Here is a 57671-nt window from a genome sequence, read left to right as displayed (position 1 = left end):
GCGACTCCACCCATCGGTGCCCAATCGCCGGGGAGCCCTAAAGTTGATCTGTATAAAGCCGCCGAACGCTACCGGGCTATTCTCGAAATAGGCGACAAAACAGGTGTTGTTCCCCAACTGGAACTGTGGGGGTTTTCGCCCAACCTGAGCCGGTTAAGTGAAGTGATGTTTGTGGCTATCGAAAGCGGCCATCCATCGGCACGCGTGCTGTTAGACATTTATCACCTCTACAAAGGTGGGTCAGGAAATACGATGCTCCCACTGGTGGGAAAATCGGTCATTGAGGTATTCCACGTGAACGACTACACTGCCAATTTCACCCGCGAGAAGATCGTTGACGCCGATCGGGTGTTTCCGGGCGATGGCGTGGCGCCGATTCGCGAGACGCTGAAGCTCATCAAGCGAACCGACCAGCCTATCGTTCTCTCCCTGGAGGTTTTCAATAAAGAGTACTACGCGCAGGACGCCCTGACGGTAACCAAAACGGCCATGACGAAAATGAAAGCTATGGTAGCGGGAGTTTAATACGCCCAGGCCATCAGGCCACCGTCGGCGGAGATGGTCTGCCCCGTTACATAGCTTGACGCGGGCATACAGAGGAACGAAACTACTGAGGCTACTTCCTGCGGTTCGCCAACCCGGTTCATGGGCGTTCGTTTCAGAATACCCGCTAATTTCTCGGGATTGGTCAGTACGGGCGTTGCCAAAGGGGTATTGATGTACCAAGGGGCAACCGAGTTCACCCGAATGCCGTCTGCTGCCCATTCAACTGCCAGGTTTCGGGTAAGCTGGATCATGGCCGCTTTGGTCATGCCGTATAAAGAACCACTGCTGGTATGCGCCAGACCTGATACCGAAGAAATCATAACGACCTTGCCGCCCGCCGAGGATTCTTTCAAAAGGGGATAAGCGGCCTGAGTCAGTTCGTAAGCTGAGCGTAGGTTTGTGTTCAGCACATGGTCATATTCCGCCGGGCTATACTCTGCGGTGGCTTTGCGTATGTTGGTGCCCGCGTTGTTGACCAGAATATCCAGACTTCCCCAGCTTGTTGTTACAGCTTCTATTACCTGAGTCGCGGTGCCAGGCTGGCTCATATCGACGGCCAGTCCGTCCACCTTGTGGCCCTTTTGCCGATAGGCTGTTAGTTGTTGCTGAAGCAGTGCATTGTCCCGCGCAACGATGAATACAGCAGCGCCGAGGTCCAGGAATTGCCGCACAATGGCTTCGCCAATTCCTTTAGTTCCGCCCGTTACGAGGGCGCGTTGGCCGTTAAGCGACCAGAGTGATTGGTTCATGAGCTAAAGGTCATTAATTTTAGCTTTTCACCAAACTAAAACTGCTCACATGGACAAACGCATGCGGCTTCTGGTCGTACTAACGCTCGTTACAGGCGTTGTGCTGGCACAGAATAAGCCTAAGCCCGAGGACGTACAAACATTCACGCTGAAGAACGGCATGAAGTTCATGGTCCTCGAAGACCACTCCATTCCCAACGCTAACTTCTATACTTTCTGGAAAGTTGGCTCCCGTAACGAAGTACACGGCATAACGGGCCTTTCCCACTTTTTTGAACACATGATGTTCAACGGGGCCAAAAAATACGGCCCTAAACAGTTCGACCGCGTGATGGAAGCCAACGGCGGATCAAACAACGCCTATACAACACAAAATACGACGGTATATACCGACTGGTTCCAAAGTGGGGCGCTTGAAACAATCTTCGATCTTGAAGCCGATCGAATTCGTGATCTGGCGATCGACCCAAAAATGGTTGAGAGTGAGCGGGGCGTTGTGCTATCGGAGCGGAGTACGGGCCTGGAAAACAGCAATTACCGGGTCATCAGCGAACTGGTTCAGGCTACCGCCTTCGTTGAACATCCCTATATGTTCCCGGTAATTGGGTTCGAGTCGGATATCAAAAAATGGACACAGGCCGATCTGGAAAAGTACTTCAAAACGTATTATTCGCCCAATAATGCGGTGGCCGTGGTAGTAGGCGATGTAACAGCCGCGCAGGTCAAGAAGCTGGCGGAGCAGTATATCGAGCCCATTCCGGCGCAGAAACTTCCCGATAGTCTGCGAACTGTTGAGCCACCGCAGAATGGCGAACGGCGTGTAACGACGTACAAAGATGTGGCGACTCCCAATATTTTGATGGCTTATCACACGCCTGCAACAAACCATCCCGATTACTATGCGCTCGATTTGCTGAGTGGTGTGCTCAGTTCGGGCAACTCGTCGCGGCTGGTGAAATCGCTGGTGCTCGACTCAACCATTGCTTCACGGGCCTTTACCAATTTTGGCGAATCGTTCGATCCAAGCCTCTTCTCGATCTACGCCATTGCGGCCAGTGGGATTTCTGCTGAACAGCTGGAGCGTTCGGTACTGAATCAGATCGACAAAGTGATTACCGAGGGCATTACCGATGTAGAACTGCAAAAGCTGAAGAATCAGAAACTGATGGAGTTTTACCGGACGATGGAGTCGATCAACGGAAAGGCGAACTCGCTGGGCACGTACGAACTGTTTTTCGGAGATTACAAAAAGCTCTACGAGGCCCCGGCTCTTTACGAAAAGGTGACCAAAGAAGATGTTCAGCGGGTGGCTAAAACGTATTTGACAAACCGTAACCGAACCGTTGGGTATCTCTTGCCAGAACCCAAAGCCAACCCGGTCAAGAACAATTAATCATGAACTTTTTAACTCAAATCTGTAAGCCGGGCGCGCAATGGCGGACTGTGCCGTTGCGGTTTCAAAAGCTTTATGGGTTTCGTACTATGAAATACATACTTACCTTATTTCTTACCCTTGCGGGAATGACGTCGTCTTGGGCGCAGACGTTTAAAGTACCGCCCTATCAAAAAGTCAAGTTAAAGAACGGGCTGACGGTCTATTTGATGGAACAGCACGAGGTGCCGCTCATCAATGTATCGGCCGTGTTCGATGCGGGGGCGGTGCAGGATGGAAGCCGGTATGGGTTGGCCAGCATGACGGCCGATGCGCTGCTGTTTGGCAGTTCAAAATATACCAAGGCACAATTGGAAGAGAAAACCGAATACGTAGGAGCCAGCGTGGATACTTATGCCGGGAAAGAAGTGGCCAAACTAAGTGCCTCGTTTGCGGTGAAAGATCAGGATTTACTCTTCGATATTATCGAGGATGTGCTCACAAAGCCAACATTCGATCAGGGTGAATTCGATAGGTACAAGCAGCGACAACTGCTCCAGTTGACTCAGCAGAAAGAAAGTCCCCGGGGTGTTGTGGGGTCATACTTCAATAAATTCGTGTTTGAAGGGCACCCGTATGCTAACCCATTGACCGGGACGCCTAACTCGGTGTCGGCAATTTCGGCGAATGATGTTCGGCAGTTTTACCAGAAAAACTTTACCACCGACCGGGCGGCTATTGCCATCGTGGGTGATTTCAACACAGCGGCTATGAAAAAACGCATCACCGACCTGTTTGGCAACTGGAAAACGGCGCCCGTCACATCACCCGCACTGACAGACCCGGTCGTTTCGTTCGACAAAAGCCGGGTATTGCTCGTCAATAAAGACGACGCCCGCGAAACAACGTTCTTGATTGGCGGTAAAGGCATCACCCAGAATAACCCTGATTTCATACCGGTTACTGTTGTTAACACCATTCTGGGCGGCCGGTTTACGTCCTGGCTGAATGATGCCCTGCGCGTAAATTCCGGCTTGACGTACGGGGCCAGCAGCCGTTTCGGGACATTCCGCAAGAGCGGCACCTTCGCCATATCAACATTTACGAAAGTCAGCACCACCACGCAGGCGATCGACATGGCGATACAGGTACTCGATAGTTTGCACCGGACGGGTATTGACGAGAAAACGCTTTCGTCGGCCAAAAACTACGTTAAAGCCGACTTCCCGCCGAGGTACGAGTCGGCCGCTGAGCTGGCTAACCTGCTGACAGATATGTTCAGCCTGGGCTTCGATGAATCGTTTATCAATAATTTTCAGAAGAACGTCGACGGACTCACGGTGGCCAAAACCCGCCAGATCATCGATCAGTATTTTCCCAAAGACAAGCTTCAGTTCGTGCTGATCGGTAAAGCGGAAACCATTCGGGACAAAGTGAAGAAATACGGAACCATCACCGAAAAAGAAATTAAAGCCGAGGGATTTTAACAGGAGCGCTCCTAACACAAAGCGGCACGGGGAACACAATGAAGAGATTTCTTTGTGTTCCCCGTGCCGCTTTGTGTAAATAACCCTACCTTTGCTGTCGAGTTTTCGGTGCCTGATGCTGTTTCAAAACAGCTTTCAAGGCTTAAAAGGGAAGTTGGTGCAACACCAGCGCTGTCCCCGCAACTGTAAGTCTTACCTAAAATCGATTCAATCTACATGGCCACTGCGCTGATTGTCAGTGTGGGAAGGTCCGAACCGATAAGACGAGCCAGGAGACCTGCCGAAGACCATCCGTTGTTCTGGCGTTCGGAGGAAACACCCCAACCGCGTGCTGTCAGTCACTTTGGTGCGCTGGCGTCTGGATGCACATTTTGTTCAGGAAGATAGTGGGAAAGAAAGCCCTTTATTGGTGGCTGCTGATGCCGTTTGTCGGTCTGTTTACGGCGTATAATGGATATGGGCAAACGGATTCGTCGGTCGTGTCTTTATCGGCGGTGACCATCCGTGCCATCGCGCCCGAACGGTTTCTGGCCGGGCAGAAACTCCAGCGGATCGACTCGGCCACGTTGCTTCAGTTCCGGTTCGGGTCACTAACCGATCTGCTGGCGTTGAACACGCCGATGGCCTTTAAAAATTACGGGCCGGGTCAGTTGGCTACGGTGGCCTTTCGGGGTACATCGGCCAGTCATACGGCGGTACTCTGGAACGGTATCAACATCAATCAGCCGAATTTGGGTCTGACAGATTTTTCGACCTTACCAATAGCGGGTTTCGACCGGCTGGCGGTGCAATACGGCTCGTCGGCGAGTGTGGTTGGCTCCGATGCCGTGGGTGGAAGCATTCTGCTGGGCAGTAGTCCCGTTTGGCAACCCGGCATCCAGGTAACGATCGGGCAACAACTGGCCAGCTTCCGGAATAACAACACCCAGGTTGGGGTTCGCTACAGCACCGGACTGGGGCAATCCTGGAAGCTATCGGGCAAGACCTTCGCGTACCGAAATCAGTTCAACAACGCCTATCCGTATACCGAGCGCCGAAACTACTTCATGGAACGTTCCACAACGGCGCAGCGGGGTCTAGTTCAGGATTTGTACTTCATACACAAGAGTGGTCGGCAATTGTCCGTCAATGCCTGGCTTACGGACAACGATCTGGTGCTGGCCCCACAGGACCCCATTGCCCGGGAACGCACCCGGACGCAGTCGGCACGATTCCTGACCACCTACGAAACCAATCACCTTACCCTGCGTCTGGGCTGGATTCACGATATACTGGACTATGGAAAGGGCGACTTCTCGTCCCCCGACCATACGGAAACAGATCGGTTCATCAGCCGGGCCGAGCGGGAATTCTCTTTAATTCCTCAAAAAGCGAATGTGTCGTTGAACCTGCGCGTTGGGGGTGAGTGGTCGCATTACCAAACCCGGACAGACGGCTACGGCGATCAGCTTATTCAGGAAGATCGGGGTGATTTGTACGCTTTACTCCGCTTGCAAACCAGCCGCTGGCTGGTATCGGCCAACATACGGCAGGCATTTGTTACGCGCTTCAATCCACCCATTACGCCGTCGCTGGGAGCTGAATACCGTCTGGTGCAACATACGAAGTTCGCGCTAACGGCTAAAGGAGCAATCAGCCGGAGTTACCGCGTTCCAACCCTGAACGAACGGTACTGGATCGAGCTGGGTGACCCAAATTTATTACCCGAAGACGGATTCAACCTCGAAGCCGGACTGGCCTCGACCGTTGTCTTAAACGAACATTTCACGCTAACATCGGACCTGACAGCCTACCGTAACCGGGTGGATAACTGGACGTACTGGAATCCAACGACCAACTACCACGTCGAGAATCTGCAACTAGTCGTGGCACGGGGGGGCGAGTTGACGATGAATCTCACGTATGCACGTAGCAGCTGGCGGGCAGGGGTTCGGGCGGGATATGCCCTGACTCGGTCGTCGCAGGAGCGGGCGTATGATACCTACTCGCAGGATGTGATCGGCAAGCAGCTGGTTTATGTACCGCTTCATACCGAAACGTTCAATGCCTATGTGCAGCGGGGGCAAACACGACTAACGGTGCAAACACAGGCCAACTCCCGGCGGTATATTACCTTCGACAATAGCCAGTTTTTCAAGGGGTCGACGCTAACCAATGTGTTGCTGGAAACGACCACCAAAATCGGTCCGGTGCCGGTTCGGCTTCAGGGACAGGTTAATAATGTATTCGATGCACTGACGTTCAGTGTAAAACGGAACGCCTTGCCGGGGCGCAACTGGGCACTCAATCTGCTTATCAATTTACCAAATAATACCCAATGAACTACCAACCAACAAAAGGAATCCTGCTTGGCTTGCTGGCTTTAACCCTCTGGAACTGTAAAACCTCCGACCCAGAGCCAACGCCCTATGAGTCAGGTGTACTTATACTGAATCAGGGCAATTTTTCGCAGAATAACGGGACGATTTCGTTTCTCCCGCGCACCGGCACTGCCGTAGCCACCAGTATCTTTCAAACCGCAAACCCGTCGATGTCGATCAGCGGTAGTTTGCAGGGATATACCGATGTAAACGGCAAAGGCCTGATTCTAGTCGATAACAGTACCGCCGGTCAGGATAAGGTTGAGATTGTGGAGTCTGCAACCTTCAAATCGCGGGCTACGCTGAAAACACCGGATATTGAAAACCCGCGTCAGGTTATTTCGGCGGGTCCGAACAAGGCATATATCAGTTGCTGGGACGTATCGGGCGATTTCAATGCAGGTACGTTTTACAAAGATCCTGGCTACATCGCCGTCGTTGATTTAAACACCAACGCGGTTGTTAAGAAAATACCAGCCGTAAAAGGTGTTGAAAAAATGGTCGTTGCCGGAACCGAAGTGTTTGTAGGCAGTGGCACCTACACCGGCAGCAAGACGTTGCTCATTATCGACCTCAATACCGATACTGAGAAACAGCGTATCGACTTCGGGTCTACGCCAGAGCCCATTGCGGTCGATGCAACCGGTAAATTGTGGATTCAGGCAGGTAACGACCTGGTACAGATTGACCCGGCAAGCCGGATTGTTGCCAAGCGAATAACGTTTGCAGCCGCGCCGGGTTCGGTTGTGATCAGTACCGACAAACGGGCATTTTATTACACATTGAGTGGTAAAACCTACCGTCTGCCCATTGAGGCCACTGCGGCTCCGGGTAGCCAGATTCTAGCGCGCTCGTTCAGTGCGTTAGGAATCGACCCGCAAACCAAACGAATTTATGGCAGTGTCATTCCGTCCTACGCACAGGCGGGCTATGTACTTCGCTATGAAGAAACCGGCGCTTTGGTCGACTCGGTTAGAGCTGAAATTGCCCCGTTTGGGTTTTATTTCCGATGAGTCGCCAGCGAGCCATCATGAACTGGAGCGGGGGCAAAGATTCGGCCCTCGCTCTGTTTCACAGCTTACGTTCCGAACGGTGGGAGATTCAAACGTTGCTAACCAGCGTCAACGAACAGTTTGGCCGGGTGAGTATGCACGGCGTCCGCAAGGAGTTGCTGGTTGCGCAGGCCGAGAAGCTGGGTATTCCATTGACGCTGTTGAGCCTTCCTGGCGATGTATCGATGGAAGAATACGACGCCCGAATGCAGACGACGCTTCAGGCGTTAGCCCAGCAGGGCAGCACCCACTCTATTTTTGGTGATATTTTTCTGGAAGACCTGAGGCAGTATCGGGAAGGTCAGTTGAAGCAGGTAAACCTTACAGGCGCGTTTCCACTCTGGCAGCGTAACACCACCGAACTGGTCCATGAGTTCGTGGATTTGGGCTTTCGGGCAGTACTCGTCTGCGTCAATGACAAGCAACTCGGTGCGGAGTTCGTCGGGCGTGAGCTGGATCTGGATTTACTGAAAGACCTTCCCAAAAACGTCGACCCTTGTGGCGAAAATGGCGAGTATCATTCATTTGTGTACGACGGCCCCATCTTCGCCAGTCCTATTGCCTTCGAAAAAGGCGACGTAATCCGCCGGACGTATGCTCCCTCGGGCGGCACCGACTGCCATTCCGATCAGACCGATAGCCGCTGGGACACGGGCTTCTGGTATCAGGATTTGGTGGTTCCGGGCGTGTAATGCCAACGCTTCGACGGTCGGCATTACACGCCCGGAACCACTACTTCCGAGTCGTGTTCTCCAGCACGACCAGCGGCAGGTAACTATTCCAGGTGGGGGTGAATTTTACTTCGTTCAGGAAGCCCATTGAGAAATTACCCAGTACAATATCAGTATCGCCGTCGTGATCCCAATCGTTGGCGTCTATGCAAATCCAGCGACCGTATGAGCTGATCGGGACGGCGTGGGGAGTAAAGACAAGGGGTTTGTTCTGTTCGAAGTAAATAAAGGTTTCGGCGGGGTTGTTCTTCAGATCGCCGAAGAAGGCGATGCTGGCAATATCGAGGTCGCCGTCTAGGTCAAAGTCTTTCGCGATGGCTTTGGTGCAGCCGTTGACAGGGTAGAACCAGGTTTGTTTGTAGCGGAAGTTACCCTGATTGGTGAAGATGTAAACGCCGTGAAAACGCTTCAGAATACGGGAGTAATCGCTGTTATCGCCACAAGTGTACAAAATATCCAGTTTGCCGTCTTTATTGAAATCAACCAGTTGGAAGCTTGTTGAGCCGTAAACGGGTGGAAAGCGCAGTACATTCTGCTCCGTAAAGCTGCCCTTCTGATCGTTCGTAAAAAGCCATATGCCTTCATCGGCATGGGCAAATAGGGCCATGAAATCGAGCCAGCCGTCGTTGTTAAAATCGCCGGGTATGACCTGCGTAGCACCCGCAACTTCTTTAATCGCTATTTTGTCGAACTGGTGATCGGGTCGTTGCTTTAGCCAGTACAAAGCACCTGCTTCGTGCCCAAAGCCACAAACGATATAATCGGTCAACCCATCTTTATTAAAATCGCCCGGTGTTGTGTCAATCGGGCGGGGGAGTTGGCTGGCCAGTACGACCGGCGTGGTCTCTTGTGTTTTATTTAGTGTCAGATCTAATATCTCGCCTTTAGGTTGGTCAACGGCCAGCATTGTGCCGATACAGGTGAGTAATGCCCGCTGCGTCCCATTCGCATCCGGCAGAAACCGGGCCTGAACAGCGGGCGATGGCAACGTCCGAACCAGCGTTGGTTTTAAGTTGACATTCCATCGATACAGTCCTGCACTGGCTTCATTACTTGTATAAATCTGATGGCTGGCCGAATCGAACGTAACCATCGTTGTGGTCGTAATCTCGCTCTTGATTTCTGCCGGTTTATGGAGCCTGAAAATGGACCAGTCGCTGACAAGCGGAATAGGGGGCGATGCCTTGATTGGTTTCTCGGGAGCGAGCGATTCGTAGTAATTCTGTAGCTTGATCCAGTCGGTCTGCTTGATCGAAGCCGATGGTGGAAAATAATAGTTGGTTTTCTGCCAAACCTCCAGCCCCAGTTTGAGCGCCATTGCCGGTAACACCCTTTTGTGCCAGGTTTCTTTATCCAGCGCATTGGGTGAAACAGGCAGGTGACAGTTGCCGCAGTATTGCTGTGCCAATCGTTCGCCTTCTGCCCTAACCGGGTCTTTGACAGTCGACGTGTCGTTCCCGGATTGACAGCCGAGACCAATCAGGATAAGTAAGCAACTGGAAAAGAGGAGTAATGAGAACGTTCGCATTTGATTAGGGAAACTTGAGCCAGCTCAACAAAAAGAGGCAGCACACAATGGACTGCCTCTTTTGATGATTAAACGCTATTTTATTAATTATACCCCGGATTTTGCGTCAGGGTTGACTTACCGCTGGATGTGCTTAAGTCAATTTGCCGCTGTGGAATGGGGAAATAGTCATTCTTCCCGGCAACGAAGCGGCCACCCCGAATATCTGTCGTGATCGTGCTTTCGTAGCTGAAATACTTGTTCAGTTCGGACTCCGCCACACCCCAGCGAACCAGGTCAAAGAAACGGTGACCTTCAGTAGCCAGTTCCAGCTTACGCTCGAAGTAGATGGCGTTCAGAGCCCCCGTCTTTCCTAAACCGGCAAAGGCACCCGCCGGGTAAACTGCAATTTTATAGTTAGCTGCCGGGGTGGTCGAGTAGCCCGCAAGCGGTGCTGCATCATTCGCATAGCGGTATACGTAGTTGACCGGATTGGCCGCCCGCGCTCGAACCTGGTTCACATATGTTTGTGCCTGTTCCAGATTACCCAGTTGGGCTTCCACTTCAGCCGCCATTAGCAACACATCGGCGTAGCGAATAATATTCCAGTTGATGGCTGTACCGGGTGCCCAGGAATGGTTATCAGCGTATTGATCCTGCGTGGCCTGCATGTAGATGTTCTTCTTCGGTGAGTACGGACCAGCATAGGTTTGGCCCGGGCTCCGAATCCAGTCGGCACCGGGGTGGTTACCCCAATCCAGATACGGAATTCCTCGCCGACCGATAGTCCAGTCGATGCGTGGGTCCAGCGGACCGGCATCCGGTGTAAACGGCTGAGTCGAGGCAATGCCCTGGTCGTTCTTAACTGGCGAACTGTTATAAGCGGTTATTAAAGGTAAACCGGTAGCATCAGTCCGGTACGAGTTGGCCAGCTCCTGCGAAGGCTGGAAGAAACCGCAGCAGCGGAAGGGGCTGTTACCGTACGGGAAGTTCAGCATGTCGCCCTGATTGGCGTTGGCAATGGTACCCGTACCATCGTTAGCTACCATCTGAATCTGGAATACAGATTCCGAGTTGTTCTCTGTAGCCGCATCGAAGTTATCATGGTATTTGGTCGTCAGCGCGTATTTCAGACCATTGCTCGTAACGCCCTGCGCAATCACCTGATCGAAAAGGGGTTTGGCCTGAGTGTACTTATGCTCGTACAGGTAAGTCTTGGCCAGATAGGTCATGGCGGCCCATTTGTTTACCCGGCCTACATCCGACTGGGTATTCGGCAGGTTTTCCATGGCATACTGGAAGTCAGCTTCGATTTTCGGCCAGATATCCACATTGTTGGGTTGCGAACTGGCGGCCGTTGTTTCAACGGTTTCGTCAATCCAGGGTACATTGTTGAACATCCGCTTCAACTCGAAGTAATAATGCCCCCGCAGAAAACGGGCCTGAGCGGCCAGCAGCGTCTTATCAGCATCGGCAATGGTGGTGGCCTGTGCCAGCAGGCGCAGGGTGGAGTTCGTCCGGTTTACCCCTTCGTAGACTGTCCGCCACTTGCTGTTGAAATAGCCGTTGCTGGGGTCGGCCGTGAACTTGGCAATAGCATCGACGGCGGGCTGGTCGCTGCCATCGCTGCCTTTGTGGGCTTCGCCACCCGCAATACTACCGTACACCCAGTTGCTGGGCGATGCTTCCCAGGCGTTGCCACCCGCGAGGTTCAGGGCTGATCCGTTGTTGTATTGTCCATCCAGCGCGGCATAGGCACCCGTCAGGAGAGCATCTACGCCCGCCCGCGTCGCTAATACCTCGTCACTCAGGGCACCCTGAGCCGGTATCTCCAAACTTTTCTGACAGGCATCGAAGAGCAACCCGGCTGCTACAAGCCCCCCGATTGCCATATATCTTGTTACTTTCATTGGTTGTCGAGTTAAATAAGAATTAGAACGTCACATTCAGACCGAAGAGGAACTGGCGCTGGTTCGGATAAACGCCTTCGTCGATACCAAACGAGGTACTGTTCGAGAACGATTGGTTCAGGCTGCCACCCGAGCTGTTGTTCGTATTGGCCGTAGTGCCAATTTCAGGATCAAGGCCCGAGTACTTGGTGATCGTAAACAGGTTGGCCGACTGAACATAGACCCGTAGCCGCTCAATGCCTAGTTTTTTCAGGGTATTGGCAGGTAAGGTATAGCCAAGCTGTGCGTTTTTGGCGCGCAGGTACGAGCCATTCTCCACGAAGTACGAGTTGGGCACGTTGGCCGAACTGAACGAACCCACCGTTTCCTGAATCGGTGCTTTGGCGTCGTGATTCTCGGGTGTCCAGGAGTCGTACAAGGCCGTTTGACTTTTGGCCCCCTGGAAGTTGGCGTTGAAGTCGGTCCACCAGCGTACGTTGTTCCAGATGTCGTTGCCCTGCGTGCCGTAGAAGAAAATGCTGAAGTCGAACTTTTTGTACGTAGCACCCAGGTTCAGTCCGTAGCTGAACTTCGGGTTTGGGTTGCCCAAATACGTCCGGTCGGCATCGGTAATCTGCCCATCTCCATTCACGTCGGCATAGCGGAAACGACCCACCGCCACATCGCTCTGGTAAACGGCCGCAGAGTTACCGGTTGCCTGTTGGGCCTGCGCGTTGGCCTGGTTGATCTCTTCCTGCGAATTCCAGAAGCCAGCCGTTTTGTAGCCGAAGAACTGACCGATGGAATGACCAACGGAGTTGCGAACGATGTAACTACCGTTGAACCGGCGACCTTCCTGATCGAAGTAGTCGACACCCTCAGCCAGCGACACAATCTTGTTATTATAAGTCGTAAACGTCAGCGTACCGGTCAGTTTCAGATCATTCGTCACGTTGATCGCGCTGGACGCAGCAATGTCGAGACCGTGGTTGCGCATTTTGGCGACGTTAACCGCCGGAGCCGTTCCCAGACCCGCCGTTCCGGCCAGTTCGAGGGTGTACAGCAGATCACGAACTTCTTTGTTGTAATAGTCGACCGTCAGGTCCAGTTTGCCTTTCCACAGGCTGGCATCGAAACCAATGTTGGCGTTGATGTTTTTCTCCCAGCGTGCGTCAGGGTTGCCGATGCGTGTCCGCTGGAAGCCTAGTGAGTTGGCCGAGTTGGAGCCGCTAATAGCGTAATACGACGAGGTACGATCACCACCATAGGTCGTGTAGGCATTGGCCGGATCAACGTTCAACTGGTTGCCCATGATCCCGTAACCCCCGCGAATTTTCAGGTCATTCAGCCAGGTAAGTCCGCTCATGAAGCTCTCCTGCGAAACGCGCCAGCCTGCACTCACCGCCGGGAACCAGCCATACTGGTAGTTGAGGAAGCGGGACGATCCATCACGACGAATGGTAGCCCCAAACAGGTACTTATCTTTCAACGAGTAATCGACCCGGCCAATCAGGGAGAACAGCGCGTCGGCGTAGCGATTGCTGTAGTTGGTTGGTGTTCCCGAACCGGTCGAGAGGTTCGTGAAGTTGGGATCGAACGAGAAATATCCCTGCGTTGTCCCGCCTACGTTACGCCCCTGGTTCTGATACGCTTCTGTACCCACCAGTACTTTCAGATCGTGTGTGTTGTTGAAGTTGTGCTGATACTGTACCGTGTTGGTCCAGGTCCAGTTCGATCCGTTGAAGGTGTTCTCCGTATAGGAGTTGGTCGTCGTGTTCTCCTGGTTTTCGTAGGTTGGATACGTAAAGGAATGGAAGTTACCCATGTAAATCTCACCCCCGAAACTGGTGCGGGCCGTAAAGTCTTTCAGGAAGTCGATCTCTGCGTACATATTACCGAACAACCGGTTGTTCTGTCCCCGGTTATTGGCCGTCCGTTTCTGAATGGCAACCGGGTTGTTGGCGTTACCCAATCCCTGGCCGTAGCCCCCGGCATAGTTCCCGGCAATGTCGTAGACCGGAATAATGGGCTGCTCGCGGAACGCCATACCGATGGCGCTGCCTTCCTGAAGGGCGTTTATCCGTGGGTTGTCCGACACCGAAAATGCGATGTTTTCGCCTACCCGGATGTTCTCCCGAATGTTATACTGGCTGTTCGAACGAATCGTGTACCGCTTCAGGTACGTATTGATGAGTGTACCCTGTTGATTGAAGTAGTTGAACGAGAACAGGTAGTTGCCTTGTGGGCCACCACCACTCACCGCCAGGTTATGGCTTGTGATGGGCGCTGGTTTGAAAATCTCGTGAAACCAGTCCGTTCCTGTCTTGTTGGCCCGTGTAATCCGGTAGAAGGCATTATACTGCGAGGCATCGTTGTAGGTTGGGTTAACATTATACCGCGATGGATCTACCGATGGGTCGCCTTCTTTGGCACCCTGTGGCGCAATGTAATCCGGCAAAACCGGGGTTGTGCCGCTGCCGTACAGCGGATCGTTGATGGCCACATTGGGGTTGGCGTTGCGAAGGGCGTTGAACTTTAATTGAGCTGTTTCCTGTGGATTCAGCAAATCCCACACATTGCCGCCTTTAGGAATCTGCGTTCCGTAATAGGCATCGTACTGCACTTTTACCTTTCCCGAACCCCGGCGGGTCGTAATAATAATTACCCCGTTGGCCGCCCGTGAGCCGTAGATCGATGCCGAACCGGCATCTTTCAGAACTTGCATGGAGGCCACGTCGTTCGGGTTGATGTCGTTGATGTTCTGCGTCGGTACACCGTCCACAACATACAGCGGCTGGTTATTTCCGAACGTGTTCAATCCCCGGATACGCACCTGGGGCGCTTCGCCCGGCTGTCCCGATCCCAATACCGTAACGCCCGACGCCCGACCCTGCAGCTGGTTCGTAATCTGCGACGTGGGCTGTTGCTGAAGCTCGGCCACGTTAACCACGGCCACAGCGCCGGTCAAATCTTTCTTACGCTGGGTACCATAGCCCACAACAACGACCTCGTTCAGTGATTTCACATCAGATGCCAATTGAATATCGGGCAGCGTTGTCCGGTTGTTGATGGCTACTTCCTGCGCGGTGTAGCTGATCGACGAGATAACGAGCGTTCCATTACCGTCGGGTACGTTCAGGGAAAAACGCCCCTCGGCGTCCGTAGCCGTACCTACATTGCTGGTTCCTTTGAGGAGAACCGTCGCACCGGGCAAACCAGCGCCTTTTTCATCGAGAACCCGGCCCGTGACGGTAATTGGCGGAACGAGTTTTTCGACGTTTGGGCTTACTGTCGTGCTGGTAGCCGAAGCGGCCCGTTTCAGGATGATGGTTTTGCCACCTACTTCGTAATCAATTGATGCGGGACTGAGCACTACGTCGAGCACCGCCGACAGCTTCTCGTTGGTAAACGTCAGCGAACTGATACGCTGCTGGCTGAAGATGCGCGGATTATACATGAACTTCACATCAGCTTCTTTGCCGATGCGACTGATTGCCTGTTCAACGGTCAGGTTGGAAAGCTGTAGGCTAACGCGCTTGTTGAGTAATTCCTGACCATACGTGTCGTGCGCCTGTGCGATCGTGGCAAAGGCGGTTACCACGAGAAACAGGTAGAAACTGACTCGCATAATTTTGAGCAGCCTTTGCTGCATTTGTATTCGAATTGTCATACTTTTGAATTGGTTGTCGGTTTAACTCGGCAATAAAATTCCCTTACCCTGCAGAGGGGTGCTTTTGTTGAAGAGAGCAAGTGGGGATAACTCTGGAGTCAGTGATGTTGGCGCATTGCTGACTCTTTTTTTGTGTTTAGGCTAGGTGTTTTTCAGACATAGGCGGAATAAGTAAGTTGAGTAATTTTATTGGCATCCTTTACTACTGATTAAGATCTTGCCATCCATCTGTTCGTGCTGGGCATCCAGCGTCTGGCAAATCATGTTTAGCTTTTCGAACAGCGGTTCATCGTCCAGCGAAGCCGTCAGGTAACAGTTTTTCATCACTTCCGCGTCGAAGATAATCTCCACCCCATACGCTTTTTCCAGCGATGCGAAGACCGCCGAAACCGGCGTATCGTTGAACTCGAACACCGACCGCTGGATGGGCATGTCGAGTAAGTTAGGCGACTCTACCAGCGACCGTAGCAAGCGGCCTTCCTCCCTGTCGAAGAGGCCCCGCTGATTCGGCGTGAGCACTAAACCGATCAGTTGCTTTGATTCCTTCTTTTCGACCCGTTCTTTATCAAATCGTGTGAAAACGGAGACCTTGCCCGTCTTGACCGTTACATCGACGGCCTGCCTGTCGTAGGCCCGAACCGTAAAGCTGGTGCCCAGAACTTTGGTAATCAGGTTGTCGGCATACACGAAAAAGGGTTTATCCGGATTTTTGGCGACTTCAAAAAACGCTTCGCCAGTCAGGTAAACTTCCCGTTTCGGATGTTGATCGAACTGTTTAGGGTAGCTAATCCGGCTGTTGGGCTGAAGCACTACCGAACTGCCATCGGCCAGGAGAACCAGTCGACTCTGGGTGGTCTTATTCTCAACTTCTTCCAGCGGAGCTGCTGACGCCGACACCATCTGCCGATAGATAGCCGTTGAAGGCGGTAGTGCCTGCTGGTTTCGATGCCAGCTGTACCAGCTTACGACCAGCACAACCACCGCAGCAGCGGCCCACCGCCAAACGGGCGAGTGATACCAGGGAATTGACTGTACAAAAGGGGCTGGTTCAGTATCCTGCATGATCTGCCGGATATTGTGCCGAACGCTGGCGGTTGGTAACACGAACGTATCACCTTCGATCGCTCGCAGGACTTCCTGTGCTTTTCGGAAAATAAACTCTTTTTGCGGGTACAGAAGCAGAAAATTATCCCATTGCTGAGCGGCTTCCGGCGTAGCTTTTTCAAATACCCATAGCCGGAAAGAATCATCTTCCAGAAAATCGTCCAGCTCGGAATGGTTACTTCTTTTCATCAAAAAACGCTACTTGTCTACCCCTTTATTCAGACAATTAGCGAGGGTAAGGAATATACCCTCCGTTTTTGACTTTTTTTGAAAAGTTTTTGCAGGAATTGACGATGCTACCGGAAAAAGGCCAACAGCATTGCCGAAATAGTAAAATTAACCCAGTGTTCGCGTAAGAAGGTGAGCGCCTTGTGGAGGTGATTCGATACGGATTGCCGGTTAATGGTCATCACCTGCGCAATATGATCGACGTCCAGTCCTTCAAAATAGCGGAGGTAAAGGGCTTCCTGCTGGCGTACCGGCAGTTGGTTGATGGCTTCTTTAATTTTGTGGGTTGTCAGCTGTTCATTTTCCAGCAGGAAAAGAGTATCCTGAAAGTTCTGTTCGGGAGCCATCTCGGCGGCTTCATCTTCGGAGACCCAGCCCCGACGGTAAACACGCTGCAATTCGAGTAGCATCTTATGCCGAAATGACTTGAAGAGGTATTTTCGAATGGAATCGGTAGCACTAAGGGATGCTCGCTTTTCCCACAGATATACGAATAAATCGTGCAGGCAATCTTCGATCAACCCAATGTCTTTTGTGAATCGGGTACCAAATCGGAACAGGCTTGTGTAGTTGTTCGCAATAATCTGCTCAAAGGCCACACGATCACCTTCCCTGAAGCGTTGCCAGAGCTGTAAATCCGAAGGGTGACTAGTATATGAAGCCGTATCAATCATGGAAATAGTTTCAATATTTACCCTTAAAAACCAATCTTCCAAGCCAATTTTCACATTATTATTCTAGGGTGAAAACGGGTCTAAAAGGGTATACTACTAAAACGAATCGGCCGTGGCATTATTTACCTATAGAATATGAATACTGGTAGAAAAATGGTCGGTTGAATAAGATATAGAGCAATAAAAAAGCAATTTTGGGAGGTGAAGCGTTAACAGATAGGTAAGAATAGGAAGTTTTAGAATCTTGATAAGTGCTTACGGGTTTCAACCCGTAGGTGCTGCTTTAAGGCAATCAACGTCATGAAAAAGCAACTGTTAACTATACTATCGCTAGGGCTGATGAGCGTGTCGGCCATAGCGCAGACAAAAACCGCACCGGCTGTTCCACCATCCATTGTTGCGGCCATTGAGGGAATTACCAGCAAACGGTTTGTGGCCGACACCACCTATGGCGCCCTGACGGTGCAGGACGATTCGCTGCTGGCTAAAGAACCCAGAGCCAATTGGAGTCTGCTGCAGGAGTCGGGGAATATGAGCTATTCCAACCTCGTAATCGGCACCCGTTCGTATCAGTTACTGATCACGAAATCGCCTAAAGATGTGCATGCAACGGCCACCCTGTTGCGCTATACAACCCCAAAGTCCAAGCCCGAACCCATTGCGCGGGGAACGCTGCAACCAAAAGTAGAGGAGAAAGCAAAGTAAAAAGCGTCCTGTATCAGGCTTTTTCAGCCATGTTAATGAATAGCTGGTTTAGATTTTTACTGCTCCTGCTGGCAGTCCCCGCCATTACGGCCGGACAAGGTTTGGGTGCTCAGTCGATTGTGGCATCCCGGATACGGGTAATTGTCGATAATGATTTTAGTGGAGACCCCGATGGGCTGTTCCAGTTGGCGCATTTGTTGCTGTCGCCTTCGGTGGACGTGAGGGCTATTATTGGTTCGCATCTTCGCGTCGGGGACGGATTCGACAATTCGACTATGCAAGCCGATAACGCTGTCAAAAAAGCGCAGGAGCTTGTTCAGACGATGGGTCTGAAGATAACTATACCCATCATAGCCGGGTCGAACACGGCCATGCCTAATGATAGCACTCCCGTTAAAAGCGAAGCGGTAAAGTTTATCATCAGAGAAGCTCTACGTACCGATACTCAATTACCCTTATATGTTCTATGCGGGGCCGGGCTTACCGAAATGGCTTCGGCACTGCTGACTAATCCCCAAATTGCCAATAAGCTAACGCTGGTCTGGATTGGTGGTCCGGAATATACCGATCTGGCCCTGCCCCCGCCTAACTATTCAACACCGGAATACAACCTGAACATAGATATTGCCGCAGCCCGGGTCGTGTTTAACCGTACAGCCGTGCCCATCTGGCAAATTCCCCGAAACGCCTACCGGCAGGCTCTGCTGCCGTATTCACTACTGCTACTGAAGGTAAAACCACAGGGTAAAACGGGAAAATATCTTTCCGATGTGCTGGAGCGATTGATGACCCGCTTACAGCAATACAAGCTCAACATTGGTGAAACTTATGTGCTGGGCGATAGCCCACTGGTATTACTGACGGCCCTGCAATCGTCTTTCGAGGCCGACCCATCGTCGAGCGAGTATGTTTTAAGAATCTCTCCCCGAATTACACCACAGGGAACGTACGAGTACAACCATGCCGGCCGGCAGATTCGGGTGTACAACCGATTGGATATTCAGTTGATGTTTACCGACTTCTTTGCCAAGCTGGAATTGATGAACCGACCGTAGGCAAAACTTAAAATTTGCTTAGAATGTCAACAGTTTTCAACCACACCGCCACTTCTACCGTTTAGTAGGTATTTGAAGTTGTACCCACGGGTTTTAACCCGTGTTTTCTTGTAAAAAATACATGGGTTAAAACCCGTGGGTACAACTATTACTACTAGTCTGATGACGAATGGCCGATAGACCTTCCAGATACGCGCAGGTGCTGGCCTGGCTCGATCAACACATAATCCGACGGCTGTATACCGAGCGTATCCGCCGGGTTATTCTGCAAAGTTTGCCGTTCTGGGTCGCTTCGTTGCTAACCGGCCTTGTGGCCGTCGGTTATGAAGAACTGTTCGTTTTAGCGGAAGATATTAGTTTCACCTGGCTTGAAGCACATCCTCTGCTGGTTTTTGGGCTTACGCCCCTTGCATTTCTGCTGGCCTGGTTGTTGGTCAAAAAGCTCGCTCCAGCGGCAAGAGGAAGCGGCATCCCGCAGGTGATGGCCGGTATTGAACTTTCCAATCCGGCGTCGCACGGCCGTATCGGTTATCTGCTGGATTTGCGGGTGGTAGCGGTGAAAATGGTGAGCAGTCTGGTCTTGCTGGCGGGTGGCGGGGTTATTGGGCGGGAAGGACCAACCATTCAGATTTCGGCCGCAATTTTTCGGGCCATTAATCGACTGCAGCCGGCTGGCTGGCCCCAGTTGTCGCGCCAGATCGCACTCGTTACGGGTGGAGCGGCTGGGCTGGCGGCTGCCTTCAACACGCCCCTGGGGGGAATCGTCTTTGTCGTCGAAGAACTTACGCAGACACACATCACTCGCTTTCGAACCGCTGTTTTTACAGCCGTTATCATTGCGGGTATGACGGCGCAAGCTATACAGGGGCCTTATTTGTATCTGGGATTTCCGAAAGTAACGGCATCGACGGGCTGGTTTTTAGGCATTGTCGTACTCGTCGCTATGTTTTGCGGACTGGCCGGGGCCGTGTTTGCCAAAACGCTATTATGGATAAACGCTTACCGACGACGGTTCACCACACTGCCCCAGCAGGCGGCCTGGGTAGCCGGATCTGGCGTGGTTATGGCGGCTCTGGCGTATTTGATGGGTACCGATGCCGTTGGAACGGGTAAACCCATTATCAACCGGTTGTTGTTTCAGAACGATCATCTGACTCTCTGGTATCTTTTCCCGGTCCGATTTGCCGGTATGGCACTTAGCTACAGCAGTGGAGCCGCCGGGGGCGTATTTGCGACTTCGCTAAGCGCCGGAGCCATCCTTGGCGACGCTCTCTCCCGACTGGCCCGCGTAACCCCGAGCGATACAAACCTGGTTATTCTGGTTAGCATGGTTAGCTTTCTAACGGGCGTAGTCCGGTCGCCGTTCACCGCAGCTATTCTTGTACTGGAAATGACCGATCGACATTCGGCTATTTTTCAGTTGCTCCTCGGTGGCCTCATGGCACAGGGAGCTGCATCGCTGGTCGACCCGGTTTCGTTCTATGAGCATCTGAAAGAAGGATTTATCAAGGAAACGCTGGCGCAGCCTGTCACGCTGACAAAAGCCGTTGCCCCGACGGAAACCGACTAAGTCAGACTTGTTCTTCGGGTGGATACAGCCGTCGGATGAGCCGTTCCATCGTTAGCCCCTGCCCGATTACAGAAAACAGAACTACCGCGTAGGTGATGCTTACTATAAAGTCTTTGTGGGGTAAGCTGTTGTCGATCGATAAAGCCATGGCAATCGAAAGCCCACCTCGCAAGCCGCCCCAAGTGAGCATGAGGGGCGCTTTTGAATCGAGGTCGAGCCAGCGCCGGGCCAGGGTAAACGGAATCAGGATAGCCAGGTACCGCGACAGCAGGACAATTAATATGACAACCAGATAGATGGTCCAGTACGAAATGTGAAAGTCGATCACCAGCAGTTCGATACCGATCAGCACAAAAAGCAGGGCATTCAGAATACTGTCGATCAATTCCCAGAAGCCGTCTACGTATCGCTTCGTTGTCTGGCTCATGGCATCCTGCCGAGCGTTGTTATCGCCCACGAACAAGCCCGCCACCACCATCGCCAATGGGCCCGATATGTGCAGGCTCTGGGCCAGCAGGTAGCCTCCCATTACGGCAGCTACGGTAATCATTACTTCGGTTTGGTAGTGGTTGATGGAGCGAAGGAGCCAGTACATCAAATAGCCCAGCGCTATTCCGAAAATGACGCCCCCACCAGCTTCTTCGACGAATAGCCAGATAATTTCTCCAGCACTTACACTCTCGGCACCATTGCGAACAATCTGATAAATGGAAGCAAAGACAACAACGCCGACCCCGTCATTAAAGAGCGATTCACCCACAATGTTAAGTTTAACACTCTCCGGAAGTTTGAACTTGGCCAGAATGCCTAATACGGCAATTGGATCGGTAGGGGAAATAAGCGCACCAAATAAAAGACACAGGGTGAAGGGTAAATTTATACCCAGGAATTTAGTGACATAGTAAACACCCGTGCCAACCAACACCGTGCTGAGCAGTACACCCACGAAGGCAAATAGCATGACCGACCGCCGTTCGACCCGCAATTTGGCTGCATCGGTATGAAAGGCCCCCGCAAAAAGCAGGAAGCTCAACATGACGTCGAAAAGGGCTTTCCCAAAATCGATTTCACGTACAGTCTGCCGAACCAGTGTAAGGCTGGCTGGATAAACGGCGTTCATCCCGATTAGCAACAGCGAAAAACATAGTGACAGCACCATAATGCCAATGGCGTCTGGTAGTTTGAGCCACCTTGTATTTAGGTAAGCAAGTAAGGCTGAGGCAACAATAAGTAATGTAATCAGGGTAAATAGATCCATAATAGACGGAGTTGCTTTGCAAGATTACATTAACTTCTAATTAAAAGCCATTGATACTAACTAACATTGATACTAACTAAATGGTACTTTCCGGAAAAGTGTTCATAAATGCCTGCCTTCGACTCTATGCATCGATAGAAAATGCGGCTTTAGCTAAGTCAGTTAGACCGGCTGAAGTATAATTTCAAGTAGACAGATTTACAATAATCTGAGCTGTTGCTAGCTAACTATCAGGCTTTATGGCTTTAATTTTGTACTAGTAGAGGAAATTTTTGTTAACTCGGTCTTATACCAATAAACAATACTCACCTTACATATGCAACGTAGAGAAGCCTTACAACAGGCAGCCTTGATGATGGGGGCTATGCTATCGGCTCCCACGCTGGCGGGCGCAATGGGTCGCGTAACGAACACGGGTCCAAGCGTAGCCGTCTCGCCCGACCAGGAAGCCCTACTGGCCGAAGTAGCCGATGTGATCATCCCAACCACCAGTACGCCGGGCGCTAAAGCCGCCGGTGCTGAAAAATTCATTGTCCGCGTCATACGCGACTGTTACCCTAAAGCCGATCAGGAAAAATTCTACGCGGGGCTGGCCAAACTGGATGCCGACAGTAAAACCAAATTTGGCAAAGGCTTCGCTGCCCTGGAAAACGCCCAGAAAATTGACATGGTGAAACACGCCATGACAGAAGACAAGCCGTTTTTCCTGCGGATGAAAGAACTAACTACCACGGGCTATTTTACCTCCGAAATCGGTGCGACCAAAGCCCTCGAATACCTGCCTGTTCCGGGCCAGTTCAACGGCTGTATGCCTATGAAACCCGGCCAGAAGGCGTGGGCGTTATAAAAAGTATGTAGGAGCGAGAAGCCATCCGGCGGCACAAAATATGCCGGTCCGCCGACCGTCCGCAGCTGCGGTGCGGTCAGCCCTCCTCACTTCTAATACTAACTCTTAACACACGAGTAAGGAGTAAGCAGTGAACAGGGTGATCTTGCCAGCAAACAGCACGCGTCAGCCCTCCTCACTTCCCGCTCCTTACTTCTAACTCCTTTAAAGAAACATGTACCTCAATATAGATTCCATAAAAGACCAGACGTACGATGCCATTGTGATCGGGTCGGGTATATCGGGTGGCTGGGCCGCCAAAGAACTGACCGAAAAAGGTCTCCGGGTGCTGATGCTCGAAAAAGGGCATAAACTCGATCACGTAACGGACTACGAGTATGCCATGAAAGATCCTTGGCAGACCAAATACAACGGTCGGCTGACGGAAGAGCAGAAAGAGTCGCACCCGAAACTGGCGCGCGACTACCCGTACAATGAGATGACCCAGAACTACTGGATGAAGGATACCGACTCGAACTACAAAGAAGTGAAGCGGTTCGACTGGTACCGGCCCAATATCGTGGGCGGTAAATCCATCATGTGGGGTCGTCAGTCGTACCGGCTGAGCGACATAGACTTTGGTGCCAACGCCCGCGAAGGTATTGCCGTCGACTGGCCCATTCGCTACAAAGACGTTGCGCCCTGGTATTCGTATGTCGAGAAGTTTGCCGGTATTTCGGGTGAGAAGCTAAACCTGCCCCAACTGCCCGATAGCGAGTTTCTGCCGCCAATGGAGATGTACTGCGTAGAGAAAGAAGTACGTAAGCGGATCGAGAAGAACTTCCCCGGCCGGACCATGACCATCGGGCGCGTAGCCAACCTGTCGAAAGCCGCTCAGGCGCAGATGGGCGTTGGCCGGGCCTCGTGCCAGTACCGGAACAAGTGTTCGCTGGGTTGCCCCTACGGCGCTTACTTCAGTACGCAGTCGTGTACGTTGCCGCCAGCCGCCAAAACCGGTCGGCTGACCCTGCGCCCTGACTCCGTCGTGACGGAAGTAATGTATGACGAGAACAAAAAGCGGGCAACGGGCGTCCGCATCGTCGATGCCGTGACCATGCAGCCTAAAGAGTACTACGCCAGCATCATTTTCGTGTGTGGCAGTACGCTGGGCTCAACAGCGGTGTTGCTGAACTCGAAGTCGAACCGTTTCCCAAACGGGCTGGGTAACGATTCGGAACAACTGGGCCACAACCTGATGGATCACCACTTCCGCATCGGCGCATCGGGCGATTGGGAAGGCGATTTGGACAAATACTACATCGGTCGCCGGGCCAACGGGATTTACGTGCCACGGTACCGGAACATTGGCAACGACAAGCGCGACTACCTCCGTGGCTTTGGCTACCAGGGTGGGGGCAGCCGTCAGGGCTGGCAGCGCAACATTGCCGAAATGAGCTTCGGTGCCGACTACAAAGACGAACTCACCAAACCCGGTCCGTGGACAATGGGCCTGGGCGGTTTCGGCGAAACGCTGCCCTACTACGAAAACCGGATGTATCTCGACAAAAACGAGAAAGACAAGTGGGGTATGCCGCTGGTGGTATTCGATGCCGAACTGAAAGAGAACGAGAAGAAAATGCGGATCGACATGATGAACGACGCCAAAGAAATGCTGGAATCGTCGGGCGTCAAGAATGTCAAAGCGTATGACCGGGGTTCGTATCTGGGTATGGCCATTCACGAGATGGGTACCGCCCGTATGGGTCGCGACCCGAAAACGTCGGTGCTGAACGGCAACAACCAGTTGCATGCTGTCAAGAACGTTTTCGTAACGGACGGTGCCTGTATGGTATCGGCCTCCTGCGTCAACCCGTCATTGACGTACATGGCCCTCACCGCCCGCGCGGCCGATTTCGCCGTGAAAGAAATGAAGCGCAAGAGTATTTAATTAGCGTATAAAGAAGTAGCCCCCGTTGTGCCGGAAACCGGTTATAGCGGGGGCTATTTCTTTATACCTATGTAGCGTTGAAGGATTATATTTTGCTGTAAATTAACACCAGATTACGGTAACGGTTGATCATACAACAGACATTAGCTGGTTTATGAGCGCCGGAAATTGACGGAGATAGTAGAATATGAAATAGGAGGAAAACTTCCTGTTCTTTGATGGCTTGGGAATTGCCGCTAATGATTGCATGTGTAGACAGAATCGTCTGATCAAATCAGTTGACTTTACCCATTTGACCGACATTATCGATAAGAAGAGATGGAATGAGCCAATCTAGCCAGTCGACATGACGTTTGATTATATAGCAGAAAGGCTATGCAAACTATGAAGAACCTAAGTGCACTAGCAGTACTTCTTGTATGGGTTAGTTTCTCTTTAAAAGCTCAACATAAATTGCCGGACGGTAGTTGGACGACGATGCTCGAAATTACCAGTCGGATAGCCGATGTAGATAGTTCTTTACAAATCGAGCACTATTCCCTAACTCAACGTATCGCTTTGCTCAAGCAACTTTATCAAATTGATCAACGATACCGAGATAGCCTGGAAAATGGTTCTCGCTCGGCTTCCAAGCAGCAGTTGTTTACCCATAAAATGGTTGCCAATGACCAAGCTAACCAAGTACTATTTCGTAAACTAGTCGATGCATTTGGCTGGCCCACTCGACAGAAGTATGGTGAGCAGGGGACACAAATCGCCTGGCTGATTGTTTGGCATGCAAAGCCGGAGTATCAAAAACGGTACTACCCCTTAATGAAGCAGGCCTATCAACAAGGTTTGATCAGGCAGAACCCTAGCCAGATAGGCGAACGGTTGAAGCGCTTTTACAGGTAACACCTGACATAACATTTACTTACACAGCAGTTTTCAGATAAGTACCTGTTTAATTAATCATTAATCAGCCATGCTAATTACCGCTACAATTTTGTCTCTCGTCTTCGGTGCAATAGGTTTTATCGTTACAAAAAGTAATGCTCAGTATATTCTGGCTGGTTATAATACCATTGCCGAGCAGGATCGGCAAGCCATAGATATTGACTCTTACTTAAAGTTTTTCAAGCGATTTCATCTTGTTCTGGCTTTTTCTTTAATAGGGGGAGTCTGGTTGCTCAGTCTGATAAATAACAATTGGGCTAGCTTATTCATGACTGTTTATCCACTAGGCGCCTATTTGTATTTTCTGATTAAGGGAACATCGATTCAGAAAGGATCGATTCAGCAAAAGTCAGGGGTTTACTTAGGAGGCAGCATATTGGTTATTGTCATTACCGTACTGCTGATCAGTAGCTTAAGCGATTACAAGAGCAGTGAGCTGAAACTGAACGGGCAAACATTGGAAATCACGGGTTCCTACGGGTTTACGTTGAACAAGCCGGAGATTTACCAACAAGGGTTGGTTGATCAACTTCCTCTAATCGCTTATAAAGCAAATGGTTTTGCAGCAGGTGACTATGCAAAAGGACGCTTCAAGACAAAAGACGGACGAACGATCTGGCTCTTTGTCAATAAAAAATCACGGCCTTTTTTGTTGATCAAGAGTACGAAAGGCGACATCTATTATAATCATGATGAATTAAGCCTGCAAGTTATAAGCCAAAATATAGCACGATGGCTAAAAACCGAGCGATAATTTTTGATCAAATTTCTGCTCGGCGAGCTAAAGCTCACTAATCTCAAATCCTTGATTAATTGACTACCATAAGTGTAGTTATACAAATTGCCTGGGGAAAGCACTTTTTTCAAATGCAAAAGGCTTCGATTTATGGTAACCAAATTGGCATTTTTACTTTTCTGGGCGGCTTGTCCATGCGTAGCTCAACAACCTTCTGACTCCTCCTCGCAAGTAGCATTTAAAGACGCTGTACTGCTTAACGGAATGCGCAGCTATATAAAATTGATGGAATTACGCTCTGGGGCGGCTAGAGATAAAACGGTGCTGATCGTTCGGGATTTACAGAATGGTTCGACCAAAGATGAGTACCGATGGGTTATGCAAGCTACCGGCCGCTTGGATGTCGTCCAAAAAGCAATACCTGCCTTTATCACTCAACTGGACGGCTACACAATTTTGATTCGCTATTCGGCCAGTTTTACTCCTTTATTAGACTATTCGGCTTCGTATCGGGCGAGTATACTGGAAAAGGTGCCCGCCAGTATACGGAATCAGTCATTAACTGACCAGCCGAAAGATCCTTTTGGTGCCTGGGAAGTGCAGTATGAAGTAGGAAAGCAGCCCTCCTACAACATGGTTTTACACGATCCCGCTTCGATCAGATAAAGAAAGAGTACGTTAGTTTTGCTGATTTCCGTATAGACGGCTTGCCAACCTGTGGCTGTCGAGCAACCGACTGGCGATATAACCGTAGACACCACCCAGTAAAAGCGTATACAGAATTTTCGTAAGCATAAGCAGTTAAGTGTAAGGATAAAGCAGCTGTCAGTTTGGTGTTACAAAAAAATAATTTCTGTTCACTTACTTTGATTAGCTATTGGAAATAATGGCAGATAATGGGTATAAATACGCCCTAATTTCTTTTTTGTAAACCAGCACGTAGCTTTATCATTCATAGGCTACTTCTTACTACTTGCAGGCTACTCGTATGAACAATTTCTTATCCTCAAAACGCTCGGCCTTCTCACGTCGGCTGATTGCTCTGTCGGCTGCCGGGGTGGTGGTTGGTAGCGTATTTATTGGGGCTTATCAGAACAAAAATCTGAACGGGGCCTCTAACCCCTACCTGACAAGCCTATTCGCCCAATTACCTGACGACGACAAGCACGACCCTAAATACGCCGTCGGTAGTCTGAACGTAGCGCCGGGTCTGGAGGCAACACTCTTTGCCGCCGAACCCATGCTGACCAACCCCACCGACATTGATGTCGATGCACGGGGGCGGGTTTGGGTTTGCGAAGCCTACAACTACCGGCCCGCTATCAACGGCAACCCAACGCGTAAAGAAGGAGACCGCATCGTTATTCTGGAAGACACCAACGGCGACGGTAAAGCCGATGTTTCCAAAGTGTTTTACCAGGACCCAAGCATCGAATCACCCCTCGGTATCTGGGTGCAGGGCAACAAAGTCATTGTGTCCGACAGCCCGAACGTGTGGGTGCTGACCGATGAAAACGGCGACGATAAAGCCGATAAAAAAGAACTGCTCTTCACCGGCATCGGTGGCGAACAGCACGACCACGGCATGCATACCTTTGTGTTCGGGCCAGATGGCAAGTGGTATTTCAACTTCGGGAATGCTGGTGAGCAACTGCTGGATAAAGACGGCAAACCCGTTATCGACATCGCTACGGGCAAGCCCATCGACAAACAGAATTTCAAGCAGGGGATGGTTTTTCGTTGCGACCCCGACGGGAAAAATGTTGAGCTGCTGGGCCAAAACTTCCGGAACAACTACGAAGTGGCGGTTGACTCCTACGGCACTCTCTGGCAGTCGGACAACGACGACGACGGTAATAAGGGCGTTCGTATCAACTACGTCATGGAATACGGTAACTATGGCTATACCGACGAACTGACCGGCGCAGGCTGGCAGGCGAATCGGGAAAACATAGAACCCGAAATTCCCCGGCGTCACTGGCACCTCAATGACCCCGGTGCTATGCCTAACCTGCTTCAAACGGGCGCCGGTTCGCCAACGGGTATGATTGTGTATGAAGGCAATCTACTGCCCGAAGTGTTTCGAAATCAGATGATCCACTGCGATGCAGGCCCAAATGTGGTACGGTCGTATCCGGTTCAGAAAGATGGTGCGGGTTACAAAGCCGAAATCGTAAACGTACTGGAGGGCGCCCGTGATCAGTGGTTCCGCCCCGCCGACGTTTGCGTGGCTCCCGATGGTTCGCTCATCATTGCCGACTGGTACGATCCCGGCGTGGGCGGACACCAGGCGGGTGACCAAAGTCGCGGACGTGTCTATCGCGTGGCACCACCTAATTCACCTTACAAAATTCCGAAAGTAGACGTAACAACCGTCGACGGTGCCATCGAAGCGCTTCAAAGCCCGAACATGTCTATCCGGTATGCGGGCTGGCAGGCACTTCGCAGTATGGATAAGAAGGCGGAAAAGGCGCTGGCTAAACTTTATAAAACATCGGCTAACCCACGCATGCAGGCGCGTGCGTTATGGTTGCTTAGCAAGCTCGACAAAGGCCAGAAATATATTGAAACGGCGCTGAAAAGTGATAATTCCGATCTGCGCATCACCGCGCTTCGGGCCGGTCGTGAGCTGAAAGGTGATATTACTCCGTATATCAAACAGTTGGTAAACGACCCAGAGCCACAGGTTCGGCGGGAGTGCGCTATTGCCTTGCGGAAAAACCAGGCTACCGGACCGCAGTCGCCCGAAGCCCCCGCGTTGTGGGCGCAATTGGCCAGTCAGTACGATGGCAAAGACCGCTGGTATCTGGAAGCCCTCGGTATCGGTGCCGACGGCAGCTGGGATACGTATTATACGGCCTGGGTAAAACAGATGAACAACGATCCCCTCGCCAATGCCGGTGGTCGTGACATTGTCTGGCGTGCCCGCACCAAAGAATCCATCCCAATGCTGGCGAAACTGGCGGGTGATCAATCGGTGGATGTGAGCCAGCGGTTGCGTTATTTCAGGGCGTTTGATTTCAACCCTAGCTCTATGGAAAAATCGAACGCGCTGCTCGGCATTTTACAGGCGAACAGTAACTCGACCGATGTAACGAAACTAGCCCTGCGTCACCTTGATCCGGCTTTTGTGAAAAACTCCCCGGTGGCGACAACCGCCCTTAACAAGGTGATGAACGACGTGTACGGCACGCCTGAATACATCGATCTGGTAAGCCGCTATGAACCCACAACCGAGAATGCACGCCTGAAGCAGTTAGCTGTTCAGAAGGCGAGTGATGGCATGGGCCGTGATGCTGTCCGGCAATTACTCAAGCAAAAAGGCGCTTCGATGGCCTGGGATGTCATTAACGGCAATGACGCCGATGCTGCTGCCAATATGCTGGTGGCCTTGCGCCGGGTAGGGAACAAAGAGTCTATCGACATCCTGAAAACGGTCGCCCTGGCCGACAAATATCCGGCAGTGTTGCGTCGGGAGGCAACCCGCTCGCTGGGTGGTAGCTCAGAAGGAGCCGATATGGTGGTGGCTCTCCTGAAGTCCGGTGATATTAAAGGTGAGTTCAAAAAGTCTGCGGTGCAAGGCGTTAGTAACGACTGGCGCAAGAGCATCCGGCAGCAAGCCGCTAGCTTCCTCGATGGTGGACAGAGTGCCGAAGGTAAAAAACTGCCTGCCATCCCTGAACTGTTAGCCATGAATGGCGATGCAGCCCGTGGCGTGTCGGTGTTCAAAAACAACTGTAACATCTGCCACCAGGTGAATGGGGAAGGCATGGACTTTGGTCCGAAGCTGTCGGAGATTGGTTCCAAGCTGCCGAAAGAAGGGCAATATCTGGCCATTCTGCACCCCGACGCCGGTATTAGCTTCGGCTATGAGGGCTGGGAAGTGAAGTTTAAAGATGGTAGTGCCATGACGGGCATCATATCCAGCAAAACGGAAACCGATCTGCAAATGAAGTTCCCGGGGGGCGTAGTGCAGAATTACAAAATGGCCGACGTCGTTTCGATGAAGCAGATCGAAAACTCTATGATGCCGTCCGGTTTGCAGGAAGCCATGAGCACTAAAGACTTAGTCGATTTAGTAGAATATTTAGCCAGTTTGAAAAAGAAATAGGACCGGAGTCCAGACAATCCTCCATATGCAACGACGCAATTTTGTAAAATCAACCTTTGGCGCGGCCGGCTTAGGCGCAGCTGGCCTGGGCCTGACAGGTGCCACCGTAACGACCGAATCAGTAGCCGGGAACTGGCATTCGCAACCTGCTTTTCTGGCCAAGAACAATTTTAAGCTGAAATATGCCCCGCACTTCGGCATGTTTGAAAACAGCGCGGGCAAGGACCTGATCGATCAGCTCAAGTTCATGGCCGATCTGGGCTTTACAGCGCTGGAAGATAACGGCATGATGAGCCGTGAACCCGCCATGCAAACCAAAATAGGCGAGGAGATGGCCCGTCTGGGTATGACAATGGGTGTGTTCGTGCTCGACAAAGGCGGTAACTCGCAGAACACGCTGGCCGCTGGCAAGCAGGAGTACGTTGATATCTTCCTGAATGGGTGCCGCAAAGCTGTTGAAACAGCCAAGCGTTGCAATACGAAGTTTACAACCGTGGTACCGGGCGATTTCGAGCGGAATCTGCCGATTGGTATTCAAACCGGGCACGTTATCGATGCGCTGCGCCGGGGTGCCGATATTCTGGCTCCTGCCGGATTAACGATGGTCCTTGAACCCCTCAGCGATTCACCAAACCTGTTCCTTCGGACGTCGGATCAGACCTACGAAATCTGCCGGGCCGTTAATAGCCCGTCCTGCAAGATTCTGTTCGATATCTACCACATGCAGAAGAACGAAGGACACGTTATTCCGCACATCAACTGGTGCTGGAGCGAAATTGGCTATTTCCAGATTGGTGATAACCCCGGTCGTAACGAGCCAACAACAGGCGAAATCAACTACAAGAACATCTTTAAACACATCTACCAGAAGCAGAAAGCCGAGGGCAAGGAGTTCATCTTCGGCATGGAACACGGCAAGTCGCAGAAAGGTAAAGAAGGCGAAATCGCGCTGGTAAAAGCCTACGTCGAGTCGGATAGCTTTACGGTGTAGTTTGTAGTACCGAGCGTCGGCCCGGTCGCCGGGCCGACGCTCGGTACTACAAAAAAAGGGAATCAGCCTATATAGCCTGATTCCCTTTTTTATTAAATGTCTTTGTTAAAGAACAACAACCGAGTTCTCGTCGTATGAAACACCGCTCGGAACATATTTGTCGGCGGTCGAATCATTTGTCCATGTTGTACCATCCAAAACATAACGGAATTGATATTCGCCACCAACGGGCAGTTCTACCGTCGTTTTGTAAGAACCATCTTTCTGCTTTTTCAGGGCCTGGGCATCCCAGCCATTGAATTCACCGGCCAGAGCGACCGTTTTTGCACCGTTGACGGCTTCGGCCGACAACTCAAATGTAACTTTCGCAAGGGGCTTGCTTTTGAGGAATTGTTTGGCAACTGCCATAGAGGTTCACTGTTTGGTTTTCAATACAAAGTTATAATACAAAATTAGTAATATTGTAGTTATCAGTAGGTTAACGTCTAATATTCTTAATATTATTATAATTATTACCTATTGTTTTATACTTGGCCATCTAAAAAACGTACAAATTTGATAGACATGCTTGGTTCATGTGCAATTAGGTGGCAGATGACTACCGCCTGTTAAATACATACTCACCTGTGCCAAATGGATTAAGAATTAACTGGCTATTGGTCAGGGAAACTACTTTTATCAACCGCCCGCTCAACGACGACATACAAACGGCCCTAATTCGTAAGCTATCTCCTTCGGTTGTGAAATTGCCACCGCCACATCCCAGAAAACAGTGCTCGACTGGCTTCGTGTTTTGATACGACTCGTTGAACTGACCAGTTTGATCGAAGCTTATAAACACACCTTTATTGGAGGGAACCGTAACTAGTGTACAAGTCGAACTACTGGTCGGTTTACAATAGCTGATCAACTGCCAGGTACTTAACAGCCTATTTGGTGATAACCCGCTATCCGATTTCGTACAGGAGAGCGCTAAGAGAGTGATAAAAAGAAGTAGGACCTGTTTCATAAGGGGTTAGCTGCTTTTTTATACACCAGACCCCGGCTGATTAATATTCGTTGGAATATGCCTCTGATTAATTGTCATTGTGTGGCTATAGCCTGGACGGTCAAATAAACTTAATGAGTACCCGGACATGATCGTCCAAGCTACAGACTATCGTTAAGTCAATGTTTGCCCGACCGAATAGCTTCGGTATTCGCGCCACCAGTGCCAGGCTCCCTGAAACGCAATCAGGCAGAAAACAGCGTACTCGACGCCCACTAGCTTTACTCCCTTCGTAAAATACATGTACGTGCTGATGATATCGACCAGCAGCCACACCCACCAGCACTCCAGCTTTTTCTGAATCATCATGAACGTGCCAATGATGCTCATGACTGTGGTGAATGAATCCAGATACGGAAACGCGCTCGGCTGACTGAACAGCACCGGAAACCAGATATGCAGATTCTGCGCGAAGGTGCCTAATATAGCCGTAGCCACTAGTCCCCCCAGCAATGTCAGAACAAGTGGTTTGCCCAGTAGTCGGGTGATGCGGAGCTCATTGCGGCTATCAGCTTCCTGAGCTTTGGGGTGGGTCCAGCGCCACCAGCCCTGCAGGTTAGTAATAAAGAAGAACACCTGCAAAAACATGTCGGGGTAAAGCTGAATCTGGTAAAAGAGGAAGAAAAAGAGCAGCACACTGGCCGCACCAATTGGCCAGCTCCATACGTTGGCTTTAGCCGCCAGCCAGGTAGCTACGGCACCCGACAATGCCCCGAAAAATTCGAGGTAACTCATAGGATAGTCCCATAGCGTAAAGAAGATGGAATGGATGTTGAAAAAATCGGGCATGGGTAAAAAAAAACGGTGGGGGTTCTTTACTTTAACCGCACGAAAGTACGGATTAACCGTTTACCTAAACCTTTACTTATGCAACGTATTGCCATGCTTGGGGGCGGCTTCATTGGTCGCTTCTACGCCGAATCCATCCACGGCCAGCGCAGCCGTGATAAAGTGGTTGCTATTTATGCCCGTCGGGAAGAAACCGCCCAAAAATTCAAGACCGACTACGGCTGCGATTTCGCTTCGACCAATATGGAAGAAGTAATTGCCCATCCCGACGTCGATATGGTCTGTATCGCTCTGCCGAACAACATTCACGAAACGGCCGTCAACCTCTGTGCGAAACACAAAAAATCGGTGGTGTGCACCAAGCCACTCGGCCGCAATGCTGACGAGGCCCTTCGGATGATGCAGACCGTCGAGGAAGCCGGGATTTTTGCAGGCTATCTGGAAGACTTATGCTACACGCCGAAATTTTTGAAATCGCTGGAAAGCGTTAAGAGTGGGGCATTAGGCCGAATTCTATGGGCTAAATCTCGTGAAACACACCCCGGCCCGCACTCCGACTGGTTCTGGGATAAAGAGCAGGCCGGGGGCGGCTGTATGCTCGATCTGGGTTGCCATTGCGTAGAGATTTCCCGGAATTTTATCGGGAAAGACGTAAGGCCGGTGGAGGTCATGTGCTGGGCCGCTACGCAGGTAAAACCCATCGACGCCGAAGACCACGCCATCGCGCTGGTAAAGTACGAGAACGGTGCCATCGGACAGTTCGAAGTGAGCTGGACGTTCCGGGGCGGGATGGACCTCCGTGATGAAGTCATGGGCACCGAAGGCACTATCTGGATCAATAACTTCCTGCGAACGGGCTTCGAGATGTTCACCACCGGCAAAGGTGCCGATTATGTGGCCGAAAAAGCCGAATCCAACACCGGCTGGCTGTTTCCGGTTGGTGATGAAGTGAACGACTTGGGTTACAATCACATGTTTACGGATATGTTCAGCGCGCAGGAAGAAGGCCGCGAACCGGCCGAAACCTTTTACGATGGCTATGTGGTAAACGCTGTGCTGGATGCGGCCTACAGATCAGCCGAAACGAAGCAATGGGAAAAAGTGAATCTGCCCGTCTGGCGTGGTCAGGAGGGGCTTAAGCCCGAGTCGACGCTGGTTGAATACGACGCCGATCACTATCTCATCAAGCAGGAGATGACCCACGATGGACGCAATAAGCTGATCCTGAAAGAAAAAGCCAGCGGTAAAATAATCGAACGGGATATTGTGTGAATGTTAAGTCATACTAAACAGATGCCTGTTGCCGAATGTCAGCTGAGTTTGTTTCTTGCATAAAAAATGTATCTAATCTTATGTGGCTGGAATCTAAAAAAATTGTTTTGGTAGGTGGCACTACCGGAATGGGCCTGTCGGCGGCACTGGCGTTTGTGCGGGAAGGGGCGCAGGTCGTTGTAGTGGGCCGAAATCCGGAGAGCTGTACAGCGGCTGAGAAGCAACTGGATGGCAATGGACTGGCCATGTCCGGCGATGCCTCCGACCCACAAACGGCCTCCAAAGCCATTGCCCTCTGCCAGCAGATTTTCGGCGGTTTCGATGGTCTGTATCATGTGGCTGGTGGCAGCGGTCGGCGGTTTGGCGATGGCCCCCTGCATGACATTACGCTGGACGGCTGGAATTATACAGTAAATCTCAACCTGACATCTATGATGCTATCCAACCAGGCGGCTGTACGGGCGTTTCGGGCGCAGGGTAGTGGGGGCGTTATCCTGAACATGGGCTCGGTGCTGGGTGAGCGGCCTTCGCCGACTTACTTTGCCACCCACGCTTATGCCGCCGTGAAATCGGCTGTGATTGGCTTCACGAAGTCGGTGGCGGCTTATTATGCGAATGATAATATCCGCGTCAATGTACTGGCACCGGCGCTGGTTGAAACGCCGATGGCCCAGCGTGCCACAGAAGACGAAACGATTATGGCCTTTACCAAAACTAAACAGCCGCTCGATGGTGGCCGTATTGGTCAGCCGGATGACCTCGATGGTGCTGCCGTATATTTCATGTCGGACTACTCTGCTTTTACCACTGGGCAGGTATTGACGGTAGACGGTGGTTGGAGTGTAAGTGAAGGGCAGATTTAATCTGCGTTCCTATCAAAAGATCATGATTGAAACGCCCCGCCTGACGCTCGTTCCGCTGACGCTCGACCAGCTTCGTACGCACCTGGCTAACAAGTACGAGTTAGAGCAGGTTTTTGGCCTGAAAAAGGGCTATCGGGAGGTTGTCGAACCCGTTCGCAGCATCGTTGTTTATTTCACTATACCGCGTTTGCAGGACCCCTCGCTCGACCCGCTTTTTCATACGCTTTGGCTGGCTATAGATCGCGACAAGAAACAGTTTGTGGCCGAAGCAAAATTCAAAGGGGAACCCGACGAAACCGGGACCGTCGAAATTGGCTATGGTACTTATCCCGGTGTACACCGAAAAGGGTACATGACCGAAATGGTGGGCGGCATGGTGAATTGGGCACTCCGGCAACCTGGCGTTTTGCGCGTGGTCGCCGATACAACGGCAGAAAATGTTGCGTCACAAAAAGTGCTCGAAAAAGCTGGATTCCAGCTGTTCGACCAGATTGAAGATATGCTCTGGTGGGAGATTAGTAAATAAACTGATTTGCCGTCTTTTTTTGTCAACAAACCCCTACCATTTTGCAACCCGTACCCATCAAAACCACGGTTGTCGGCTCGATGCCGTTTCCTGGCTGGCTCGAGTTTTCCAGCCAGAACCTGTCGCAGTTCGGCCCGGCCGATATTAACGAAATGATAGAAGATGCGGTCGTTGCATCGGTTCATGATCAGGTTGCCGCCGGGCTGGACGTCATCACCGATGGCGAGCAAACCCGCTTCGATTTCAATCTGTCGTTCTATGGCTACATCAACGGTATTCAGAACAACGATACCGAACTCCGCCGTTATGGCCCACCCGCCCACGACCAGCGCGGAAAGCACAACATCATTGAACCGCTCACCGCGCCCAAAGGGTTGGGCGTAGTCGAAGAATACATGCGCCTGAAACGGCTGGCTCCCGAGGGCCAGGGCCTTAAAGTGTCGATTCCGGGGCCGTATACGCTCAGTGGTCGGCTGTTGCCCGGTAATTTATATAAGGACCGGTGGGAGGTGACAGAAGCGCTTTTACCGCTGGTCAATAAAGAAATTGCAGATCTCGTCGCGCTGGGTGTACCGGAAATCTGTGTCGATGAACCGTCGATGTCGTGCTATGCCTACCGCGAAGACACCAAACGCTTCGTCGATATTTTCAACCGGACGGTGGCGCCGGGCGTTGGCAAAACGCGCCTGTCAATGCACCTCTGCTTCGGGAATTACAAAGGTCGGTCGGTGGGCAAAAAGAGCATTGCGCCCATGCTGCCCGATTTTCTGGACATGACCGTCGATGAACTGCACTCCGAAATGACCATTCTCAACTTCTCGGAAGTGAACCTGCTGGCTCGCTTCGCTGAGAAGTTCGACGTGGCCGTGGGCGTCATCGACGTGAAAAGTTACTATATCGAAACCCCCGAAGACGTAGCTGATCGCATCCGTAAGTGCCTTCCTTACGTCCCCGCCGGGAAACTGGCTGTTGCGCCCGATTGCGGCCTTAGCCAAACCGCCCGTTGGGCCGCGAAGCAAAAACTAGCGAACATGGTGGCCGGGGCAAAGATTGTAAGAGGGGAATTGTAGAGACGCAAGGGATTGCGTCTCTACAATTCCAATCCATCCGCCAACTCACACCGTTCTTTCTCCAATTTCCCTACATTCTCGTTTAGCAGCATGCGCGTTTTCGCATTGTCGAAATGTTCACCGTAGGAGGCACGAAGTTCCTTGCGCTTCATGGCTTCCAGAAAACGGCGAATGTCATCGACGGTTTCCAATAGGAGAGGAGGGACTTCGGTTGGGGTTTCTGTTTCGTCTTTGGCAACCATCGTAAAGTAGGAGGTATTCGTATGTTTCACCGTCCCTGACTTCACATTCTCGGCAATGACTTTTATGCCCACTACCAGCGACGTCCGACCCACATAATTGACCGATGCCAGCAGCGAAACCAGTTCACCCACCTCGACCGGTTGCCGGAAATTAACCCCATCGACCGATACCGTCACGCAATATTGACCGGCGTGTTTGGCGGCACAGGCATACGCTACTTTATCCATCAATGACAGTAGAATGCCCCCGTGGACACGACCGCCAAAATTAGCATAGGATGGAATCATCAACTCAGTAAGGGTAGTTTGTGAATGTCTAACGGGCTTGGCGTTCATTAGGAACCGGGATTTATTTGATTTGTCTGATTTTCTGGATTTTGCTAGACGACGCTGAGTAAAGAAAAGATACTGTAATTCTGAAAGGTACAAAAATGAAGAAGCCACCCCTTTTTTGGAATGGCTTCTTGAAAAATCAAGCTAATCAAATAAATACTATAAAGCCTGCGGAGCCGCCCGTGCGGTTTAGACGGCAAAACTCTCTCCGCAACCACATGTTCGCGTGGCGTTCGGGTTTTTGAACTGGAAGCCTTTACCGTTCAGGCCGTCGGAAAAATCAAGTTCAGTACCGGCCAGATAGAGCAGACTTTTGCGGTCTACTAAGATTTTGATGCCTTTATCTTCAACAAGATGATCGGTTGGTTGCTGGGTAGCATCGAATTGAAGATCGTACATCAACCCTGAACAGCCGCCACCTTCAACCGCTACCCGGATGGCCGTATCTTCAGCAAGACCGTCCTTCTGACGGAGTTCAACAATCTTATTTTTGGCGATATCAGAAACCGTAACCATAGTTGTAATCGAATCAATGTTGAGGCATATCAATGCTTTCTCTATAACTTTCGGCCAAACGGAAAAGTTCTTGTTTCATACGTCTGGGCCAAGCTCCGGCTTAGCCCGTTACTTTCATTGACCAAGGGCCAAGCCAGAGATTGGTCCAGACAACTATGCTAACTAACGTCGAACATATCGGTATTGCCGTCCGCGATCTGGCGGCATCGAATGAGTTGTATGCCAAACTGCTGAATGTGCAGCCCTACAAAGCTGAAGCGGTAGCATCGGAAGGAGTCTCTACATCGTTCTTCAAGGTAAATCAGACCAAAATCGAACTGCTCGAAGCAACCAGTCCGGATAGCCCAATTGCAAAATTTCTGGAGAAAAAAGGGGAAGGAATCCACCACATTGCCTTTGAAGTAGAGGATATCCAAAGCGAGATCGAGCGGTTGAAAGCAGAAGGATTCACTGTGTTGAACGAGGTGCCTAAGCGCGGGGCTGACAATAAACTAGTTTGTTTCCTGCATCCTAAAGGCACAAACGGCGTTTTGGTCGAACTTTGCCAGGAAATAAAGGAATAAAGTATTACAGAATGAAGGAACAAAAAATAGGATTTTTGGCCGGGCTGTTGCTGTTAGCTGCCGTTACCATCACCCGCGCTCAGTTACCCATCGGCTACGCGGCCCGATATGCCCAGCCCGGCGTCGATGTTCAGAATTACGCTTTCACACTCACGCTAAGTGATTCAACGAACCAGATCAAAGGGGAAACCACCATCCGGTTCACCCGTTCCGACGACCGGCAAACGGTCTGGTTTGACCTCATCAGTCCGCGTGACTCTTCCGAAACCGGCATGCGCGTGCGTTCGGTGAGTTTGCCCGATGGGAAAGTGGTGCCTTTCAGTCAGCGTAATGACCGCGTATTTATCAACCTGCCAGCCGCGCCCAATCAGATAACGGACGTGGTTATCCGGTATGATGGAATGCCTGCCCGAGGGCTTATCATCAGCCAGAATAAATTCGGTGAGCGGACCTTCTTCGGCGACAATTGGCCCAATAATGCCCGCAACTATCTGCCCGTCGTTGACCATCCATCCGACAAAGCAACCTGTTCATTTGCCGTCAATGCTCCCGCAACATATCGCATCATTTCGAATGGCAAGCTCCAGAGCGAGAGTAACCTGCCGAATGGCCGCAAACTGACCCGCTGGCAGGAAAATACGCCCATTCCGACGAAGGTAATGGTAATCGGCGCGGCCAAATTTGCCGTGGAAGAGGTTGGCTCTGTAGGTGGTGTTCCCGTACAAAGCTGGCTTTACCCGAATGATAGTCAGAAAGGCTTTGTCGACTATCGACCTGCCAAAGAGATTTTGCAATATTTTATAAATAAGATAGGGCCGTATTCGTATGAGAAACTGGCCAATGTAGAATCGACTACGATTTTCGGCGGGATGGAAAACGCCAGTTGTATTTTCTACAACGAAAAGATTATTGTCGGGAAAAAAGACTCCGACGTGGAGGCATTGTTAGCCCACGAAATCGCGCACCAGTGGTTCGGCAACTCGGCCACCGAAGCCGACTGGTCGCAGTTGTGGCTGAGTGAAGGATTTGCTACCTATTTCTCGGCGCTTTATCTTGAACATGCCTACGGGAAGGACACACTCAATGCGGTGATGAACCAGAATAAAGGGCAGATTTTCCGGTTCTCGGCGCTGAAACCCAAAGGCACCATCGTGGATTCAACGGCCTCGAACCTAATGGACCTGCTCAATCCGAATTCTTACCAGAAAGGCGGCTGGGTGCTGCACATGCTCCGTCACGAACTCGGCGACGATCTGTTCTGGAAAGGAATTCGGGCCTATTACGAGAAGTACCGGAATGCCAACGCCCAAAGCAGCGATTTGCAGACCGTAATGGAGAGTGTATCGGGAAAGAAACTGGACCAGTTTTTCCAGCAATGGCTGCATCAGCCAGGTTATCCCGAAGTTGTTTGGGGCTCGAAATACGATGCAGCCAAAAAGGCGTTGGTTATTGATGTTCGGCAGGCACAGCGGTCGGGCGTGGTTTTTGCGATACCGCTCACGTTCAGCATTCGGGGCGCTAACGGCCGGGAAATCAGCCGTACTGCCAGACTAAGCATGACCGAGCAAAACCAAACGTTCACCGTGCCGCTAGCTACCAGACCGGTTTCCGTCGCCATCGACCCCGACAATACCGTCCTGATGCGGGCTGTCGAAATGGGGAAGTAAATTCTTACCTTGTGTACCAAACAGCTTCTGGCTGTTTGTGGCTATTTACGACAAACAGCCAGAAGCTGTTTGGTACAATCATACAAACCATGCTCAAGCGCGTATCTATCCAGAATTTCAAGAGCCTGAAAGACGTCACGCTCGACCTTCAGAAAGTCAATTTGTTAATAGGTCCGAATAACTCGGGCAAGACGAATTTTTTGAAGGCGCTGGAGTTTTTTGACTTATATGCGAATGAGAAAGCAAGTATAAATAATAGTATACTGTTTCATAAGAATCCATCGAATAGAATGTCTATAAAGGTTTCTTTCGAGGAAATCTTTGGGGACGATAAAAAGTATTATGTACATTATCTTTTATCGTCGTTCGTAACTCCGTCTGAAATACTTTTTAATAAGAGTAATTCTCAAGTTTGGGTATTTAACAGCCAAAAAATAGATTCTGAAGAAGAAAATAAAACGACAGTTTCAAAATCTTCTACTGCACAAGCTTTGGACGTGAGATTGGGACCGTTAAAGGTATATAAACCTGATCCTAACAAGCTTATTCAGCCCGGCCCTGTCGGTACAAAAGAGGAATTAGTTAATGCAGATGCTTCTAATTTGGTAGGTTTTCTAGATCTTATGTTAGGTAAGTATAGGAGAAACGTTTTTAGCCGCACTGAAGCAGATCTTCACAAATGTATTCCTGAATTTGACGAAATTAATTTAGACGATGCGTCACCAACAGATGAAATCAAGAAGCTATTTGGGGATAAATCATTCAAGCGAATAGGTTTGGCAAATTCAAAGCAAGGAGTTACCTATTGGGCTGACGAACTTTCCGAAGGCACTCTCTATTTCCTCGCTCTCCTCTGCATCATCAACCAACCCAATCCACCTAAACTTCTGCTTTTAGAAGAACCTGAAAAGGGGATTCACCCACGGCGGATTCGGGAGGTGATGGATTTTATACGTCGGTTAGTGGCTGAAAAAGACATTCAAGTCATTATGACAACGCACAGTCCGCTGTTGCTGGATGAGTTTGCTGAATCGCCTGAAAGTGTGTTTGTTTTCGATAAGGATGCTGAAGGTGCAACAATCGTAAATAATTTACAGCGAGATGTAATCGAGCCCGCAAATCAGAAAAATGCTGAGTTAGGAATACCACCTGTCCATTTTACAGATGCATTGGGCGAATATTGGACAATTGGATTTCTAGGGGGCGTACCGCATGAAACAGCTTAAATACGGATTTTACGGCGAGGATGACGCCCACAAGATATTTCTTCAGAACTACCTAAGCCACTTTGTTGAGACTGTTTTTTTCGAAAGAGATGAAGTCTTCTGTGAGAAGTTTAGAGCTACCAACCGAAAACAAGTTGATACAAAATTCGCTATTGTAGCAAGAACTGGCTTAGGATGGTATCAGCACGAGGCATTTTTTGTTGTACGAGATGTTGATAGTTTACATCCATCAGAATTTGATGAACGGTACACCCATTTTCTGAAGGAAAAGATTGATAAACTTTTAATTGCGCTTCCTGTACAGTGCATTGAACATTGGCTCTGGTACTTGAAACACAAGAAAGACAATCCGGATTTGACGAAAAATATTTCGCTTGAGTCTCAACCTCGCAAAAAGGTAAAGTTTATATTATATGGGTATGAAGACCCGCCTAACGAGATATCAAACCCAATAGTGAATGGACTGTCGAAAAGTTTCGATGCTTCCTGGCTGGAGCAACGCTCTGAAAGCTTCAAGCATTTTCATAGTCAGGTGAAAGCATTTATTAATAAACTGGTTTAGCCAACCCTCAAACAAGAAACGCCACGATCTCACGACCGTGGCGTTTTGTATAAATACCTCTTGTTTAGTTCAGCGCAATGGTGCGGGTTACTGACTTTAACGCTGGTGTCGTCAGCGTAATCGGGTGCGTTGATATGTCACTGCCCGAAGCGATTTCGACGGTGTAAGCGCCATCTTTTAGGTCCGATAGGTCGAACTGGAAGTGGAAATTACCTTGTTTTTTGCCTACCGACTGTTTTCCCAGTACCACACCGTCGGCCGATTTGACCAAAATCGTCATGGGTTGGCCGGGTGTGCGTTCCACATAGACGTTCAGTTTTGAGGGGACGGCCGATGGGAAAACGGCGGCTTTGTACGAGTTCGTCGTAACTGTTGGGTTCGCCGTTGTAGTTGGGTGAGTGGTTTCCGCTGAGGCAAGGGTGGCCGTGCTCAGGAGCAGGGCAGCGAGTAAAGATTGAGCTAACGTTTTCATGATGTTTATGTATTTGTTGTTAGTTATAGAAGAAGAACGGGTCAAAAGTATAGCGCTTTAAATCGCTCATGAATAGACAGTTGGCTGAACAATCTGAAACGTAGGCTGAACTGATAAAAACGGGTAACGAACTGCGACGAAAGGAGTGGGGCAACCGCAACGTTAGGGAGTGGTCAAACGAACCGTTGGTTTCCGGCGTTTAATAATAAACCACAGAACGAACCAAAGTCGGCCAGAGTGGCCCTCCGCCAACATGAACTACTACAACTCCATCATCGACACCATCGGCAATACGCCCCTGGTAAAGCTCAATAAAGTCACGAAAGGGATACGGGGAACGATACTAGCGAAGGTCGAGTACTTCAACCCTGGCAACTCCGTGAAAGACCGAATCGCCATACGCATGATCGAAGATGCCGAAGCGCGGGGCGTACTCAAACCCGGTGGCACCATCATTGAGGGCACCAGCGGCAACACCGGTATGGGGCTGGCACTGGCGGCTATAGGCAAAGGCTATAAATGCATTTTTACGATGGCCGACAAGCAGTCGCAGGAGAAGATCGACATTCTCCGGGCGGTGGGTGCTGAGGTGGTCGTTTGCCCGACGAACGTCGCTCCCGACGACCCGCGCTCGTATTACTCCGTCGCCAAGAAACTGAATCGCGATATTCCAAATTCGCTTTACCCAAACCAGTACGATAACCCCGCCAATACGGCCGCGCATTACGAGACTACCGGCCCCGAAATCTGGCGCGATACTGACGGAAAAATTACACACTTTGCCGCCGGAGTCGGTACGGGGGGGACCATTTGCGGCACATCAAAATTCCTGAAAGAGCAAAACCCGGAGCTGATTTCGCTGGGACTGGATACCTACGGCTCCGTTTTCAAGAAATACAAAGAAACCGGCCAGTTCGACGAGGGTGAGATTTACCCCTACCTGACTGAGGGCATCGGGGAAGATATTCTCCCGCAGAATGTAGACTTCAGCGTGATCGATTTTTTTGAGAAAGTGACCGATAAAGATGCCGCCATCATGACGCGTCGGCTAGCTCGCGAAGAAGGCCTATTTGTGGGTTGGTCGTGCGGTACAGCAGTGCATGGGGCGCTGGAATGGGCCAAAATCCACCTCGCTGACGACGATGTGATGGTGATTCTGCTGCCCGACCACGGCACGCGCTACCTAGCCAAAATTTACAACGATACTTGGATGAAAGACCACGGCTTTCTGGAAGATCGTGCTTTCAAAACCGCCCGCGACATCGTTCACAACAAAAGTGGACAGTCGCAGTTGACGACCATTGGCGTAGGCGTGTCGGTGAGCCAGGCGATCCAGATATTGAACCGTTACGGTATTTCGCAGATTCCGGTGACGGATGAGAATGGCCACATTGTTGGCAGCCTGACCGATTCCACGGTGCTGAACCGGCTCATCGACGACCCTGCTGTGAAAGATCACCCGGTAAGTGAGGTGATGGATAAGCCATTCAAATTTGTGGGGCTCGACAACACCATCGACGCCCTATCGTCGCTGATTGATCGGGACAACAAAGCGCTACTGGTCCGTGATGAACGCGAACAGGTACATATTATTACCCAGGCGGATTTGCTGGCGGCAATGACGAGTTAATGAAAGATATACAATGTAGAATGAATAATGCGAGCTGTTTGTCTTTGCAGACTCGTTATCTATTAAACATTTTTCATTGTACATTATCAACTACACACTACCGCCTGTTATCTCCGCCTTCAATCATGCTCAGGTAGCTCATGTAGCGGCTTTCGGCTATTTCCTCTTCGGCAACGGCTTCTTTGATGGCGCAACCAGGTTCGTTGATGTGCAGGCAATTGTTGAAACGGCACTGGTTCAGACGGTCGCGCATTTCGGGGAAGTAGTGGCCAATCTCCGTTTTCGATGTGTCCATCAGACCTAATTCCTTGATACCCGGCGTATCGATGATAAACGTATTAGGAGAGAGTTCGAACATCTCGGCGAATGTGGTGGTGTGAACACCTTTGTTGGCGAAGGATGATACCTCGTTGGTTCGCAGGTTCAGGTTCGGGGCAATGGCGTTTACGAGTGAGGACTTCCCAACGCCCGAGTGCCCGGCCACCAGCGTTACTTTCTGATCGAGTAATTCGCGGAATGCTTCCACGCCTACGCCTTCAGTAGCCGACGTAGACAGGCAGTTGTAGCCAATACGTTCATAGAGGTCGATAATTTCCTGCTGAAACGCCAGCCCTTCGTCGTTCAGAATATCGATTTTGTTGAAGACAATGGTCGTTGGAATACGAAACGATTCGGCCGATACCAGAAACCGGTCGATGAACCCTGCTGACGTACGGGGCATAGCCAGTGTTGCCAGCAGAACGGCCTGGTCGATATTAGCCGCCAGAATATGCCCATGAGCCGTTTTGTGAACCGACTGACGAATGATGTAATTGTCGCGGGGTAAAATGTCGGTGATGATAGCCGTGTTTTCGGCTTCATCTTCCACGTCAAATACCACCCGGTCACCGACGGCGATTGGGTTAGTGACCTTCAGGCCTTTGAGTTTGAATTTTCCCTTCAGCCGACCCTGAAAAATATGTCCGTCTGTGTTACGAATTTCGTACCAGGAGCCGGTTGAACGTATGACTAAGCCGTTTTGCAATGTTTAATGAGCGAAAGAGTGAAAGAGCGAATGAGTGAGAGAGCGATTACCTGCTTGGCGTTACTATTCGCCTATTCTTTTACTCATTAATTCGCGTACAACCTCCATAACCTTCGCCGTTGCGCCAATGTTCCGCTGTACGTAGTGTCGGCTGATTTGCGCTGCTTTTGCTGCGCTTTGGTACTGCTTTGTGAAGTCCACTGTTAATTCTCTTTCGTTACTGACTGGAAAAGCGGCTCCTTCGGTTACGAGATCAATCGCTTCCTGGTATTTATCATATTCCGGCCCAAAAAACAGCGGCATTCCGAAGGTAGCCGCTTCCAGAATATTATGTAATCCCTGCTTAAACGCCCCGCCAATGTAGGCAAACTCACCATACTGATACAGCGATGAAAGCATACCGATGTTGTCAATAAACAAAATGTCGAAAGAGCTGGCTGTATCTGTACTTGCCTGAGAAAAGCGCACTGACTGCTTTGACAACTGCTTTAGCCAGCGCTCAATTTCCTCGTCATGAATCTCGTGGGGGGCAATAATAACCTTGAGGGGATTATCAAACTGGCTAATGAACGGAATCAAAACGGCCATGTCTTCTGGCCACGCACTGCCAATAACCAAAAGGGGCATGTTGGCTTTGAACGCTTCGGCTATGGGAATGGCTTTCTTTGTAACTACTACCTGCGATACCCGATCAAAGCGCGTATCGCCACCGAGCGTCACATTTGTCAACCCTATGTCGGTCAGCAGGCTAACAGATTCCTGGTTCTGAACCAGAATATGGTCGAAACAGCGGAGCATATTCCGGTAAAACTGCCCCCAGGGTTTGAAGAAAAGCTGACTGGGACGGAAAATAGCCGAGAAAGAAATGACCGGAACTCCGGCTGTTTTCAGCTCGCGGAGGTAGTTGTGCCAGAACTCGTATTTAATAAAGAACGCAATCTGGGGCTTTACCAGCGTAACAAACTGTCGGGCATTGGCGGACGTATCGGCGGGTAGGTAGAGGATGTAGTCGGCGCCCTCGTAGTCTTTGCGTACCTCATACCCCGAGGGCGAGAAAAACGTCAGTAGAATTTTATGATCTGGGTAAACTTCCCGAAACGCTTCAATGACCGGGCGTCCCTGCTCAAACTCGCCCAGCGAAGCCGCGTGAAACCAAGCAATGGGCTGGGTGTTTCCGTCGAGAGCCTGCCGTAGTCTGTCGGTCCAGTTACGCCTTCCCTCTACCCACAGCTGGGCTTTGGGGTTAAAAGGCGCTACCGCTCGCAGCAGGGTTTGAAAGGCAAAAATGCCGGTGTTGTAGATTCCCGAAACCAAGGAAAGGTAAGGTTGGTTATATTCGGCAAAGCTACTCAATTAATAAACCACCTTCTCATGCACGCATACGACACACTGACCGAAGCCCTCGAAGGCTTACGAAAACAGGGGTTCACGCAGGATTATAACCTCAAATCTGATCACCTGCACTGCCAGCCCGACAACATTGAACTACGCCCCGCCGATTTTGATGTTGTCGACGTTTATCGCTTTGAGGGGCCAACTGATCCCGGCGATGAGATGGTTTTGTATGCCATTGAGGCTAAAAATGGAAACAAAGGAACATTGGTTGATGCGTATGGGGCATATGCTGAAGCGATCACGCCTGAAATGGCCGAAAAACTACGGTATACGCCCGAAAATTGACGAACTTTTCATAGGTAAAAATGATTTTACGTCAACAGAATGTATGTTGGTACAAATGAACTGGAACAAGCTAACGAGTGATACTCAATTAGATACGATCAAAGCAGAATCAGCAAAGCAGCCTGTTTTGATTTTTAAACACAGCACAAGTTGTTCAATCAGTGCTATGGCGCTGAGCCGTATGGAGCGTAACTGGAACGACCAGCTAGGGGTGAAGCCATACTACCTTGACTTACTCGCCAATCGGCCTATTTCCAATAAAATTGAACATGAGTTTGGGGTTGAGCATGAGTCGCCCCAGGTATTGTTGATTCGCAATGGTGCCTGCATTTACGATGCATCGCACATGGCAATTTCATTTGCCGGTATTCAGCAGGCAGTTTAAAAAAGTAGTTAGAAGCGAGGAAATAGGAGGACGGACCGGCACGTTATACTGCTGGCTGGCTCCTATCTCCTCGCTTCTAACTCCTAACTACTCTTTCAAGGTTATCTTCGCCCGGTGGCAGACGCCCCCGATGGGCGGATTGAATTTAGAAACGCTTACTTCTACAGCTTGCAAGTCGGTGTATTTTCCTCTGATTTCCTGAATGATCTGGTGAGCAATGTGTTCGAGCAGTCGGGCGGGTTGTTTCATGACACCGGCCGTAATCCGGTATAAATCTTCATAATTGACCGTGGCACTTAGCCGGTCACGCCGGGCAGCTTCCGAGAAATCGGCGGTTACTACAATATCGACCGAATACTTGTTGCCAATCTTCTGTTCCTCGTCATAAAAGCCGTGGTACGAAAAAAACTCTAACCCTTCTAAGGCAATTGTTCCCATAACGTCGTTCGGAGATGCATCACCCCGATAACTCCCTGGCGGTTGGTCAGGGAGTTATCGGGGTGATGTCTTTAAGGATATGCTTAAATCTGGTCGAAAAAGGAACCAGTTTTTTTTGTCGATGCCTCTTCTGTGGAAGCAACAGGAGTACCTTCTGGATCAATCGTGTCTACCTCCGTTGGTAAAGGCTCTGACGGCGATTCATCTGTGGTTTCGGTAGCCGTTGGAGTTGCCGTTTGATGATCGGTATGCAGGGCATCCTCGAGCTTTTCCATAACGGCCTCATCGATCGGAATCGCTTCCGGAACAGACTCCTCCCGATCAATGAGTGGTGGTAACTCAGCCGCCGTGTCGGTAGGCGTTACTGCGTCGGGAAGGGCGTCAGTTTCGGGTTGTTTCAGTTCGTCGGTTAATTGAACGGTTATATCATCGATTTTACCCTTCAGATTTTGCCGGGAAAATTTCTTTTCGAAACGATCCACGCTATCAACGGCATTGCTGGCAAGAGTGCGAATCTGGACAGCCAGATTCTCCTTATAGCTTTCCAGTGCTTTAAAATCGTGCTCCAATGATTTAATGTCATTGAGAATATTATCTTTCAGGTACCGGGCCTGGTTTTCGGCATCCTGTACCATCAGCGCCGACCGCTTTCGGGCATCAGCCAGCATTTCGTCGGCTTTCTGGCGGGCTTCGTCAATATATTTCTCCCCCGCTTTGTTCGCCTGGTCGGTTATTTGAACGCTTGTATCTTCGGCTGTTTTAAGCGTCCGGAATAAGGTCATTTCTACTTCCTTGAGCTTACCCAATTCTTTTTCGGCCAGTTCAAGCTGCATTTTCAGCATTTTATATTCGCCGGTCAAGCGTTCCCATTCCTGAGATAATGAAGCTAGAAATGCGTCAACTTCCTCGGTTTTATAGCCGCGCAACCCTTTTTCAAACGTGTGCTGCCGGATTTCAATTGGCGTAATTTTCATTGGTGCGCTACAAGTTTTGTGTGTTACTAAATACGTAGATAAAGGTGAATTAACTGCCTTAATACCTATTTTACAAAAATTAGGCCGAAAAATAGAGGAAACATACCATAACGAATAATCTTAGATCATTTTCCATACCGAAATAGTACGGTCGTCGCTGGCCGAAAGTAGTAGTTGGTGGTAATTTGTCCAAAGGACTTTATTAACGGATGTGCCATGTCCGGCATGACGGGCGCGGTCCACTACTTTAAGTAGTTTATAGGTCTCGGCATCCCATATTTTAAGTGACTTATCCATGCTGGCCGTAGCAATCCGGCGGCCGTCTGGGCTAAATGCTAAATGGTTGATAGCAAACATATGCCCTACAATATCCTGCTGAAGGGTGTAGCCTTTTTCTACCGCCCAAACTTTTAAATGTGCATCGCGCCCGGCAGTGAGCAACTGCTGGAAGTCTGGGGAGTACGCAACTGTAAAAACAGAATTGCCATGGGCCGGAATAACCTGCTTGAGTTCGTAAGTTATTAAATCGAAAATACGAACAACGTTATCGCTGTAGCCAACGGCTAGTTCGCGCTCAACGGGATTAACCGCAATACATCGTGCCGACTGATCGGATGCTTTAAGGTGTTTGCGAACCGCAAGCTGGTCTGTATCAACAACAGCCACAACCCCATCCGACAAGGCCACAAACGCGTCGTCTTTGTGAAATTTGATGTCGAAAATAGCGGCCGATGTAAGCTTAAGCGAGGCCACTTCCTGTTTGCGGGCCGGGTCGATCAGATGAATGCCTTCGTAGTTCTGACCAACCCACAAAAGTCCGCTGGCCGGATGCAGGGCTAAGGCATAGACAGAAGCGGGTACTTTGGCCACCAGTTCGCCCAGATCGGGCCGGTCGAGATGCCAACGGACAACCTGCCCGTCGCCCCCGGCCGAAAAAAACTGTTCGGCTACTAAGCCATATTCCAGGGTGTAAACAGGGTCGCGGTGGCCGCCAAACGTATCTAGTTTTTCTACAATCACTGGATGAAAAGACAAGTTGTTGCTCAAAGGTCGTTAATCCTTTCTTTTTCTCGAATGACTTCCGACTTTTGATGGTGACTTTTCAACTAGATATAAACGGTGACTGTGTGGCCAGGCTAAAGGCTATTACAGAGGACGAGCTTGCATTACGGGCTAAGGTGCTGCTAACTGTGGCAGAACAGGAGGATCTGGCGCGCATCAGCCATCCAGCCCAGCGCGTTGAATGGCTGGCCTGCCGGGTAACGATCCGGCAATTAGTTGAAGAGCAGGGAACAGATTACAGTGGGTTGTATAAAGACGAATATGGGAAGCCACACCTTATTAACTCTCCCTGGCATATTTCCCTGTCTCATACGAATGGATGGGCCGCTGCGGTGCTGCATCGGTCGCGCCCTGTGGGCATTGATATTGAACCAATTCGGGAGCAGTTCAGGCGGGTAGTACCGCGTGTTTTGTCGGAGAGTGAACTTGCGCACGCGGCTGGTGACCCAAACCGGCTGGCGGTTTACTGGTGCGCCAAAGAAGCCTTATATAAACTTTATGGAAAGCGTCAGCTCACTTTCCGGGAGCACTTACTGATCGAGCCTTTTGCGGATGGCCTTGACCAGTTGGTAGGACATGTTCGCTTACCCGACCACCAGGAGCAACTCATTATACGTTGTTTTCAGGAAGGCCCCGGCCTGCTGGCCGTTGCCTATTAGTGTACCCACGGGATTTATCCCGTGATTCCTGAATTTATCAAGTAAATCACGGGATGAATCCCGTGGGTACGTGCTTACCGTTGGGTATAATCTGAAAGTGGAAGGCCGTCGCCGTCGTCCCGAACTGTGTTAAGGATTTGCTCTACTTCCCGAACGCGCTCAGTATCACCGTTCTTTTCGAAAGCCAGCGTCAGGTTGCGAAGTACACGCCGGACAATATCGGCGTTTGTGCAGGGCTGGTAAAAGGTATCCAGCCGTTTGATGTTTAACTGATCAATGTACTGATCGATGTCTTTGGTAGTAAAGACCAAACCCCGGTTGAATACATTGATATAAAACTGAACACCACTGCTGTTTTTATAGGTCAGTACGAAGAGATTAGGCAAATTAACACCGTATACAGGCAGATTCAGCCGTTTGGCAATAAGCATATAAAGTACACAGAGCGTTATGGGGTTTCCCCGGCGTGATTCGAGTACCTGGTTGATCATCGAATTGGCTGGCGAGTGAAAATGCTTAGTGTTCGGCGCAAATTTTAGCTTGGAAAAAAAGGCACTGTTCATCGCCTTAATCTGCTCGTCGGGGTGCATATCTGTCTTGAAATCAACCCATACATCATAAAACAGTTGCTCTATCTCCTGCTTGAGTTTATCGAGCGACAGGTCAGGATACTGATAGGTAGCGACGATCCAGAGCCCTTCCAGTAAATCCATACCTCCGCCATTTTTCCAGTCGCGCATACGATCCAACACAGACTCATATTGAAGATCGTGTATAATTTCTTCTATTCGCTTTTGAAGGGCAGGATTAAAGCTACCTTCCCATTCCGACTCAAGAAATGGGATCATTTGCCCCCCCATCTGTCGAATTTGTTGTTCAACGTGTTCAACGACCTCCCGGTCTTCGTCGTCCAGAAGCGAGATAAGGGCTTTCAATTCGTTGTCATTCATTCGATTGTATTACTTTATCAGGGTACCCCAGAATAAAAACTGTTTTCGGAAACCTGCTGAATATGCTACTTTTGTCTGATTATGAAACTGACTATGCTAATATAGCAACAAAATTTTTATAAAAAACGGTTTGACTCTTTCAGGCAATTCTCCCAAAATTCTGGTAACCGGAGGTGCAGGATTCATAGGATCCCACACGGTTGTTTCGTTGGTTAACGCCGGTTTTGAGCCGGTCATTATTGATGACTTTTCCAACTCTGAACGCTCTGCTCTCGATGGGCTGCGGGCTATCCTGGGCCACGATGTAACCTGCTATCCGGTAAACTGCAATGATGCCGAGATCATGGCCGACATCTTCCGGAAAGAAGCACCCATTGGCGTTATTCATTTTGCCGCCAACAAAGCGGTAGGTGAATCGGTCGCCAAACCGCTGAAGTATTACCGCAATAACCTGGACCCGCTGATGCTGTTACTGGAACTGATGCCTCAGTTCTCGGTACAGAACTTTGTGTTTTCGTCGTCCTGCACTGTATATGGTCAACCGGCTCAATTGCCCGTAACGGAAGAAACACCACGTTTGCCGGCTCAGTCGCCTTATGGGAATACTAAAGCCATTGGTGAAGATATTATCCGGGATGCAATAGCAGCACAGATACCGGTCAAAGCTCTGGCCCTTCGCTATTTCAATCCGATCGGTGCGCACCCATCAGCTGAAATTGGTGAGCTACCGTTGGGTGTTCCAGCAAATCTGGTACCGTTCATTACACAAACGGCCGCTGGCATACGCTCTAGCCTGACTGTATACGGTGATGATTATAATACACCGGACGGCACCTGCATTCGCGATTATATCGACGTGGTTGATCTGGCCGATGCTCACGTTCAGGCTCTGAAAAAGCTGATAGAAGCCCCGGCAGGCGCTTCTTATGACGTTATTAATATCGGTACAGGACGTGGCGAAACGGTTCTGAACGTTATCAGGACCTTTGAAGCGGCTACCGGGGTGAAGGTTAACTATGTTATTGGGCCACGACGGGCGGGTGATGTGGAGCAGGTATACGCCGATGTTACGAAAGCAAACCGTGTGCTGGAGTGGTCGGCCCGCCGTTCGCTCGCTGAGTCGTTACGGGATGCATGGAACTGGCAGAAAAAATTAATATAAGTAAATTTGTTATTTACAGTTACCGGATGCAATATTACTTTAGTGTCCAGTAATTGTAAATAATTAACCGTAGACTTAAAACCTAAAGTATAATGAAACTTCTCATTACAGGCGGAGCTGGATTTATTGGCTCACATGTCGTTCGCCTATTTGTTACGAAATACCCCGAATATCAAATTTATAACCTCGATGCCTTGACGTATGCCGGTAACCTGGCCAACCTGAAAGACATTGAAAATGCACCTAATTATACCTTTATAAAAGGTGATATTACCGACGCGAAATTTCTGGAGGATATGTTCGCCGAATTATCACTGGATGGCGTCATTCACCTGGCGGCTGAGTCGCACGTTGACCGGTCAATCACAGACCCTATGTCGTTCGTAATGACCAATGTTGTTGGTACGGTCAATCTCCTTAATGCGGCTAAAAACAGCTGGGCTTCTACGGGCGGCTTTGAAGGTAAACGCTTCTATCATGTATCGACGGATGAGGTGTACGGTTCTTTGCACAATCCCGAAGATTTCTTTACCGAAGAAACCCCCTACGATCCGCAATCGCCTTACTCCGCATCAAAAGCGGCCTCAGATCATTTCGTGCGGGCGTACGGCAATACGTATAAATTGCCCGTTGTTTTGTCGAACTGCTCGAATAACTACGGCCCGAATCACTTTCCTGAGAAGCTGATTCCGTTGATGATTCACAACATTCAGACGAACAAGCCTCTACCGGTTTATGGCAAAGGAGAAAACGTTCGGGACTGGCTGTTTGTGGTTGATCATGCGCGTGCCATTGATGCCGTTTTCCACAAAGGAACGCTGGGCGAAACTTATAACATCGGTGGTTTCAATGAGTGGAAAAACATTGATATTGTCCACTTGCTGTGCGGCATTATGGATCGTAAACTTGGTCGGCCGGAAGGAACCTCGGCGCAACTGATCACGTATGTGACCGACCGCGCCGGACACGATCTGCGCTACGCTATCGACGCGCACAAAATCATGAATGAGCTTGGTTGGGAGCCTTCCCTTCAGTTTGCCGAAGGTCTTGAAAAAACCGTCGACTGGTTCCTGGCGAATCAGGAGTGGATGGATAACGTTACTTCGGGGGCCTATCAGAGTTATTATCAGGGAATGTACGCGAATCGTTAATAAAGGCGAAAGAGTGAAAGAGCGATACCGGGTTGCCGGTACGGAGCGAAAAATTGATCCGCTGGTTGCTCTTTCGCTCTCTCACTTTTTCACTCATTAAATAAATGAAAGGAATTATACTTGCCGGAGGCTCTGGCACTCGTCTCCATCCGCTTACCCTGGCTGTTTCGAAACAGCTGATGCCCGTATACGACAAGCCGATGATCTATTACCCCCTGTCGATTCTGATGCTGGCAGGTATTCGGGAAATACTGATCATTTCAACTCCGCACGATTTGCCCCATTTCGAAAAACTCCTCGGCGATGGCGAGCGTATTGGCTGTAAATTTACATATGCCGTTCAGCCTAGTCCGGATGGGCTGGCACAGGCGTTTATTATTGGTGAAGAATTTATCGGCGACGATAAGGTAGCGCTGGTTCTGGGCGATAATATCTTCTATGGCTCAGGCCTGTCGAAACTACTTCAGGCTAACAACGACCCCGACGGTGGTGTGGTGTACGCGTATCAGGTACATGATCCGGAACGGTACGGCGTGGTGGAATTCGATGAAGCGTTCAACGTATTGTCCATCGAAGAAAAACCCGAGAAGCCTAAGTCAAATTATGCGGTACCCGGATTGTATTTCTACGATAACGACGTTGTCAATATTGCCAAGAACATAAAACCTTCCGTAAGAGGGGAACTGGAAATCACCGACATAAATCGGGTTTACCTAGAACAGGGTAAATTGAAGGTTGGCGTGCTGGATCGGGGAACTGCCTGGCTCGATACGGGCACCTTCGAATCGCTGATGCAGGCCGGTCAGTTCGTTCACGTCATTGAAGAGCGTCAGGGCCTGAAAATCGGCTGTCCGGAAGAGATTGCGTATCGTATGAAATTCATCGACGCTACTCAACTCGCAACAATTGCCAAGCCATTGGTGAAAAGCGGGTACGGCGCCTACTTGCTAAACCTGCTAAAGTAGCGGTATTCAAGAGCTATATGCCACTTATACAGAAACGCCGGAGCAAGCTGCTCCGGCGTTTTTCGTAAACCTAACCTATGAGAAAAATTTATTGCTACGCCAGATGCTCCATAGTAACATAACAAAGGTAGATGTAACGATAAGCTCATATAAGCGCATAAACACGGAGTTTCAGCATCGTAAACAAACCACGCAGAACCCCGCACTTTAGCACGTAGAACTACGTATTGATAAATATTTTATAAGGCTTAAGTGTTTGGTTGTTAGCTCATTGTCGATAGATCTGTGTATTTTGTAATGGTAGCCGGGAAACATTGATGTTGTAATTTAGATTCGCTTTCCGCTTTTGTCCACCCTTAGAGAGCGCATCTATCATCTTAATTCCAATCTGATCCATTATGAATGTTTTTACCAAAGATGCGGGCCGTATTCTGGACCCACAAGAAACACAGGCCCTGACAGGCGCTTACCAGGAGCGTAAGCTTCAAGTTGGTCTTTCAAAAGACGAATATATTCGTTCCGAATTTTTTGGTACAAACCACATCCAGTATCTACTTAGCCAACCCGGCTGTGTAGGATTGCGAATTCATCACGCCAAGCGTTGGGAAGATTCTGATGGCAAGCCTACCAGTCCGGATAAAGGTCAGCTTGTGCCTCGCGTACTGTTGACAGGAGTAGATGCTAAAGGTAAAGATATGCCAATCCGGGTTGATAAAGCCGGAATGAAAGATATGCCCGCAGATGATGGTAGCGGCAGAGCAGTCGGTGACGGCCGGCCATGCCCACAATATTGTGGTAGTTAAGCTATGTAATGAATCTATGTAATGAGTCGATTCTTTAGCCCGTATCAAGATTATCCAATAGCCTTTATTGCTGAGTTAATAACCCTATTACCTATACTAATAGGGTTATTTCGAATAGTATCAATCAAGTATGAAATCCGACTTCTTCTGGTACTGTTTATTCTCTTCTTTTTGAGAGATATTTTATCTAACCTACTTGCTTCTGTCAAAGAAAATAATCTCTTCATCTATAATATTTTTTCTTTTATTGAGCTGTTTTTTTTAGCGTTAATTTTCTACAACAACCCTAGGATACACTCTTCAAGATACAGAAAAACTATAGTTTGGGGTGTTGTTATTTCTCTTTTTTTAGGCCTATTGTTCTATAGCAAAAGTGACTTTTCCATAATAGATTTTACAATTGTAAGGTTGTATGGTATATTAATTACCATAGTTTTTTTTGAGCGAGTCTTGTCGGAGGTGCGAATAAAAAATATACTCACATATTCAATGTTCTGGATAAATAGTGGCTGGCTTCTCTATTTTTGTGGGACCTTTTTTATTTTTCTTTTAAGTGATAAGGTGTTGTCTCGTAAGGCTCAACCAGAAATATTTCAACAGTATTGGGATACGAATCTCATTTTCTATATTTTCTTCTGCTTACTAGCATCCATAGGTATCTGGTTTAGCAAATACGATCAGGATAATACTCTTTGACGAATTTCAATAAAAATACATCTTCATTCTTTCTACTTTTTATAACTTATAGTGAATAGGCTTACATTGACTGTTCCGCTAACTCAATAGTTATTGGTAGAATTGATATTCAGCTATAGATTTTTGAACTTTACTTCACGCAGATTGCCTGCAAGTAAGCCAATGTCAGTAGATTCCGGTTTTGTAATTGCCGTTGGTACGGCTGTGTTGTTGGTGATGGCTGTGTTCATCATCATCTTCGTAGCCTATTACCAGCAAAAACAGGCGAAACAGCAATTAGCCTTCAAGGAATTGCAGGCTCAGCACCGGCGTGACCTGATGGCAGCTACGTTTCGGGGGCAGGAAGAAGAGCGGAAACGACTGGCCGAAGATATGCACGATGGCATTGGCACCATGCTATCGGTCACTAAAATGAGCCTCAACCAGTTGGAACGCCAGGTTTCCGCGGATGGGCAAATAAGTTTTCAATTTCAGAAAACGCGCTCCATGATTGATGAAACCATGACTAACGTTCGGCGAATAAGCCGGAACCTGGTGCCAACTACTCTGGAGCGATTTGGACTGCTGGCCGCATTGGAAGAACTGGCCGATCGCGCTACCGATACAAGTACAGAAGTACAGTTAACCTTTCCCGAATCTGACACGCCCTTTCCGCCATCTCTCGATTTGATGTTATACCGAATTGCCCAGGAGTTGGTCAATAACGCCATTCGTCACGCCCGAGCCAGCCAGATTACTATTCAACTGATTTGTATTGATCAGGAGGTTCGCCTATCGGTCATTGACAATGGAGTAGGATTCGATTTCGACGCTGTTATGGAAAATAAGCAGGGAGGGCTGGGGTTACGGAATATCGAAAGCCGCCTTAGTGTTGTGAACGGACATGTAACGTTCGACGTAGCACCCGGCCGCGGATCGCAAATTCATATACAGGTTCAACTGCATGACGCGCAACCTGTTAATTTATTGAGTTAATTTGTTTGCCGAATGGCTGCTCTATGCGACTAATAGGGTATCAGCTCTTAACTTTTCTTCCTCTATGCGAAAAATTAAACTGGCCCTCTGCGATGATCACACCCTGTTCCGGGTCGGGATGTCCACCATACTGGGGCAGATCAATGATTTTGAGTTAGTCCTCGAAGCTGGCAATGGACAGGAGCTAATTGATAAAATTGCCCGGAAGCTTCCCGACGTTGTGTTGCTCGACCTCCAGATGCCGGTTATGGATGGCACTGCCACCGCCGATTATCTGCGGGAAAATTACCCTCTCATCAAAATTGTTGTGCTTACCATGCACGATGAAGACCGCATGGTGCTTCACCTCCTTGAAAAAGGTGTTAGCGGCTATCTGCTGAAAGATGCCGAAGCAGGCGAAGTGGAAAAAGCGGTGCGCAAGGTGATGGACGAAGGCGTTTACCTAAACGAGTTCGTATCGAAG

52 protein-coding genes and 1 riboswitch (2 of these 53 cut by a window edge) are annotated in these 57671 nt (G+C 50.0%); of the genes, 34 read left to right on the top strand and 18 right to left on the bottom strand.

Translation table 11 applies throughout. The features are described from left to right. Window positions 1–525: the 3' portion of a sugar phosphate isomerase/epimerase family protein gene (locus NT073_RS02785; RefSeq protein ID WP_297368430.1), read on the top strand. The gene continues 420 nt to the left of window position 1, outside the view; the window shows 525 of its 945 coding nt (coding positions 421–945); the start codon falls outside the window, past its left edge; its stop codon occupies window positions 523–525. Here the strand turns inward: NT073_RS02785 and NT073_RS02780 are convergent. Next, window positions 522–1295 carry an SDR family oxidoreductase gene (locus NT073_RS02780; RefSeq protein WP_297368422.1) on the bottom strand — a complete coding sequence of 258 codons (774 nt, stop codon included), beginning with the start codon at window positions 1293–1295 and terminating at the stop codon, window positions 522–524. The genes NT073_RS02785 and NT073_RS02780 overlap by 4 nt on opposite strands. A 49-nt stretch (window positions 1296–1344) precedes the next feature. Here NT073_RS02780 and NT073_RS02775 point away from each other — a divergent pair, with 49 nt between their 5' ends. From NT073_RS02775 to NT073_RS02755, 5 genes are all read left to right on the top strand, one after another. Beyond that, the gene (locus tag NT073_RS02775) at window positions 1345–2688 is read left to right on the top strand and encodes a pitrilysin family protein (RefSeq protein WP_297368419.1); all 1344 of its coding nucleotides are present in this window, start codon (window positions 1345–1347) and stop codon (window positions 2686–2688) included. A gap of 89 nt (window positions 2689–2777) precedes the next feature. Then, window positions 2778–4154, top strand: coding sequence for a pitrilysin family protein (locus tag NT073_RS02770; RefSeq protein ID WP_297368417.1), 1377 nt, complete (start codon window positions 2778–2780; stop codon window positions 4152–4154). 89 nt (window positions 4155–4243) lie between these two features. After that, window positions 4244–4454, top strand: a riboswitch (cobalamin riboswitch). An 86-nt stretch (window positions 4455–4540) separates the two neighbouring features. Beyond that, entirely contained in the window at window positions 4541–6475 is a 1935-nt protein-coding gene (locus tag NT073_RS02765; RefSeq protein WP_366107214.1) for a TonB-dependent receptor plug domain-containing protein, read from the top strand. Continuing rightward, complete coding sequence (locus NT073_RS02760; RefSeq protein WP_297368414.1) at window positions 6472–7527, top strand: DUF5074 domain-containing protein; 1056 nt, start codon at window positions 6472–6474, stop codon at window positions 7525–7527. Before NT073_RS02765 ends, NT073_RS02760 begins: the two co-directional genes overlap by 4 nt. Then, window positions 7524–8258, top strand: coding sequence for a diphthine--ammonia ligase (locus NT073_RS02755; RefSeq protein ID WP_297368411.1), 735 nt, complete (start codon window positions 7524–7526; stop codon window positions 8256–8258). Before NT073_RS02760 ends, NT073_RS02755 begins: the two co-directional genes overlap by 4 nt. A 40-nt stretch (window positions 8259–8298) precedes the next feature. Here the strand turns inward: NT073_RS02755 and NT073_RS02750 are convergent, their stop codons facing one another. From NT073_RS02750 to NT073_RS02730, 5 genes are all read right to left on the bottom strand, one after another. Further along, complete coding sequence (locus tag NT073_RS02750; RefSeq protein WP_297368408.1) at window positions 8299–9825, bottom strand: VCBS repeat-containing protein; 1527 nt, start codon at window positions 9823–9825, stop codon at window positions 8299–8301. A gap of 83 nt (window positions 9826–9908) precedes the next feature. Continuing rightward, window positions 9909–11714, bottom strand: a complete 1806-nt coding sequence (locus NT073_RS02745; protein WP_297368404.1) for a RagB/SusD family nutrient uptake outer membrane protein — start codon at window positions 11712–11714, stop codon at window positions 9909–9911. Between the two features lie 22 nt (window positions 11715–11736). Continuing rightward, complete coding sequence (locus NT073_RS02740) at window positions 11737–15363, bottom strand: TonB-dependent receptor (RefSeq protein WP_297368401.1); 3627 nt, start codon at window positions 15361–15363, stop codon at window positions 11737–11739. A gap of 186 nt (window positions 15364–15549) precedes the next feature. After that, on the bottom strand, window positions 15550–16656 hold the full coding sequence (locus NT073_RS02735; protein WP_297368398.1) for a FecR family protein: 1107 nt from the start codon (window positions 16654–16656) through the stop codon (window positions 15550–15552). Between the two features lie 107 nt (window positions 16657–16763). After that, the gene (locus NT073_RS02730) at window positions 16764–17369 is read right to left on the bottom strand and encodes a sigma-70 family RNA polymerase sigma factor (protein ID WP_297368395.1); all 606 of its coding nucleotides are present in this window, start codon (window positions 17367–17369) and stop codon (window positions 16764–16766) included. Between the two features lie 300 nt (window positions 17370–17669). Between NT073_RS02730 and NT073_RS02725 the strand changes: the two genes are divergently transcribed. The 3 genes from NT073_RS02725 to NT073_RS02715 all read left to right on the top strand — a co-directional run bounded on the left by NT073_RS02725 (window position 17670) and on the right by NT073_RS02715 (window position 20699). After that, on the top strand, window positions 17670–18074 hold the full coding sequence (locus NT073_RS02725; protein WP_297368393.1) for a hypothetical protein: 405 nt from the start codon (window positions 17670–17672) through the stop codon (window positions 18072–18074). A gap of 35 nt (window positions 18075–18109) precedes the next feature. Then, the gene (locus NT073_RS02720; protein WP_297368390.1) at window positions 18110–19129 is read left to right on the top strand and encodes a nucleoside hydrolase; all 1020 of its coding nucleotides are present in this window, start codon (window positions 18110–18112) and stop codon (window positions 19127–19129) included. Between the two features lie 169 nt (window positions 19130–19298). Continuing rightward, the gene (locus NT073_RS02715) at window positions 19299–20699 is read left to right on the top strand and encodes a chloride channel protein (protein ID WP_297368387.1); all 1401 of its coding nucleotides are present in this window, start codon (window positions 19299–19301) and stop codon (window positions 20697–20699) included. A 1-nt stretch (window position 20700) separates the two neighbouring features. Here NT073_RS02715 and NT073_RS02710 read toward each other — a convergent pair whose 3' ends face one another. After that, window positions 20701–21957: a sodium:proton antiporter gene (locus NT073_RS02710; protein WP_297368384.1), complete on the bottom strand. Its 1257-nt coding sequence runs from the start codon at window positions 21955–21957 to the stop codon at window positions 20701–20703. A 316-nt stretch (window positions 21958–22273) separates the two neighbouring features. Between NT073_RS02710 and NT073_RS02705 the strand changes: the two genes are divergently transcribed. The 7 genes from NT073_RS02705 to NT073_RS02675 all read left to right on the top strand — a co-directional run bounded on the left by NT073_RS02705 (window position 22274) and on the right by NT073_RS02675 (window position 31505). Then, window positions 22274–22804 (top strand): gluconate 2-dehydrogenase subunit 3 family protein, encoded by a 531-nt coding sequence (locus NT073_RS02705; protein ID WP_297368381.1) that lies wholly within the window; start codon window positions 22274–22276, stop codon window positions 22802–22804. Window positions 22805–23018: 214 nt separating this feature from the next. Beyond that, entirely contained in the window at window positions 23019–24731 is a 1713-nt protein-coding gene (locus tag NT073_RS02700; RefSeq protein WP_297368378.1) for a GMC family oxidoreductase, read from the top strand. A 384-nt stretch (window positions 24732–25115) separates the two neighbouring features. Then, window positions 25116–25625, top strand: a complete 510-nt coding sequence (locus NT073_RS02695) for a hypothetical protein (RefSeq protein ID WP_297368375.1) — start codon at window positions 25116–25118, stop codon at window positions 25623–25625. Between the two features lie 70 nt (window positions 25626–25695). Further along, a complete protein-coding gene (locus NT073_RS02690; protein WP_297368372.1) occupies window positions 25696–26421 on the top strand; it encodes a DUF3784 domain-containing protein in 726 nt (241 codons plus the stop codon). Between the two features lie 267 nt (window positions 26422–26688). Further along, the gene (locus NT073_RS02685) at window positions 26689–27069 is read left to right on the top strand and encodes a hypothetical protein (RefSeq protein ID WP_297368369.1); all 381 of its coding nucleotides are present in this window, start codon (window positions 26689–26691) and stop codon (window positions 27067–27069) included. Window positions 27070–27391: 322 nt separating this feature from the next. Further along, window positions 27392–30514, top strand: coding sequence for a PVC-type heme-binding CxxCH protein (locus tag NT073_RS02680; RefSeq protein ID WP_297368366.1), 3123 nt, complete (start codon window positions 27392–27394; stop codon window positions 30512–30514). Between the two features lie 25 nt (window positions 30515–30539). Further along, complete coding sequence (locus NT073_RS02675; protein ID WP_297368363.1) at window positions 30540–31505, top strand: TIM barrel protein; 966 nt, start codon at window positions 30540–30542, stop codon at window positions 31503–31505. A gap of 105 nt (window positions 31506–31610) precedes the next feature. On the opposite strand, the gene NT073_RS02670 is transcribed toward NT073_RS02675, so the two are convergent. After that, the gene (locus NT073_RS02670; protein WP_097129793.1) at window positions 31611–31913 is read right to left on the bottom strand and encodes an isoamylase early set domain-containing protein; all 303 of its coding nucleotides are present in this window, start codon (window positions 31911–31913) and stop codon (window positions 31611–31613) included. A 754-nt stretch (window positions 31914–32667) separates the two neighbouring features. After that, window positions 32668–33342: a nicotinamide riboside transporter PnuC gene (gene pnuC, locus NT073_RS02665; RefSeq protein ID WP_297368356.1), complete on the bottom strand. Its 675-nt coding sequence runs from the start codon at window positions 33340–33342 to the stop codon at window positions 32668–32670. Window positions 33343–33420: 78 nt separating this feature from the next. Between pnuC and NT073_RS02660 the strand changes: the two genes are divergently transcribed. From NT073_RS02660 to NT073_RS02645, 4 genes are all read left to right on the top strand, one after another. Next, window positions 33421–34614 carry a Gfo/Idh/MocA family oxidoreductase gene (locus NT073_RS02660; RefSeq protein WP_297368353.1) on the top strand — a complete coding sequence of 398 codons (1194 nt, stop codon included), beginning with the start codon at window positions 33421–33423 and terminating at the stop codon, window positions 34612–34614. Between the two features lie 80 nt (window positions 34615–34694). Next, the gene (locus tag NT073_RS02655) at window positions 34695–35477 is read left to right on the top strand and encodes an SDR family oxidoreductase (RefSeq protein WP_297368351.1); all 783 of its coding nucleotides are present in this window, start codon (window positions 34695–34697) and stop codon (window positions 35475–35477) included. Between the two features lie 22 nt (window positions 35478–35499). Beyond that, the gene (locus tag NT073_RS02650; RefSeq protein WP_297368346.1) at window positions 35500–36003 is read left to right on the top strand and encodes a GNAT family N-acetyltransferase; all 504 of its coding nucleotides are present in this window, start codon (window positions 35500–35502) and stop codon (window positions 36001–36003) included. A 41-nt stretch (window positions 36004–36044) separates the two neighbouring features. Further along, entirely contained in the window at window positions 36045–37073 is a 1029-nt protein-coding gene (locus tag NT073_RS02645) for a cobalamin-independent methionine synthase II family protein (RefSeq protein ID WP_297368343.1), read from the top strand. A gap of 20 nt (window positions 37074–37093) precedes the next feature. On the opposite strand, the gene NT073_RS02640 is transcribed toward NT073_RS02645, so the two are convergent. Both NT073_RS02640 and NT073_RS02635 read right to left on the bottom strand, forming a co-directional pair. Beyond that, complete coding sequence (locus NT073_RS02640; protein ID WP_297368340.1) at window positions 37094–37651, bottom strand: acyl-CoA thioesterase; 558 nt, start codon at window positions 37649–37651, stop codon at window positions 37094–37096. A 186-nt stretch (window positions 37652–37837) separates the two neighbouring features. Beyond that, window positions 37838–38164, bottom strand: a complete 327-nt coding sequence (locus tag NT073_RS02635) for an iron-sulfur cluster assembly accessory protein (RefSeq protein ID WP_012930277.1) — start codon at window positions 38162–38164, stop codon at window positions 37838–37840. 155 nt (window positions 38165–38319) lie between these two features. Between NT073_RS02635 and mce the strand changes: the two genes are divergently transcribed. The 4 genes from mce (at window position 38320) to NT073_RS02615 (ending at window position 42182) form a co-directional block, all read left to right on the top strand. Continuing rightward, window positions 38320–38727 carry a methylmalonyl-CoA epimerase gene (gene mce / locus NT073_RS02630; RefSeq protein WP_297368336.1) on the top strand — a complete coding sequence of 136 codons (408 nt, stop codon included), beginning with the start codon at window positions 38320–38322 and terminating at the stop codon, window positions 38725–38727. Window positions 38728–38738: 11 nt separating this feature from the next. Beyond that, window positions 38739–40394 carry a M1 family metallopeptidase gene (locus NT073_RS02625; protein WP_297368333.1) on the top strand — a complete coding sequence of 552 codons (1656 nt, stop codon included), beginning with the start codon at window positions 38739–38741 and terminating at the stop codon, window positions 40392–40394. An 89-nt stretch (window positions 40395–40483) separates the two neighbouring features. Further along, window positions 40484–41620 (top strand): AAA family ATPase, encoded by a 1137-nt coding sequence (locus NT073_RS02620; RefSeq protein ID WP_297368330.1) that lies wholly within the window; start codon window positions 40484–40486, stop codon window positions 41618–41620. After that, complete coding sequence (locus NT073_RS02615) at window positions 41607–42182, top strand: hypothetical protein (RefSeq protein ID WP_297368328.1); 576 nt, start codon at window positions 41607–41609, stop codon at window positions 42180–42182. The genes NT073_RS02620 and NT073_RS02615 overlap by 14 nt, the downstream gene beginning before the upstream one ends. Before the next feature lie 64 nt (window positions 42183–42246). Here NT073_RS02615 and NT073_RS02610 read toward each other — a convergent pair whose 3' ends face one another. After that, entirely contained in the window at window positions 42247–42654 is a 408-nt protein-coding gene (locus NT073_RS02610; RefSeq protein ID WP_297368325.1) for a hypothetical protein, read from the bottom strand. 253 nt (window positions 42655–42907) lie between these two features. Here NT073_RS02610 and NT073_RS02605 point away from each other — a divergent pair, with 253 nt between their 5' ends. Continuing rightward, window positions 42908–44284: a cystathionine beta-synthase gene (locus NT073_RS02605; RefSeq protein WP_297368322.1), complete on the top strand. Its 1377-nt coding sequence runs from the start codon at window positions 42908–42910 to the stop codon at window positions 44282–44284. 97 nt (window positions 44285–44381) lie between these two features. Here the strand turns inward: NT073_RS02605 and rsgA are convergent, their stop codons facing one another. Together rsgA and NT073_RS02595 are read right to left on the bottom strand one after the other, a co-directional pair. Next, on the bottom strand, window positions 44382–45308 hold the full coding sequence (rsgA, locus tag NT073_RS02600) for a ribosome small subunit-dependent GTPase A (RefSeq protein ID WP_297368319.1): 927 nt from the start codon (window positions 45306–45308) through the stop codon (window positions 44382–44384). A gap of 63 nt (window positions 45309–45371) precedes the next feature. Further along, on the bottom strand, window positions 45372–46622 hold the full coding sequence (locus NT073_RS02595) for a glycosyltransferase N-terminal domain-containing protein (protein WP_297368316.1): 1251 nt from the start codon (window positions 46620–46622) through the stop codon (window positions 45372–45374). 57 nt (window positions 46623–46679) lie between these two features. On the opposite strand from NT073_RS02595, the gene NT073_RS02590 reads away from it, so the two are divergent. After that, window positions 46680–46988: a phosphoribosylpyrophosphate synthetase gene (locus tag NT073_RS02590; protein ID WP_297368313.1), complete on the top strand. Its 309-nt coding sequence runs from the start codon at window positions 46680–46682 to the stop codon at window positions 46986–46988. 55 nt (window positions 46989–47043) lie between these two features. Next, window positions 47044–47373 (top strand): bacillithiol system redox-active protein YtxJ, encoded by a 330-nt coding sequence (gene ytxJ / locus NT073_RS02585; protein ID WP_297369132.1) that lies wholly within the window; start codon window positions 47044–47046, stop codon window positions 47371–47373. 87 nt (window positions 47374–47460) lie between these two features. Here the strand turns inward: ytxJ and folB are convergent, their stop codons facing one another. The 3 genes from folB to NT073_RS02570 form a co-directional block, all read right to left on the bottom strand. Next, on the bottom strand, window positions 47461–47811 hold the full coding sequence (gene folB, locus NT073_RS02580; RefSeq protein ID WP_012930289.1) for a dihydroneopterin aldolase: 351 nt from the start codon (window positions 47809–47811) through the stop codon (window positions 47461–47463). Window positions 47812–47894: 83 nt separating this feature from the next. Continuing rightward, on the bottom strand, window positions 47895–48785 hold the full coding sequence (locus NT073_RS02575) for a DivIVA domain-containing protein (protein ID WP_297368310.1): 891 nt from the start codon (window positions 48783–48785) through the stop codon (window positions 47895–47897). A gap of 120 nt (window positions 48786–48905) precedes the next feature. Further along, the gene (locus NT073_RS02570; protein ID WP_297368306.1) at window positions 48906–49805 is read right to left on the bottom strand and encodes a WD40 repeat domain-containing protein; all 900 of its coding nucleotides are present in this window, start codon (window positions 49803–49805) and stop codon (window positions 48906–48908) included. Between the two features lie 71 nt (window positions 49806–49876). Between NT073_RS02570 and NT073_RS02565 the strand changes: the two genes are divergently transcribed. After that, a complete protein-coding gene (locus NT073_RS02565) occupies window positions 49877–50506 on the top strand; it encodes a 4'-phosphopantetheinyl transferase superfamily protein (RefSeq protein ID WP_297368303.1) in 630 nt (209 codons plus the stop codon). A 74-nt stretch (window positions 50507–50580) separates the two neighbouring features. On the opposite strand, the gene NT073_RS02560 is transcribed toward NT073_RS02565, so the two are convergent. Further along, a complete protein-coding gene (locus NT073_RS02560) occupies window positions 50581–51456 on the bottom strand; it encodes a transglutaminase-like domain-containing protein (protein ID WP_297368301.1) in 876 nt (291 codons plus the stop codon). 130 nt (window positions 51457–51586) lie between these two features. Here NT073_RS02560 and galE point away from each other — a divergent pair, with 130 nt between their 5' ends. The 6 genes from galE to NT073_RS02530 form a co-directional block, all read left to right on the top strand. Continuing rightward, entirely contained in the window at window positions 51587–52618 is a 1032-nt protein-coding gene (gene galE, locus NT073_RS02555) for a UDP-glucose 4-epimerase GalE (RefSeq protein ID WP_297368299.1), read from the top strand. A 92-nt stretch (window positions 52619–52710) separates the two neighbouring features. Continuing rightward, window positions 52711–53769: a dTDP-glucose 4,6-dehydratase gene (rfbB, locus tag NT073_RS02550; protein WP_297368296.1), complete on the top strand. Its 1059-nt coding sequence runs from the start codon at window positions 52711–52713 to the stop codon at window positions 53767–53769. Between the two features lie 104 nt (window positions 53770–53873). Then, window positions 53874–54734, top strand: coding sequence for a glucose-1-phosphate thymidylyltransferase RfbA (gene rfbA / locus NT073_RS02545; RefSeq protein WP_297368294.1), 861 nt, complete (start codon window positions 53874–53876; stop codon window positions 54732–54734). Window positions 54735–55132: 398 nt separating this feature from the next. Then, on the top strand, window positions 55133–55537 hold the full coding sequence (locus tag NT073_RS02540; protein ID WP_297368292.1) for a hypothetical protein: 405 nt from the start codon (window positions 55133–55135) through the stop codon (window positions 55535–55537). Between the two features lie 858 nt (window positions 55538–56395). Continuing rightward, a complete protein-coding gene (locus NT073_RS02535; RefSeq protein ID WP_297368290.1) occupies window positions 56396–57208 on the top strand; it encodes a sensor histidine kinase in 813 nt (270 codons plus the stop codon). A gap of 64 nt (window positions 57209–57272) precedes the next feature. Continuing rightward, window positions 57273–57671, top strand: partial view of a response regulator transcription factor gene (locus NT073_RS02530; RefSeq protein WP_012930300.1) — the 5' portion only. It continues 261 nt past the right edge of the window; the window shows 399 of its 660 coding nt (coding positions 1–399); its start codon is at window positions 57273–57275; the stop codon falls past the right edge of the window.

Origin of the sequence: Spirosoma sp. (assembly GCF_026391055.1) — a bacterium.
Lineage (GTDB): Bacteria > Bacteroidota > Bacteroidia > Cytophagales > Spirosomataceae > Spirosoma.
The sequence above is the reverse complement of the archived record's forward strand: the minus strand, read 5'-3'. Positions and strand labels throughout refer to the sequence as shown.

Coding starts and splice junctions, on each gene's coding strand:
- NT073_RS02780 (WP_297368422.1), bottom strand. CDS start 1,295: ATGAACCAATCACTCTGGTCGCTTAACGGCCAACGCGCCCTCGTAACG.
- NT073_RS02775 (WP_297368419.1), top strand. CDS start 1,345: ATGGACAAACGCATGCGGCTTCTGGTCGTACTAACGCTCGTTACAGGC.
- NT073_RS02770 (WP_297368417.1), top strand. CDS start 2,778: ATGAAATACATACTTACCTTATTTCTTACCCTTGCGGGAATGACGTCG.
- NT073_RS02760 (WP_297368414.1), top strand. CDS start 6,472: ATGAACTACCAACCAACAAAAGGAATCCTGCTTGGCTTGCTGGCTTTA.
- NT073_RS02755 (WP_297368411.1), top strand. CDS start 7,524: ATGAGTCGCCAGCGAGCCATCATGAACTGGAGCGGGGGCAAAGATTCG.
- NT073_RS02750 (WP_297368408.1), bottom strand. CDS start 9,825: ATGCGAACGTTCTCATTACTCCTCTTTTCCAGTTGCTTACTTATCCTG.
- NT073_RS02745 (WP_297368404.1), bottom strand. CDS start 11,714: ATGAAAGTAACAAGATATATGGCAATCGGGGGGCTTGTAGCAGCCGGG.
- NT073_RS02740 (WP_297368401.1), bottom strand. CDS start 15,363: ATGACAATTCGAATACAAATGCAGCAAAGGCTGCTCAAAATTATGCGA.
- NT073_RS02735 (WP_297368398.1), bottom strand. CDS start 16,656: ATGAAAAGAAGTAACCATTCCGAGCTGGACGATTTTCTGGAAGATGAT.
- NT073_RS02730 (WP_297368395.1), bottom strand. CDS start 17,369: ATGATTGATACGGCTTCATATACTAGTCACCCTTCGGATTTACAGCTC.
- NT073_RS02725 (WP_297368393.1), top strand. CDS start 17,670: ATGAAAAAGCAACTGTTAACTATACTATCGCTAGGGCTGATGAGCGTG.
- NT073_RS02720 (WP_297368390.1), top strand. CDS start 18,110: ATGAATAGCTGGTTTAGATTTTTACTGCTCCTGCTGGCAGTCCCCGCC.
- NT073_RS02715 (WP_297368387.1), top strand. CDS start 19,299: ATGGCCGATAGACCTTCCAGATACGCGCAGGTGCTGGCCTGGCTCGAT.
- NT073_RS02710 (WP_297368384.1), bottom strand. CDS start 21,957: ATGGATCTATTTACCCTGATTACATTACTTATTGTTGCCTCAGCCTTA.
- NT073_RS02705 (WP_297368381.1), top strand. CDS start 22,274: ATGCAACGTAGAGAAGCCTTACAACAGGCAGCCTTGATGATGGGGGCT.
- NT073_RS02700 (WP_297368378.1), top strand. CDS start 23,019: ATGTACCTCAATATAGATTCCATAAAAGACCAGACGTACGATGCCATT.
- NT073_RS02695 (WP_297368375.1), top strand. CDS start 25,116: ATGAAGAACCTAAGTGCACTAGCAGTACTTCTTGTATGGGTTAGTTTC.
- NT073_RS02690 (WP_297368372.1), top strand. CDS start 25,696: ATGCTAATTACCGCTACAATTTTGTCTCTCGTCTTCGGTGCAATAGGT.
- NT073_RS02685 (WP_297368369.1), top strand. CDS start 26,689: ATGGAATTACGCTCTGGGGCGGCTAGAGATAAAACGGTGCTGATCGTT.
- NT073_RS02680 (WP_297368366.1), top strand. CDS start 27,392: ATGAACAATTTCTTATCCTCAAAACGCTCGGCCTTCTCACGTCGGCTG.
- NT073_RS02675 (WP_297368363.1), top strand. CDS start 30,540: ATGCAACGACGCAATTTTGTAAAATCAACCTTTGGCGCGGCCGGCTTA.
- NT073_RS02670 (WP_097129793.1), bottom strand. CDS start 31,913: ATGGCAGTTGCCAAACAATTCCTCAAAAGCAAGCCCCTTGCGAAAGTT.
- pnuC (WP_297368356.1), bottom strand. CDS start 33,342: ATGCCCGATTTTTTCAACATCCATTCCATCTTCTTTACGCTATGGGAC.
- NT073_RS02660 (WP_297368353.1), top strand. CDS start 33,421: ATGCAACGTATTGCCATGCTTGGGGGCGGCTTCATTGGTCGCTTCTAC.
- NT073_RS02655 (WP_297368351.1), top strand. CDS start 34,695: ATGTGGCTGGAATCTAAAAAAATTGTTTTGGTAGGTGGCACTACCGGA.
- NT073_RS02650 (WP_297368346.1), top strand. CDS start 35,500: ATGATTGAAACGCCCCGCCTGACGCTCGTTCCGCTGACGCTCGACCAG.
- NT073_RS02640 (WP_297368340.1), bottom strand. CDS start 37,651: ATGAACGCCAAGCCCGTTAGACATTCACAAACTACCCTTACTGAGTTG.
- NT073_RS02635 (WP_012930277.1), bottom strand. CDS start 38,164: ATGGTTACGGTTTCTGATATCGCCAAAAATAAGATTGTTGAACTCCGT.
- mce (WP_297368336.1), top strand. CDS start 38,320: ATGCTAACTAACGTCGAACATATCGGTATTGCCGTCCGCGATCTGGCG.
- NT073_RS02625 (WP_297368333.1), top strand. CDS start 38,739: ATGAAGGAACAAAAAATAGGATTTTTGGCCGGGCTGTTGCTGTTAGCT.
- NT073_RS02620 (WP_297368330.1), top strand. CDS start 40,484: ATGCTCAAGCGCGTATCTATCCAGAATTTCAAGAGCCTGAAAGACGTC.
- NT073_RS02615 (WP_297368328.1), top strand. CDS start 41,607: ATGAAACAGCTTAAATACGGATTTTACGGCGAGGATGACGCCCACAAG.
- NT073_RS02610 (WP_297368325.1), bottom strand. CDS start 42,654: ATGAAAACGTTAGCTCAATCTTTACTCGCTGCCCTGCTCCTGAGCACG.
- NT073_RS02605 (WP_297368322.1), top strand. CDS start 42,908: ATGAACTACTACAACTCCATCATCGACACCATCGGCAATACGCCCCTG.
- NT073_RS02590 (WP_297368313.1), top strand. CDS start 46,680: ATGCACGCATACGACACACTGACCGAAGCCCTCGAAGGCTTACGAAAA.
- ytxJ (WP_297369132.1), top strand. CDS start 47,044: ATGAACTGGAACAAGCTAACGAGTGATACTCAATTAGATACGATCAAA.
- folB (WP_012930289.1), bottom strand. CDS start 47,811: ATGGGAACAATTGCCTTAGAAGGGTTAGAGTTTTTTTCGTACCACGGC.
- NT073_RS02575 (WP_297368310.1), bottom strand. CDS start 48,785: ATGAAAATTACGCCAATTGAAATCCGGCAGCACACGTTTGAAAAAGGG.
- NT073_RS02565 (WP_297368303.1), top strand. CDS start 49,877: ATGGTGACTTTTCAACTAGATATAAACGGTGACTGTGTGGCCAGGCTA.
- NT073_RS02560 (WP_297368301.1), bottom strand. CDS start 51,456: ATGAATGACAACGAATTGAAAGCCCTTATCTCGCTTCTGGACGACGAA.
- rfbB (WP_297368296.1), top strand. CDS start 52,711: ATGAAACTTCTCATTACAGGCGGAGCTGGATTTATTGGCTCACATGTC.
- rfbA (WP_297368294.1), top strand. CDS start 53,874: ATGAAAGGAATTATACTTGCCGGAGGCTCTGGCACTCGTCTCCATCCG.
- NT073_RS02540 (WP_297368292.1), top strand. CDS start 55,133: ATGAATGTTTTTACCAAAGATGCGGGCCGTATTCTGGACCCACAAGAA.
- NT073_RS02535 (WP_297368290.1), top strand. CDS start 56,396: ATGTCAGTAGATTCCGGTTTTGTAATTGCCGTTGGTACGGCTGTGTTG.